This window comes from Bradyrhizobium sp. CSS354, from assembly GCF_029051725.1.
GTDB lineage: Bacteria > Pseudomonadota > Alphaproteobacteria > Rhizobiales > Xanthobacteraceae > Bradyrhizobium.
In genome coordinates this window covers 115,344-171,108 of sequence record NZ_JAACFU010000014.1, presented here as the reverse complement: position 1 = coordinate 171,108, position 55,765 = coordinate 115,344, and the positions used below count along the sequence as shown (strand labels likewise).

Genomic DNA, 55,765 nt, shown 5'->3' with positions numbered 1-55,765 from the left:
ATGATGTTGGAAAGAGACCGTATCATCAGAGATTGTCGTCTCGTTTGGTCTAGTGATACTCGCATCGGCGTCGTGTTCAAAGCCGATTGAGTCGGCTCTGGTAGGTTGTCGGTGCCAGCCAAGTGCACCGCGGGACAAGGTCGGGGAGTGTTACCAGGCTGTCTAGCGCGAGGCGTCGAGCGTTGTTGCTGCGGGTCAACGACGACACACGCGGCGGGAGCTGCGAGGAGGGCGCCCGATGATTCGCTTCGCAGGACCCTGTCGTTTCTGACAGGTGCGGACCTCCCGACATGTGGGCATGATTGCGGCTTAAGAACGAGGGCCGCGAATATGCGACGTTACTCCTTCCCGATTTTCCACAACGGCGAGACACAGGCGGACGATGTGGGCGAGATGTTTAGCTCTGCTGAGCTAGCCGTCCAGTACGGCGCCCGTGTCGCTCGGGATATCGCAAGCGATCCCGATTGCGACCATGATGCGGGCACGATCGTGCTCGTAGTTGACGCCTCTGGTGCTGAGATCGCGCGGCATATGGTCTAGGGGGCGGGCGGACGAGGAACTCTTCGGTAGATGATGTAGGGTCTGCTCCTATCGCTGATAGGATGAGCGGGACGTCTTCTGGTCTATCAGAATCGTAGCGTGGTGTCGGAGGCGATGACCGGCACTTCCATTCCGTGTTTCTCTAACAATAGCTCAGCAGCTAGTTTCTGGTTCTGTTGGTCGCGATGAGGCCCGACGATTATCTTCTTAATCGGAAGCGGGTGACCTGACTCTCAAACAATCTGATGAAGGGCACCATTGATCCGCCGGTGCCTTCTCGGAAGTTGCGAGGCTTCCACTGGCGCTTATCCACTTCAATGGTGAGCTTGGGCGACCTCGTTGGGAGAGCCACTATCCTGTACTCGTTCTCCTCCTCAAATCTAGGGCTCTTAAGGAAGGGGACAGCTTGCACGAAAGCTCCAATATAGCTCGTCAGCTCACGCTCTCCGAGGATCTCTGCGACATCCGGGCGCCTTGCCAGATTCGGGGCCGCGGCCTCGAAGACCGCCTTCAAAGAAGCATTGGCCATGCCGATGAAATTCTCCAGCCCTGCCACCTTCTTGTGATCGTCATATGAAACTCGTCGCGTGATCATTGATTGATACGAAAATCGCTCGTTCTCAGCGTTGGTTAGATCGTCAATCCTTGCTTCATCGAATTCAATTGCGAATCCGCCCCTTCCGTAGCCGCTCCATTGACTCAGCAAGCCGTGTTCACTTGCTGGCGATCCATTCTTATGAAGGCAAAACGACGTAATGTGAATCGGCGATCCCGAATCTATGGCTCTGGAAATTGAATTAACGACCCGCTCGGCCTCGGTGGCCATCCCATTGTCGCCAAGCTGCGAAAGCAATTCTGGTTTGAAGGCACCTCGCGATGTTAGTTCCGGCACAATCTTTTCGAACTCACCTCTTATTTGTGAAGCGAGCAGAGTACTCAGTAGCTGGCACTCGGCGGTGTCGTTCAGAAAACTCGCATGTGTCGCCCATAAGGTGTTAGATTCGACGATGCCAATAAGACCAGTGGCAGTGGTGTAGTGAAACAGAGAGTGGTCCGGGTCTACGGTTCGTTTGGCAGGCGCACTATGATCGACGCGACCGACCAATTCCGGAGTGTCGCCGGAGACACTCTTATTTTTTATAAGTTTGCCCAGCCCGCTCTCTGTGCTTCCGCGGCGTTTTCCCCGCTTGCTCATGCTGCGTGAACTTTCTCCATCACAGACTTCAACCGCAACCGCAGCGAGAGCGCAAGGCGCAGCGCACCATATGGCGCCAATCTTTAGTTGGGGATACCAAGCGCCGATCTCTTTACCGCCGCGACTCAGTGCTCGCGATCGCGCCTCGCTCGCAGCCGTTTTCTTGATGCGGAATCGTGGCAGTGATATCCGCGTCTCTACCCGAGGATTGTCGCCATGCCGCAACCCCGAAGCACAAGGTCAGCGTCAAGGCGGTAGCCAACAGCAGCACGGACAAAACCGGCTCACGCGCACCCCCACAGCGGGAACATGGTGAGGCAGCGAGCACGCAGGGTCGAAAAATGCAGGCCGGCTGACCTAGAGACAGTTTTCCCCAGGTTGTAAAACGGTGGACTAGCACCTTCGACCTCGGACCGGCCCCGACTCAGGCGCGGCCTTCCACAGCGCGATGATGCGCGTTGCGGAGGAGGGCATGTCCCAAGCATATCGATCGCATGAGGAGCGTAGCGCGAGGGGTGAGGCTAGAGGTTGGCTGTATCTTTTCAGAATAAGCCCCATTGCGCGCGCCATTCGCCTCACGGATCCGGCGTGCCGACCGAGTTGAGCCGCTATCTCCGACACGACACGGCGACGCGCAGACTCAGCATCCACGCTGCCAAAGCCGGCGCCACGAAGGTCGGCCTCATGAGCAGTGCGAACGACACTGGTTCGCGATCGCGCCTCGACCTTCGTCCTGGGGCTGGCCGGCATTGCCCCCGACGCTGCAGCGGGCCATCAGCACCGCGGCGGTGCTCGCGCGGGATACCTGATCGACCTGCGGGATGAGCAGACGGTGCCGGGACTGGTGATCGTGGTCCACGAGAAGGCGCCGGCTGCCGATCAGGCGGGTCTCGTGATCGACGTCACGCCAAACGCTGGTTCGTGAGCGCGCCCCTTGGGATCACCGCTGAGTCCTTGCTGCGGCCGGGCCATTTGGCATTGACTTGAGCCCGAAGATGATCGAGCCCACGAGCTAGGCGCCAGGACATTGCTTTCTCCACAAAAAAGCCGCCAGAAGGCGGCTGTTGATCTGTTAAACCCTGTGCTAAATACTGTCCGTTTTGCGGGCAGGTTCAGCATGTCTGACGAGGCTAACCGGACGGATCAGGACTGGCGCGAGCAGCTCCGCGTTTTCGTCATAGTCTGGGGGGTCGTGTTCTCCTTCGCTGCGTTTCTAAAGCTCGGGGCCTTCGCGTATTTCACAAACAACGATCTCAAGAAGGCAGAGGCTGGCGCTGCTTATTGGCAGAAACTGGCGAACGACTGTCAGCAGAGGACTCATCAATGAAGCTTCTTCCATTTAGAAAACCGGACCAGAAAAAGCCGGAACGCAAGCCGATCAAAGAACCGCGTGAGCCGAATTTCACGCCAGAGCCGCTAGACCCAACCAACCACCCGGACTGAACCTATGGTCGTCTTCTTGAATGTGATTGGCGGCTTGTTTTTATTGGCCGGCGGGATTGCGCTAAAGATTAGCAAGGAGTGCTGGAACGCTGTCGATCGCCGGAAAGCGCGTGCCGATGTCAAAATTCAAAACCGTTCCCACCGACGTTAGACGCCGACGCGACTTGCGCTGCCTAGCTTCAAGACACCGCAATGTCGTATGGCGGTCTACCCATGCTCATCCTTGACCGCAGCAAAAACGACACTTCGGTGGTCCTAGACCTCCTGCGCGCCTCGGCTGCACAGATTGTCTGCGTTGGCCACGCGCTCAATCATTCGCCGCTCGGGCCATCAAGTCTCCCGAACGTTGGTGTCTTGCTGTTCTTCTTGATCTCAGGTTTTTTGATCGCCAACGTGCTGACGACAAAATCGGAGCGCCCTAGCTACACCATCGCGGAGTACGGGATTGAGCGCTTCGCTCGGATCTATACGCCGTACCTCCCCGCGATTTTACTCATTGCTTTGATAGAACTCGCCATGCGCTCAAGCGGTTATCTGATCGAGGGCGCGCACGACATGTGGACGTTGTTCGGTTCTCTCATCATGCGCCAAAGCCTGCCGGGATGGCCCAGCGTTCCAGCCTACGGCACAGCCGGACAAATGACCTCCGTGGCGGTCGAGTTTCACATCTACTATTTCGTGGGCGGACTGTTCTTCCTTCTCAAAGGTCGGAACGTCATTTTGTCCGCTCTTACGGCTGTGATCTTTGCCTCAGTACCGCTTGCGTATCTTAACTACGTGCCAGGCGGCGACCGATCTCTCTTTGCGATGTGGCTGATAGGTTTTGCCGTCTATTTCACCGTCTCTTCGGTTGCGATCGACCGGCGTCTCGCAGCGCTGTCTTTGGTGGGATTCGCTTGGTGCTCCTACGAATGGGCTACAAACAGAGGGCCTAACGACTACGATCCGTCAAACTTTCCGATGCTCGGGTTTTCGTTCCTCTGCCTGATGATCCTCACGCAGTACACCAAAATCATTCCGGATCTGGCCGCAAACGCCATCACCTTCTTTGCCGATTATTCCTACTCCCTGTTCCTGATCCATCTGACGCTGATCCGCGTGATCCTCGAACTGCTACCCCCGAGCGGATTACTTGACGTGCTTCTGGTCGTGGCAGTCGCAAACCTTGCGGCCTACGTTTTTTACCTGATTTTCGAACGTCACTACCATCGTGTCGCCAGACTGCTAAAAAGGTTAGCGCGGGCGGGATATCAGTAGCGGCAACAGGCGCCTACAATGGCTCGCCACCGAGTGGCAGCTGGAAACGCCCCGAAGGTTCTCCGATCGCCATCGGAAGCTCTGGTCGGCTACTGCACTCGCCACGGCTGCAGCTTCGACTGGATGCTCGAGGGCTGCCTCAAGGGCCTCAAACGGATGATGGATGCTCGGCGCGGGCGAGCAGCGGCTGTACCGAGCACCGCGGCCATAGTCGCGAAGTACGCGCAGCTCTCCCCGGAGGAGCAGGCGATCGTGACTGCCGAGATCAAGCGCATCTTGGAGCGAGACCAATGAAGCGGCGGCGCAGGATCCACCGAAAGCGCGACCGGCAGCGGCTGATGACGCACCGCTGGCGGCTCAGGCGGTAACCTGACGTCAATGGGTAGCACGGTACGATTGACCATCGCGGATTGGTGACGAGTACCGCGGTACGCATGGGCATTGAGAACCCGTCGGCTACCGGAGCCGGCGGGTTTTTATATGTTGGAGCTTGGGAGAGATGGCCGCCGGTTCACGCTGGCGGGCCGGCCCCTTAGTAGCGCTCATAATACCTTGGCGCGTATCTATGTCGGTGAGGTCGGTAATCGCCGTCACCGTAGCCGTATGGGACGTAACGAGGTCTCGCGTAGGCGCCGGGGGCGTGATAGCCGTTCGGATAGCAGCGACCGTTCGAATAATTGAAGTCGTAGCCATGCGGACACGAGCCGGCGCCTCTTCCTGGGAATTGGACCTGTTGAATTTGAGATTCTTCCTGGACAGGCGCGGCCGATATTGGCCCGAGGGCAGCCAGCGCCAGTATCGCAGCTTGAATAAGCACCGTTTCTCTCCCTCTTGGTCGATCTGTAACGAAAGGCGGGGAAGCGAGTTCCCGCAACAGAGCTTTTAGTGCATTGAGGCACAATGGCTACTGAACGCAGCATTCACTTGCGGTTCACCGTTCACGCTGGCGGGCTACTCGTCAGATGCCCAAAGCGCGGGCTAGCCGTCTTGGCAGGGAATACCGAAGTTGTCACAGGCGAGAGCGAATGACTCTTTTGCCTTTGCATTCTCGAAGCAGAAGCGAGTGCCGACCTGCGCCTGATCGACCCACCAATCGACGTTACTGCCCTTCGCGATGCGGGAGGCTTCGCCCCGTAACAGGTCCAGTTGTCTTCCCGCAGCACGAACAATCAGGCAATTTTTTTCTTTGGACACAATACCTTCTCCAATGGGACAGGACGCCGAACTCACTGGCACAAGTACGGCGGCCAGATTGATGGCTTTAGCCACCTCCGGCAGCCCCAGCTCTGGGGCAATGACGGGATTGCGAGCTGGGGCCGGACACGCCCTCCGGGGGGCGCTGGGCAAACGTGGCAACAGCAGCAAGGTGCCAAAGCGCGAAGGGCCGCTGTGGTGAGACAGCGGCCCTCTTTCCGGGTTTCAAAATGTTCGAATGAAATCGCTGCGCCTCCCCGGTGCTGCCTAGTTTTCCCGGTCGCCTATGTTCCAGCCATCACAATTGTTATTTTGGAGTCAGAAGTTTTCTACGTCCTTTTCGCCCTTGTGTATCTGTTGATACCTCCCGCCCGGTTGTGGTTTGCTACCGTTTCCCAACGATGGGGGCGACATGGACCAGCTAAAGAAAGCACCGGGGCAACTCGACCCCCCTTGCTGTCCGAATTGCCGCGTCAATATGAGATGGGTCCGCTCTGAGCTGGTGCGAAATACCCCGAAAGGGATCATGGCGCACCTTTTCGTCTGCCCAAACTGCAACCGCGCTCAACGGACGGACACGAAATTCACTCCGGCTTCGCGTCCCGCCTGACAAACTGGCGGCCCCTCGTTTTCGTAACGGGAGGAAGGTAAGGCCCCGCCTCAGGGCTTAGAGACGGTCCCGGCTGGCTGGGGGGCCTGGGGCTGGTGCCGGGACCGCTCCGCCAGCTCGGAGAGCGTGAGCTAGCGAAACAGCAAGCCGGGCAACGATGCTAGGTTCCTACCTGAGCGCCAGCATATCCCAGAAGTCAGCAGCCGCACATAGGTGCCGCTCTCATGTAGCTCCAGCCAGCCCTTTTCGACAGCGCACCTGATGCCGGCGCCGAACTCCGCGCCGCTTGCCTTAAGCGTGTAGAGGAACGGGTAATTGATCTTCTCGATGTGGACACGGCCGTCCTGGACAGGCTCTATGCCGGCGGCGAGCTCGATCAGCTTGCGGGCTGCGGCTTGTGGATCGGCAAAAGGGCGTTCGGTGACGTGCTTCATCGCTGGAATCAAAACCTCAGTCCCATGCTTGGCCTGACTTGACCGCGACTGTCATGCCAGTTCGGGACGATATGCACAGATCCTGCGGCGCCGCATGCCGAGCAGACCATGCGCAACCCGACGCTCGACCACGGTTGATCCTGCGGGAGTGTCTCGAGCCGCACGTCAACCCTGCGATCGCAACGGCCGTTCAGGCACTGGATGCTGCAGGTCACATGCCCGTCAGCCACCCATTCCGCAGGGCTGCGGGGCGGATAGTGACCGGCCCATTTGGTGTATCGACGGGGACTGCGCATGCCAACATCAAAGCGGCATCGTCGGTCTTCGCAAATTATCGATTCCTAGTAGGTCCGGGCGGGCGCGAACTACCGGTTGTCCTAGGTGGGGAAAAGTCGCTCGAAACGTCCGCCGGTCAGAGCGGCAGGTGCTCGCCTGAGCGACAAGCCAAAATGACGCCGCCGGGCTCAAAACACATGTCCCGGCGGCGATGGGTTTAGTCCAGCCCCGAGAGGGATTAACAAAATCCCGGATACTGATACTACGAACAGAAGCGCGCGAAGTTTCAGTGCACCTCTCGTTAATTGCAATTCGAGGGCCCGCCGTTTGACGCTGGCGGCCTTTCAGCTTGATCCAGCTGCTGACGATCCTTTGACATGGATCAAGGAGGGCGCCGGCCAGCCATCCATCATCTCCATTGCTGGGCCTGTCCTTCTCCAAAAATGAGCCCAGTGTTCAACAAGGCCCGGCTGGGTCCCGATCCCCAGCCGGGCTTTATTCTTGTCATGAACTCCCAGATGCCGAATCGACCTGAGCACACTGAGACGGGAAATTACGGGCCGGCTGCCCTTTGATCTATCTCAACGCCCGCGTTCGGTTCTCCGCGACCCTCGGGCATGAAACCGCCTGACGAGCCTCACCGGGCTAAAGAGGTACCTGAGCCCAAGCCCACGCGATCGGAGGAGGCTGGCGTCGTCGAGGAGTAACGATCTGCGGGAGATCGTCAGGAAGCTCCGTCGGCGCCTCAATGGAGGGGCTGCCGCCTGAGACGCTGACGAGAAGGCCCGCCGGTTCGCTGGCGGGCCTCTCTCCCAGGGCGAATTGGTGCTATAATTGAGGATCGATTCTTCGGGCAATCGTTGGATGGGCATGCGCATCCAAGTCTTGATATGGGCAGGTTCGCTGACCCTCGGCGGTCTCGTCGTCTCAGCTTGCGCGCATTCACCTGATTCCAACTCGTCATCAGCAATTGGCTCTGGGGCGCCATGGGCGCGAGACCTCAACGAGCCGCCCCCAAGTAGAGAACCCGCTGGTGCGGCAATGCCGCAGTTAAAGGCGGATCTAGATGCTGCGCGCGTGAAAGCTTCTCGCTAGCTAAAATGCCGGCCGGTTCACGCTGGCGGCCCCGCTGTTCTCCGGGCGAGAACAGATTGTGATAATTAAAATGTTCGTTTGTTCGCACCGCGTGTATTTATAAGCGGAACACCGAGAACTAAGGCCGCCTCAGTTGGGGGCATGGTCGTATGCGCCGGGTTCACGCTGGCGGGCGTTATACGTTGGTCCCCATCTTGGGAGGGGCAAAGTCAGGCCGAACATCGGCGCCCCGGCTACCGCAGCCTTGGCAGACGAAGCGCTGCTCGAGCTCGGAGAGCCTTACACTGTAAGGCCAGCGGTCCGCGTCCAGGGCAATGTGACGGCCGCAATGGCAATAGACCAGCACGCCGCGCAGGCCCATCTCGCGCATCTCGCCGAAGATGATCGATCGCCGGTTGGCGCCGTTAATCGAAGTCGCTAGTGCAATGCGGCCAGCGGAGCATGCGCAATGGCGTTGCCATCCTCGTCGTAAACGACGATGCACATTCCCTTACAACTTAGCTCGGGCATTTCCGCGAGGATCTCTTGCGCCAGCACGGACGCAAACTCTTGCGCCTCATCCCGATCCAAGATGATAGGGGCGAGATCGGATTCGAACTCGGTCAGATTGCTTATGCTGTAAGTGCAAAGAAGCATGGCTGCTGTCCTCGCCTTGCCGCAGGGGTATCTCAGTAGCGGCTTAGAGGCGGCCCCGGCTTCATTGGGTCTGGAGATTCAAAGGCCGGGGCCGCTCCGCCAGCTTGGGCGAGCTAGCAAAACCTTCAAGCTTTCCTCTGCGCGTTCGTTCCTCGCTAGTGCGTAGACAAGGAACCGCTGAACCCGCGAACGGTTGGACCACAAGTCTCTGGCTTCGTTTCGCGTATACGCCTGAGGCAAATAGGGAAGGTAATCCTCGGCCTCAGGTCCACCCCGTCCTGGGGTCGCTTTTTTGGCCAGCCATTCCGTCAACCGATTCACATAGTGAAATGCCAACCTTGGGAGCGATGCGGCATCGTCTTGGCACGTCGCGGCTTCGACGGTGGCATCTTCGGAAGCCCCCCTTCCCCAAGAGGCTGTCACCGCTTGAAGTCGCGGCGCCCAATAGGACGGCGTCCGCTCTCCGGGGCTGTTTCTATTTCCCGCTCAGCGCCGCGGCGATCTTGCCTGCAATCAGATCCGCAGCCCGCTTTGCAGGATCGACGGCAATATGCGCGTAGCGCGCCGTGGTGCTGGCCTGACTATGCCCCAACAGGCGCCCGATAATAGGAAGGCCAAGATCGGAGCCCGCCCCGACGCTGGCGAAGCTATGGCGTAGGTCATGGATCCTCACATCATCAATCCCAGCGCGCTTGCGGACTGCACGCCATGGTCGGTTTAGATCGAAGCGTGGGGTTTCGTCTTTCGTGCCGGCCGACTCACCTGCGATCACATAGACCCCGATCCGGGGTAGGGCGTCCAAAATTGCGATAGCGGGCGCGGACAGGACAACCGTCTTCTGGCCGGTCTTGGAATCCGGCAGGAATAGGAGACCGCGGCCTGCGTCGTATTCCTTCCAACGAAGATCGAGAATCTCGCGCAATCTGCAGCCGGTGAACAACAGCAAACGCAATGCTGCTGCGGCATGCTGATCGATCTTGGTTAGGCGATTCTCAGGCTTGGGGGCGTGCTTGGTCTTCTTCGTCGGATCAGGCTTCCACGGAATGCCAGCGCTTTCAGCCTCACGGAGAGCGTCACCCAGGCGCTGTAGTTCTTCCCCGGTCAGGTAACGCTGCCGCTGCTTCTCGTCGAAATGCTCGATGCCAACGGCGGGATTCTCAGCGCCCTTCGGTAAAATCTTCTCCCTGAGCCCGAACGCCCAGATGGCGCCGATTAATGCCACAACGCGGTTCGCGGCGACTTTGTGCGTCTCGCCTATCCTGTTGTGAAGGCGGCTCACGTCGGAGTGCGTGACAGCCGTGGCTTTCTTCCTGCCGAGGGCAGGGCGAATGTGGTTTTTGATATATCCGCCGTTCAACCGAATGGTCCCAGCCTTCCGCTTCGGCTCAAGATGTTTGGTGGTGAAGGCGTCTAGCAATTCATCAACCGTTTCGGCCTTCCTGGCGGCGCCGCGCTCAGCGGCTGGGTCAGCACCCAGCTTCACCTTGGCAAGTAGCTTTTCAGCGGCTTCCCGGGCCTTCTCAGGCGACAGCGTTGCGGGGGTACCAATCACCATGCGCCGCTTGCTGACGCGCCTACCGCCTTCGCCTGGCCGATATTCGACTATCCAGGAGAGGGCGCCATTGGCTGTGGCTTTGACGCCAAAACCCGTCAGGTCGGAGTCATAGAAAATCGTTGTTTTCGTAACGGAAGGCAGGCCGGTAACGGCACGTCGTCCAAGCTTAAGGATTGGCATTGTTTCCCCCAGAGTCGCCACCGAGTAGCCACCGGGTTATGTATTGGGCGGAAACGACGGGAAAGCAACGGAAATGAGGTGGCGTTAAATATCCATGAAATTCAGTAACTTACGCAAAGAGCGGAAATCAGAGACACCAAGCGGCACCCACCGGAAAACAGTCTGCTAAGTTTTGGGTACTGCAGGTCGTTGGTTCGAATCCAGCTGCCCCGACCAGTCCGGAGTTCGGTCGGAACCGCACCAGAGAACAACGGCCATTCGGCGAGGCGCCAGAAGATCCAGGCGAGAGCGCAAGCAGCCGAGCATGGCGCGCGTTCAGTGCCGATGCCGGGAGCTGCCAAAAGCCTTCCTAAACCCTCGGCCCTCATTCTCTGCGCAACGCGACTTCGGCGCGATTTTTCAAGGCATTGGGCGGGTCGGGCGGAGCGGAAATCGTAAAACTTTGTCGAACCTTTAGGCGTCGCCCTAGACATATAGGTGTTGGGGGATTTCAGCGCCCAATGCCTAACGGACGCCGCCAAGCGATGATATTCCGCTTGCGCGGCGTTGCGCTTTTCCAACCATCAGTTCGTCGCGTACCAGCCGAACGGAAACGGCAGGAATGGCCAGGCCAGCTGATTGTCGTTGGCGGCCTTCCGCGGCTCTTGCTCCGGCGTCTTCGCGAGCGGCGCAGGCGGCGTCGATCGCAGCGCCAAGCGCAGACATGCACATTGCAAATTCATCGTGGTGGCCCCCGCCCATCAATAGTTTTCAAAAATTCGCGTCAGCCCGGAAATAACCGCGCGCCCTCAAAAAAATGACGCGCTCATTCTCAAATCGCACACAGTCTAGGAAAATCGGCGACCGCTTTCAACCGGTCTTGCCGCGCGCTCACAGGAAGTAAGGTTGATCGGTTAGGTTAAGGGCGAGCGGTTGTTGCGGCCGCCTTAGTGGCTGTTATCAGATCGGTCCGGCTCGCGATGGCTGCCTGAAACTCGTGCTCACACGACATCACAGTTCGTCGCAGCGCTCGTATCCTGTGAGTTCTGCATCATGTCTTTCGATCGCGACGTCCGAACCATCGGTCCGCAGGCGAGCTGGACCGAGATCTGGCATCTCTGGACCGTGTTCGTGCCGCGCCGCTCGATCAACGGCCAGCTGGTTTACGGCAAGGTCTGGCGCCGCCACGACGGCCGCGACTGGATCTACAAGAAGTTCACCGAGTACGACGGCGAAGTGGCGGCCTAGCAGGCCACGCCGCTTAACTCGAATGCCTCTCGCTCGCGGCCGATCCCGGCGTCTGCACACGCGGCAGCGGCAACTTGAAGTGACGCTTTGCATAAGCGACGATTTCGTTGTCGGAGGGATGATCGGCCGCCTCCACCGCGGCAATCCGCTCGGCAATATTGGGCGCGTGTGCGCGAATGTGGCTGGCAAGCTCCGTCTTCCCACTCGCCGGACCGATGATCAGGATTTCGCCAGCATCGGCGAGGACTTTGGTCACTTCGACAAGGAAAGCCTTGTCGGGTGCGGCATGGCCGCTGCCGATCGCGTTGGCCTTGTGATGAAGATGACGCGTCGCCAGCTGCGGATGCAGCGTGATTTCGTCCGAGCCGCTCAGACCGAGATGGAAGATCCGGGCCTGCGAATGGTCGATCCATACCACGGCGTGAAAATGAGAGGGCATGTGCTTGGGCCTTGTCCGAGGAGGGAGGGCGCCGACATCGCTGCGGCGGGGTGCGTCGCGGCGACATTAGGCCGACCGGCGCTGCCTTTGGTTGAGGCAGGTCAATCCGATCCCGGGCAAGCGAAACAGTCCCAGGGGACTAACCGGAGCCTGGAGAACCAGGCGTCCCCGGCTCAGCCTGCTTTTGCGGCCGCAGGCTTGGGCGACGGCGGCTTCAGCGGCTTGTCCTGCCTCTTCGACCAGGAGATGTAATAGGCCACCGTCGTCATGATCGCGATGCCGGCGACGCTGACGAAGATCTGCGCGAGCAGCGAGCCCGAGCTCATCGACAGCTCGAAATGACCGACGAAGGACAGGAACACGCCGACGCAGAACACGGCGAGCGACTGCTGGCCGCACACGATGATGGGGTCGAACCCTTTCCATTCTAGGCCCGGCCAGTCCTTCGGCACGAAGCGGATCACCAGGATCACGATCACGACGAAGTGGATGAAGCGGTAGGGCGCGAGGTTGGTCTTGTCGTTCGGGTTGAACGCCGAGAACAGCCATTCCGGGAACATGCCGCCGAGGGTCGGGAAGCGGCCAGCCATGGTCATGACCAGCGCGAACAGCATGTAACCGAGACAGAGCCACAGCGTGACCGGCGCGTTGATCAACGTCATCGAGCGCCGCGCGCCGCCCAGGGCGCACCAGGCGCCGAACACGAACAGCACCTGCCAGGCATACGGGTTGAAGTACCACTGTCCGGCCGGATAGGCGTTCAGGTTCAAACCGAAATGGCGCGCCGTCAGCCACAGCACGATGGACAGTGCCATCGTCAGGTCCGGCTTGCGCAGCATGAACCAGAGCACCGGCGGAAACAGCCCCATCAGCACGATGTAGAGTGGCAGCACGTCGAGATTGAGCGGCTTGAAGCGCAGGAACAGGCCCTGGCGCAGCGTCTCGGTGGCGTTGTCGACCAGGCCGGCGACGTTGAACTCGTTGATCATCTCGGAATCGCCGAAGCGCAGCGCCAGATAGCTGATCGAGGCGATGTAGATCACGAACAGAATGATGTGGGCGACGTAGAGCTGCCAGACCCGCTTGGTCAGCCTCGTGGCGCCGACCAGGAAGCCGCGCTCAAGCATCATCCGTGCATAGACGAAGGAGGCGGTGTAGCCGGAGATGAAGACGAACAGATCGGCGGCGTCGGAAAAGCCGTAATTGCGGGTGGTGATCCAGTTCACCACGTTGTCGGGGATATGGTCGAGGAAGATCGCCCAGTTCGCAATGCCGCGAAACAGGTCGAGCCTGAGGTCACGGCCCTTCTCGGGGAGCGTGGCATTGATGTTCAGGAAGGACATGCGACGGGAGCTTTCGGAGGGGACGGACAGGGAGAGGTCAACGAAGCAGGGTTACCGGGCGAGATCCCGGCGCGGAAGGCGGGTACGCAATTGTCACGATGCAGCATAATGATTATACCCATCGGCGAGGCATCCCGGGGGCCGGAATCACCGATCAGTTCCCAAAAGGTGTCTCTATACTATGCCCGCGGTTTCCACCAACTGCTACCGTGACGCATCGAAATCGAACGAAAAGACGAACAAGAGGCCCGGACCATCCATGACCGCACGCATTTTCAAGCCCGCCAAGAACGCGATGCAATCCGGCCGGTCGAAGACCAAGGAATGGCAGCTCGACTACGAGCCCGAGCAGCCGCGCGCGGTCGAGCCGCTGATGGGCTGGACCTCGTCCGGCGACATGAAGCAGCAGATCACGCTGCGCTTCCACAGCAAGGAAGAGGCCGTCGCCTATTGCGAGCGCAAGGGCATCGCCTACCAGGTGATCGAGCCGAAGGAATCGGTGCGCCGTCCGGTCGCCTATGCGGACAATTTCTCGTTCCGCCGCGGCGAGCCCTGGACGCATTGAAAGCGGGCCACGCGTCAAGACTCTCGTCATGCCTGGGCTTGCCGTCTTCGCTGAAGCTTCGCCGGCCCAACACCGAATGCCCGGCGAAGCCTTGGCGGAGCCGGGTCCCGGGCATCTACGTTTTTAGCCTCCGCGTGAAAGCCCGCGGCTGGCCGGGACAAGCTCAGGCAACCACGCGGGTTCTTCCCAGCGTCCTGCCCTTGGCAGCCATTCCGCTCCGTGCTTCGCTGCCGCGCATAAGACGAGCATGACGAGGTGGGCTATGGCGGGGCGTGACCAGCTCGACGGCGTCGATCTGAAGATACTCTCCGAGTTGCAGCAGGACGGGCGGGTTCGCAACAACGAGCTGGCGCTGCGCGTCGGGGTGTCCGGGCCCAACTGCGTGAGGCGGCTGAAATCGCTGTTCAGCCGCGGCGTGATCCGGGCGGTGCGCGCCGTCATAGACGAGCGGCTGCTCGGCTACGAGGTGGTGTCGTTCGTCTCGATCCAGCTCGGCAGCCAGGCCCAGCCGGTGCTGGCCGCGTTCGAGAGCTCCATCGCCGCGATCCCGCGCATCCAGCAGTGCTGGCGGATCTCGGGCGACACCGACTATCTTCTCAAATGCGTGGCGCCGAGCGTCGAGAGCATGCGCCAGCAGCTCCTGCATTTCGCCGCGATGCCGAACGTGAAGAACGTCCGCAGCTTCCCGGTGCTGGGCGTGGCGAAGGACGTACCGCTGCCGTTGCAGGAGATCGCGGCGGCAGGATAGTTCGGCGGCGACGGATCCTAAACGTGGCTCGCACAACGACATCCAAAATCCGAAGGCGCGGGAGCGATTCCCTTACCGGGATACAGGTTCGGATAAGGCGGATAAAAAGGTAAGTAACTCACCTAACTGTGACATGTGATTTGCGAAGTCCTGCAATGCGCCGAGCCGTGATTGCCGGTTCCTGGTGCCGGCCTACATGCCAGGTGTGAACCTCAGCCTGCGTCGCATGCCGAGGCCTCTTTGTGGGACCCTGAAGCAGGAAAGACAACATGACCTCGATCTCGAAGACGTTCGTCGCATCCGCTGCGACGCTGTTCGCATCTGCGTTTCTCATGATGACCGCGCCGGCTGCCCAGGCGGAAGACTACTGCATCACCAATGGCGCCCAGGTCGCGCACGGCTGCGGCTATCCGACGATGGAGGCCTGCCGGGCCGCGGCCGGCGGCATCGGCGGCTCGTGCTCGCAGAGCGGCGGCGCGAAGACGTCGACGGACGCGCTGGCCTTCCAGCCGAAGCAGACGCAGTCGCGCACCAAGCTGCGCCCGGGCGGGCAGACCAACTCGAACTGATCGAGACCGGTTTGGAAATGTTGCGGCCTCCGAGTTGGATCTCGGAAGCCGCAACAGCATGACAGCCCGCGCGTCAGCGATACCTGCCGCGAAACTCGCGCGGTGAGGCACCGGCCCAGGTGCGGAAGGCGCGGGAAAAGCTTTTCTCGTTGCGGAAGCCGGCGATCTCCGCGATCCGCTTGATCGGGCTGCGACCGCGCATCAGCTCCTGCTTGGCGAGCTCGAATTTTGCTTCTTCCTTGAGATCGCGCAGCGAGGTCGCTTCCTCGCGCAGGCGCCGATGCATCGTGCGGGTGGAGAGTGCCAGCTCGCTCGCGACATCCTCGGCTCCGAGACTGCGTCCGCGCGCATTGCGGAGCACGCGGCGAACGCGCTCGACCAGCAGCCGGTCGCGCCGATAGGGGAGCACGGTCAGCCGCAGCGCGCCCTTGAGCATGTTGTCGAGGTCCGCCGCGCTACGGGTGAGCGGCAACGACAGATAATGCTTGTCGAAGGTGATGGAAGCGCGGTCCGCATCGAAGCGGATGTTTCGGCAAAAGATGGTCGGATAGACCGAGACATGGCCGGGCTCGGGGTGCGGAAATTCCGCGGTGCGGAGCGCGATCCTGGAATCCACAGCCCAGCAGGAAAAGCCGAGGACATAGCGGAGCAGGGTGACCAGGCAGAATTCGCGCAAATGCCCGAGGTCACGCAGCTCGCGGATGGACACGACCGCGGTCTCCTCGCTGACGGCGAGATCGAGCAGCACGTCCTCGGTGAGCAGACGATGGTGCCGGCACCAGCGCTTGAGTGCGACCTCCAGCGTTGGGGCGGTGATCGAGGCGCGGCACAGCATGCCGTAGGTGCCGAAGGGCAGCCGCCGCGAGAACCAGCCGAGCGCCTCGTCATCGAGTTCGCGCATGGCATGGCCCGCCAGCGCCTCGAACTGGCCGGCCGTGACCCGCCCATCCGGAGAATTGACAAGGTCTGGCGTTACCTGACCCCGGCTCAGCGCCTCGGTCGGATCGCGGCCGTAGCGTTCGTAAGCGGCAACGACCCCGCGGACGAAGGCGGCTGGGGTCACGGCGCGGCGCGGGATTGCGGTTGCGACCTGAAAAGGCATCGGAAATCCTCTGGGAAAATCCTCGCCAAGTTTGGCGGAAAATGCAACCTTTTCGACGGCAGAAGGGCCCCGATGCCGCTAGGTTCGGTCCCCAAAAGACGGAGGAATCGCCTTGAATATCCCGAGCATCGATTTCGATCTGGGCGAAGACATCAGCATGCTGCGCGACACGCTGCGCGCCTTCGTGGAGGCGGAGATCGCCCCGCGTGCCGCCGATATCGAGAAAGCCAATCTATTCCCGGCGGACCTGTGGAAGCGCCTCGGCGACCTCGGCCTGCTCGGCATGACCGCGCCGGAGCAATATGGCGGCTCCAACATGGGCTACCTCGCCCATATCGTCGCGATGGAGGAGATTTCGCGCGGCTCGGCGGCGGTCGGGCTCTCCTACGGCGCCCATTCCAACCTCTGCGTCAACCAGATCCGCCGTAACGGCAATGATGCGCAGCGCGAGCGCTATCTGCCAAAACTGATCTCCGGCGAATATGTCGGCGCGCTCGCGATGTCCGAGCCCGGCGCCGGCTCCGACGTCGTCTCGATGAAGCTGCGCGCCGACAAGCGCGGCGACCGCTACGTGCTCAACGGTTCGAAGATGTGGATCACCAATGGCGGCGATGCCGACGTGCTGGTGGTCTACGCCAAGACCGATCCGGAAGCGGGTCCGCGCGGCATGACCGCCTTCCTGGTCGAGAAGGGGGCCAAGGGCTTCAGCCATGGCCAGCATCTCGACAAGCTCGGCATGCGCGGCTCCAACACCTATCCGCTGTTCTTCGACGAATGCGAGGTGCCGGAGGAGAACGTGCTTGGCAAGGTCGGCGAGGGCGTCAAGGTGCTGATGTCCGGGCTCGACTATGAGCGCACGGTCCTCTCCGGCGGCCCACTCGGGATCATGGCGGCCTGCATGGACGCGGTGGTGCCCTACATGCACGAGCGCAAGCAGTTCGGGCAGCCGATCGGCGACTTCCAGCTCATGCAAGGCAAGCTCGCCGACATGTACGCGACCTGGCAGGCCACGCGCGCCTATGTCTATGCAGTGGGGCGCGCCTGCGACTGCGCCGATCACGCGCGCAGCTTGCGCAAGGATGCCGCCGCTGCGATCCTCTATTCCGCCGAGAAGGCGACGTGGATGGCGGGCGAGGCGATCCAGGCGCTGGGCGGGGTCGGCTACACATCCGAATTTCCGGTCGGACGTCTCTGGCGCGATGCCAAGCTCTACGAGATCGGCGCCGGCACCTCGGAGGTCCGGCGCATGCTGATCGGGCGCGAATTGATGGCCGAGACGGCTTAAAACCTTCACGCAATTGGAATCAACATGCCGCTCCATTCCAGCATCGATACGTCTTCATCGGACTTTGCACGCAATTCCGAGGCCATGCGCACCCTCGTCGCGGATCTGCGCGAAAAGCTGAGCCAGGTCGCCGGCGGCGGCGGCGAGGTCTCGCGCAACCGACACACGTCGCGCGGCAAGATGCTGGCGCGCGAGCGCGTCGACCTCTTGGTCGATCCCGGCACCGCGTTCATGGAGCTGTCGCCGCTCGCGGCCTATGGCCTCTATGGCGGCGACGTGCATTCGGCGAGCGTCGTCACCGGGCTCGGGCGCATCGCGGGCCGCGAATGCGTGATCGTCGCCAACGACGCCACCATCAAGGGCGGCACCTATTATCCCATGACCGTGAAGAAGCATCTGCGCGCGCAGGACGTGGCGCGGCAGAACAATCTTCCCTGTGTCTACATGGTCGATTCCGGCGGCGCTTTCCTGCCGCTCCAGGACGAGATCTTTCCGGACGAGCGGCATTTCGGCCGCATCTTCTACAACCAGGCCCAGATGTCCTCGCAAGGAATCCCGCAGATTGCCATCGTGATGGGGTCCTGCACGGCCGGCGGCGCCTATGTCCCCGCGATGTCGGACGAGAGCATCATCGTGCGCAATCAAGGCACGATCTTCCTCGGTGGGCCGCCGCTGGTGAAGGCGGCGACGGGCGAAGTGGTGACCGCGGAAGAGCTCGGCGGCGCCGACGTGCATTCGCGGCAATCGGGTGTGACCGATCATTACGCCCAGAACGACGCGCACGCGATCGGCATCGCCCGCCGCATCGTCGGCACGCTGAAGCCATCCGTGCGACCGAACCTCAACATGCATCCGCCGCGCGATCCCTTGTTTGCGGCGGAGGAGATCTACGGCGTGGTGCCCGTCGACGGGCGCAAGCCGTTCGACGTGCGCGACATCATTGCGCGCGTCGTTGATGGTTCCGAGTTCGACGAATTCAAGAAGCTCTACGGCACGACGCTGGTCTGCGGCTTCGCCCACATCTGGGGTTTTCCAGTCGGCATCATCGCCAACAACGGCATCCTGTTCAGCGAGAGCTCGCTGAAGGGGGCGCATTTCATCGAGCTATGCTGCCAGCGCGGCATTCCGCTGGTGTTCCTGCAGAACATCACGGGCTTCATGGTCGGTAAGAAATACGAAGCCGGCGGCATCGCGCGGGATGGTGCCAAGCTCGTGACGGCGGTGGCGACCGCCTCGGTGCCGAAATTCACCGTCGTGATCGGCGGCTCCTACGGCGCCGGCAATTACGGCATGTGCGGCCGCGCCTACTCGCCGCGCTTCCTGTGGATGTGGCCGAACGCGCGCATCTCGGTGATGGGCGGCGAGCAGGCCTCGATGGTGCTGAGCCAGGTCCGCCGCGACAATATCGAAGCCAAGGGCGATAGCTGGTCGAAAGAAGACGAGGAGACATTCCGCAGCCCGATCCGCGCGCAATATGAGAGCCAGGGGCATCCATACTATGCGACCGCGCGGCTGTGGGACGACGGCGTGATCGACCCGGCCGATACAAGGCTGGTGCTCGGCCTCGGCCTCTCGGCGGCGTCGAATGCGCCGATCGAACCGACGAAATTCGGCCTGTTCAGGATGTGATGCGATGGACCGCTCAAAGTTCTACCGTCGTTTTCGCACTCTCCTGATCGCCAACCGCGGCGAGATCGCCTGCCGCGTGATCCGCACCGCGCGCGCCATGGGCCTGCGCACGGTCGCGGTCTATTCCGAGGCGGACCGCGGTGCGATGCATGTCGCGCTCGCCGACGAGGCCGTGCTGCTCGGGCCCGCACGCGCCCGCGACAGCTACCTCAATGCCGAACGGCTGATCGAGGCCGCGCGCAAGACCGGAGCGGAGGCGATCCATCCCGGCTACGGCTTCCTGTCGGAGAATGCCGAGTTTGCGCAGGCATGTTTCGACGCGGGTCTGGTCTTCGTCGGCCCGACTGCCGCGATGATGACGGCGATGGGCTCGAAGTCCGGCTCCAAGGCGCTAATGGAGAAGGCCGGCGTACCACTGGTGCCCGGCTATCACGGCGAGGCCCAGGACGATGCGACGTTGGCGAAGGCGGCCGAGAAGGTCGGCTTTCCCATCCTGGTGAAGGCGTCCGCAGGCGGCGGCGGACGTGGCATGCGCATCGTTCGCTCCGCGGACGAGCTCGCGCCTGCGATCGTTAGCGCCAAGCGGGAAGCAAAAGCGGCGTTCGGCGACGACCGCATGCTGATCGAAAAATACGTCGACAATCCCCGGCATATCGAGGTGCAGATCATCGGCGATAGCCATGGCAATCTGCTGTCGCTGTTCGAGCGCGAATGCACGCTGCAGCGCCGCCATCAGAAGGTGATCGAGGAGGCGCCGTCGCCGACGCTCAATCCTGCCCAGCGCGAGACAGTCTGCGCAGCCGCGCGAAAAGCGGCCGGTGCGGTGAGCTATGTCGGCGCCGGCACCATCGAGTTCGTCTCCGACGGCAAGGACGTGTTCTTCATCGAGATGAACACCCGCCTTCAGGTCGAGCATCCCGTGACCGAGCTGATCACAGGGATCGACCTGGTCGAGTGGCAGCTCCGCGTTGCCTTTGGCGAGGCGCTGCCGCTCAAACAAGATGAGATCAAGCTCAACGGCCATGCTGTCGAGGCTCGGGTCTACGCGGAGAACCCGACCAAGAACTTCATGCCATCGGTTGGAAAAATTTCGACTTGGCGCCTGCCGGCGGGAACCGGGGGATTGCGCATCGACTCCGGCTATCGCGAGGGCGATACGGTCTCGCCGTACTACGATGCGATGCTGGCAAAGATGATCGCCTGGGCGCCGACGCGGGATGTCGCGATCGAGCGGCTGAACCGCGGGCTGGAAGAGTCCGACGTTCGCGGCATCGTCACCAACATCCCGTTCCTGTCGGCGCTGATGACGCATCCGAAGGTGAGGGCGAACGCGATCCATACCGGCTTCATCGAACGAGAGCTGGCGGTCCTGACGCAGGCGCCGCCGACGCCAGGCGAGCTCGAGCTGTGTGCCGCGGTGGCTGCGATCGTCAATGATGAGCGGCAGGCCGCGCAAGGCGAGGCGAGCTCGCCCTGGCAGACCTTTGGCTGGATGCCGGTCGGCCGCCGCCAGCGCAACTTTGCCTTTCGCGTTGGCCACGGGCCGGAGCAGAAGGTTGTGCTGAACTACGGCAGCGGCCCGTCCACACTGGTGATCGGCGAACGCGAGTTGGCGTGCACGATCGCGGCGAAGGGCGGCGGCTTCGACCTGACCCTCGACGGCGTCAAATCGTCGGTCGCGGCCGTGATCGATCGCCATGAGCTGTATTTGCGCACGCGCAACGGCCGCTTCGATCTGCACTGGGTCGATCCGTTCGGCGGCGAGATGGAGGAGCAGGCCGGCGCAGACAAGATCGCGGCGCCGTTGCCGGGCACCGTCGTCGCCGTGCTGGCGGAGGAGGGTGCCAACCTCGAGAAGGGCGCGCCGATCCTCACCCTGGAAGTGATGAAGATGGAGCAGACGCTGCGGGCGCCCTATGCCGGCGTGCTGAAGTCCATCAAGTGCAAGGTCGGCGACATCGTCCAGGAGGGCGTCGAGCTCGCCGTGGTCGAGCCTTCCGGAGAATGAGATGAGCGATCAGGTCCGCATCATCGAAATGGGGCCGCGCGACGGCTTGCAGAACGAGAAGACGGCGGTCAGCGTCGAGGCCCGCATCGCCTTCATCGAGGCGCTGGTTGCCGCCGGCCTCAATACAGTCGAGGTCGGCGCCTTCGTCTCGCCCAAGGCGATCCCGCAGATGGCGAGCTCGGAGGCTGTGCTGCGCGGCGTCAGCCACCTGACTGGCGCCGAATTCCACGTGCTGGTGCCGAACGAGAAGGGCTATGACGCCGCGCGCGCCGCGGGCGCGAAGGTGGTCTCCGTGTTCGCCGCGGCCTCCGAGGGCTTTTCGCGGGCCAACATCAATTGCACGGTCGCCGAATCCATCGAGCGGTTTAGGCCCGTGCTGGCGCGCGCCAACGCCGATGGTGTCAAGGTCCGCGGCTATATCTCTTGCGTGCTGGGCTGTCCGTTCGACGGCGAGATCAAGCCGAAGGCGGTGGCCGATCTCGCCACCACGCTGTGGGAGCTCGGCTGCTACGAGATCTCGCTCGGCGACACCATCGGCGTCGGCACGCCGGCCAAAGCCAAGGAGATGCTGCGCGCGGTCAGCGCCAATATCCCGCCTGCGAAGCTCGCGATGCATTTTCACGACACCTACGGCCAGGCGCTCGCCAACCTCTATGCGGGGATGGAGGAGGGCGTCCGCGTCATCGACGCCGCCGCCGGCGGCCTCGGCGGTTGTCCGTACGCGCCGGGCGCGACCGGCAATGTCGCGACCGAAGATGTCGTCTACATGCTCGAGGGCATGGGCGTCAGGACGGGCGTCGATATGGACCGGTTGCTGGGGGCGACGAACGAGATGAGCGCAGTGCTGGGCAAGCCGCCGGTGAGCCGCGTGGCGTCCGCGCTGAACGCGAAGAAAAGGCGCGCCCGTTCCTAGTTCTCCGTCATTGCGAGCGCAGCGAAGCAATCCAGAGTCCCTCCGCGGGAAAAGTCTGGATTGCTTCGTCGCAAGGGCTCCTCGCAATGACAGCAGAGAGAGCTCTTGCAGGATCAGGCTGCCTTCAGCCCGACATCGGGCAGGCGCGGCCGGCTCTTGAGCGCCTTCACCATCATGGCCTCGACCTCGGCCTTCTCCTGCGGCAGCAGCGCGAGGCGGGGCGGGCGCGTCAGCGCGGTGCCGCGGCCCATGATGTGCTCGCACAGCTTGATGCACTGGACGAGGTCCGGGCGCGCATCGAGATGCAAGAGCGGCATGAACCATTCGTAGAGCGGCATCGCCTCGGCAAAGCGCCCCGCCTTGGCCAGGCGAAACAGCGTCTCGCCCTCGCGCGGGAAGGCGTTGGACATGCCGGAGACCCACCCCACGGCGCCCATGGCGATGCTCTCGACGATGACGTCGTCGAGGCCGGCGAACAGCACGAAACGATCGCCGACCATGTTCCTGGTGTCGATGAAGCGCCGAGTATCTCCGGAGGAATCCTTGAAGCAGACGACGGTCTCGACGTCCGCGAGCGTGGCCAGGATGTCGGGCGTGACGTCGTTCTTGTAGATCGGCGGGTTGTTGTAGAGCATCACCGGCAGGTCCGTCGCGGTGGCGACGGCGCGGAAATGCGCGGCGGTCTCGTGCGGCTTGGACGAATAGACCAGGGCCGGCATCACCATCACGCCGTCGATGCCGACGCGCGCGGCCTCCTTCGCGGTTTCGACCGCGAAGGCCGTGGTGAATTCGGCGATGCCGCACAATACGGGGACGCGGCCGGCCGCGACGGACTTCGCGGTCTCCATGATCGCGACCTTCTCCTTGCGCTCCAGCGAGGTGTTCTCGCCGACCGAGCCGCAGACGATCAGGCCCGAGACGCCGTCACGGATCAGCCCGTCCATCACCTTCGCGGTCGCGGCGATGTCGAGCGAGAGATCGTCGTGGAATTGCGTGGTGACGGCCGGGAAGACGCCTTCCCAGGAAACGCGGCGGCTCATGGTTTGACTCCGAGTGGATTTTGCCGGCGGGAGGCTGGATCCGCCGGGTGTTTTGAAGGGGATGGCGGGTGGGATCAGAGCGTGGCGCCGACCTTGCGCAGCTCGGCGAGGACAGGTGCCTTGGGCAGCCAGATCTTGTCGAACTCGGCAATGACAGCTTCGGTATCGCCGGCTGGCACCTGGCGGATCGGGATCGGGGCGTTGCGGAAATTCTCGATCAGGGTGGGCTCGTTGGAGGCCAACTCGTCGATCTGCGCATCCAGCGTCGACTTGACGGTCTTGGCGATCAGCTCGCGGTCGGCGGCGGGGAGCGACTGCCAGACCCGGCCCGACACCACTGCGGCCATCGGCATGAAGACGGCGTTCATCTGCAGGATCACCTTCGATACCTTGTCGAAGCGCTGGTTCCAGGAGAATTCGAGGTCGGCTTCGAGGCCGTCGACCTGGCCGTTGGCCATCGCGTCGAACACCTGCGGCGTCGGAATCGGCGTCGGGGCTGCACCCAGCGATGAGTAGAAATCGCGATAGACCGGCGTCGGATTGATCCGCAGCTTCATGCCCTTGATGTCGGCGAGCGAAGTCAGATCCTTGGAGGAGAATACCGCCCGCATCCCGGTGATGCCCCAGCCCAGCCCGATCGTCCCGGTCTCCTGCGGCAGCACCTCGAACAGCTTGACCGCCGCCGGATGCCGCACGAATTTCGCGACCGCAGGGGTCGAGCGGACGATGTAGGGCGCGTTGATCGCAGCGATGTGCGGCACGCGCGAGCCGAGCTCGGCGGCCTGGATGAAGCCCATGTCGAGCGCGCCGGACTGCAATTGCTGCATCATCGCGGGCTCGTTGCCGAGTTGGCCGGAGTGGAACACGGTGAGGGTCAGGCGGCCGTTGGTAGCGGCTTTGAGGTCTTCGCCAAATTTGAGTGCGGCCTTGTTCCAGGAATGGCCGTTCGGCGTGATGAGGCCGAGGCGGAATTCCTTGGACTGGGCGAGCGCCAGCGACGGCGCGAACACCGATGCGGCGGCGCTGGCTGCGAGAAAGCGGCGGCGTGAAAGCGGCATGGTCGGGCTTCCTTTTTGACGGGCCTATTTGATGAGGATCAGCGAGAGCGACGGATAGAGCGAGAGCAGCACCAGCAGGACGCAGGAGATGACGAAGAAGGGCAGGGTCACCATGAACATCTTGCCGGGCTTGGCGCCGGTGACGGCGGCCGCGACGAAGAAGCAGAGCCCGACCGGCGGGGACAACAGGCCGAGAACCAGGTTGATCACCACCACGACGCCGAAATGCCTGGGATCGATGTGATAGACGTCGGTTGCGACCGGCAGCAGGATCGGCACCGTCATGATCAGGCCGGGAATGCCGTCGATCACTGTGCCGATCACCAGCAGGATGACGTTGCAGATCAGCATGAAGCTGATCGGGTCCTTGGCGGCCGTCTGGATCCAGGCGGCGGTTTCCTGCGGCACCTTGCCGAAGATCAGCACCCAGGAGAACACCGCCGCGGCGGCCACCAGGAACAGCACGATCGCCGCATAGATCGCGCTACGCAGCATCATCTGCGGCAGCTGCGAGAATTCGAACTCCCTGGTCCAGAACTTTCCGACCAGGGCTGCGGCAACGGCGCCGACGGCGGCGGATTCCGTCGCGTTGGCGAGACCGCCGAGGATGGTGCCGACGATGACGATCGGGATCAGCAGGGTGGGCGAAGTCCGCAGGATCGTCGCCACGCGCTGCCGCGGCGTCTGATAGTCGGCGCGTGGATAGCTGTAGATGTATCCCATCAGGGCGATGACGACGCAGAACATCACGGTGAGGATCACACCCGGCACGATGCCGGCGATCAACATGTCGCTGACTGAGACCTGCGCGAGCACGCTGTAGACCACGAACATCACCGATGGCGGAATGATCGGGCCGAGCATGCCGCCATAGGCGGTCAGCCCCGCCGCAAACGTCTTGTCGTAGCCCTTCTTCTCCATCTCCGGCACCATGATCTGGGCCATGATCGCGACCTGTGCGGTCGCCGATCCCAGGATTGAGGAGATGAACATGTTGGCGAGGATGTTGACGTAGGCGAGCCCGCCTTTAAGCGAGCCGACGAAGGCCATCGCCATATCGACGATGCGCCGCGTGATGCCGCCGCCGTTCATGATCTCGCCGATCAGGATGAAGAGCGGAATGGCGATCAGGCCATAGCTGTCGACGCCGCCGAACAGCTGGAGCGGATAGGACTGGAACAGCACGGGATTGCCTGACGCCGCGATGTAGACCAGGCCGGCGAGACACAGACAGAGGCCGATCGGCACGCCGACCAGCATGATCGCGAGGAAGGCTGCCGACGTGATCATCAGTTGACCCCGTCGAGTTCGGAGAGCGCAAAGCCCTTCGGTTGCGTGCGCGGAACCAGCTCGAGGTCTTCCAGCAAATTGGCGAGGCCATGCACGGTCATCGACACCGCGAAGATCGGCAGCGTCAGATAGAGCACCCAGGTCGGCCAGTTCAGCGTCTGGGTGTGCTCCGTGTAGAGGAAATTGAAGGTCTGGGCCGCCAGCTTGCGCCCGTCGAAACCGGCGCGGGCAAGGCCGATAGGGTCCATCCAGAGCACACAGGTAACGATCAGGGCGAGGCCGAACACGACGACGAGGCCCGTCGAGATCGCCTTCGCGATCTTCCGGATGCGGGGCGAAAGACGTTCCGTCAGCATCGTCACCGCGAAATCGAGCCGCAGCCGCGTCATCGCGGAGGCGCCAATGAAGGTCAGCCAGACCACGCAATAGACCGCGGATTCGTCGATCCAGTAGATCGGAAAATGCGAGTAGCGGGTGACGACGTTGACCAGGATCAGGCCGGTGAGCAGGTACATCAGGCCCATCAATGCGATGCGCTCGACAGCGAGCAGGGCGCTGGAAGCGCGGACGATCATGCGTCGAACGCTGAACGCGCGCGTGGCCGGCATCGTCTGCTCGATCATGAAGAGGCCCCATTGCCCGCAAGATTTGTCGTGCGATGGCCGAATGTATAATTTATACATTTTGGCTGTCAAATGGAATTGCGGGCTGCCTCGAAGGCGTGCACGACCTTTTCGCGGGGGACGGGATGACATCAACATGCAAGACAGGGACCGTTCCGGCCGGCCGAGTCGGGAACGGACGGAAGATCGGATGAAAGCGCCTCTGAAGCATCGCACCCTGTCGGCTGCGATCGTCGACCAGCTCCGACAGGCAATCCTCGACGGGACCTATCCGGCCGGATCGCAACTGCGCCAGGATGCGCTTGGCGAGGCCTATGGCGTCAGCCGTATCCCCGTGCGCGAGGCGCTGTTTCAGCTCGAAGCGGAGGGCCTGGTGCGGATCGTTCCGCAGAAGGGCGCCATCGTCTCCGAGCTGTCACTGGACGAGATCAACGACGTCTTCGACCTGCGCCGGATCCTGGAGCCGCGGCTGCTGGCGCACTCGGCCCCCCAATTCACCGTGGAGGATTTCGCGGGGCTCGACGACATCCACAAGAGCTTCGAGAAGGCGATCAAGGCCCGCAACGTCAGCGAATGGGGGCAGCTCAACGCCGACTTCCACATGGCGTTGTATGTCCATGCCCCCCAGCCCCGCACCCGGGCGATCGTGCTGTCACTGCTCCAGACCAGCGACCGCTATACGCGTCTCCAGCTCTCCAACACCAAGGCGATGGGGACCGCCGAGAAGGAGCACGCCTATCTGATCGCGCTCTGCCGCACGCAAAAGATCGAGGAGGCCTGCCGGTTTTTGGAGCGGCACATCGAAGCCGTGCGCAAGGATCTGTTGCAGGTGGTGGCGATCGCACCGCGGTCGCGGCGGAAAGAGAAATCGTAGGGTGGGTTAGCGAAGCGTAACCCACCTCTTTCTGACCGCATTGACGAGAAGAGGTGGATTACGCCTTCGGCTAATCCACCCTACGGGAGTTTTACCTGCTCCCGTCCGGGCCCATCACCAGATCCGGCAGCGCGGTCGAGATCCCCGGCACGAAGCACAGCAGCAGCACCGCGACCATCATCAGCAGCACGAACGGCAGCGTGCCCCAGATCACTTCGCGCAAGGGAATGTCGGGCGCGACGTTGCGGATGACGAAGATGTTGAGGCCGACGGGTGGATGGATCAGCCCCATCTCCATCACGATAGTCATGACGACGCCGAACCAGATGATGTCGAAGTTCGCCGCGCGAAGCGGCGGCAGGATGATCGGCGCGGTCATGAGAATAATCGAGACCGGCGGCAGGAAGAAGCCGAGCACGACGACCATGACGAGGATCGCGAACAAGAGGCCCCAGCGCGGCAGATGCATCGCGACGACGGATTCGGCCGCCGATTGCGAGATGTGCAGATAGCTCATCACGTAGGAGTAGAGCAGCGACATGCCGATGATCATCATCAGCATCGTCGATTCCCGGATCGTCGATTTCAGGATCGGGGCGAGGTCGCTCGGCCGCCACACGCTGTAGATCGCCGCAATCAATGCCAGCGCCAAGAGGCCGCCGAGGCCGGCGGTCTCCGACGGCGTGGCGTAGCCGCCATAGAGCGCGATCATGACGCCGGTGAGCAGCAGCACGAAGGGGATCACGCGCGGCAGCACGCTGAAGCGTTCCGCGAGCGTGTACTCGTCGCGGGCGAGGATCGCCGCTTCCGGGCCGCCGTTCTTGTAGATCGCTTCGGCCGCGGCATATTCCTGGCGGAAGCGGATCACGGCGTAGATGCCGAACAACGAGACCAGCAGCAGGCCGGGTCCAATGCCGGCGAGGAACAGCCGTCCCAGCGATTTTTCGGCGGCGACAGCAAACAGGATCATGGTGATCGACGGCGGCAGCAGGATGCCGAGCGTGCCGCCGGCGGCGATGATGCCGGCGGCAAAACCGCCGGAATAGCCGCGCTTGCGCATCTCGGGGATTCCGGCCGAGCCGATTGCCGAGCAGGTTGCGGGCGAGGAGCCCGCCATCGCCGCAAACAGCGCGCAGGCGAACACGTTGGCGACGCCGAGGCCGCCGGGGACGCGGTGCAGCCAGGCGTGCAGAGCCGAGTAGAGATCCTGGCCCGCGCGCGACTTGCCGATCGCGGCGCCCTTCAGGATGAAGAGCGGGATCGAAAGCAGCGTGATCGAGGCCATTTCCTCGTAGACGTTCTGCGTCACCGTATCGAGAGAGGCGGCGGGCATGTAGATGCCCATGAACACGACCGCGACCGCGCCGAGCGCGAACGCAATCGGCATGCCCGAAAACATCACGACCAGCGTCGCGATCCCGTACGCGAGGCCGATACCGAAAACGCTCATGAACGCCTGGCTCCAGCGAAAGGCAGCGCAAGCTGCACGAGGATCTGGACGCAGAGCAGGCTCATGCCGAACGCCATCAGCGAATAGGGGATCGCCAGCGGCGGCGACCACATCGAGTTCGAGACCTGGCCGTCGACATAGGCTTCATGCGCCAGCGTCCAGGACTTCCAGGCGAAGAAAGCGCAGAACAGAAGCGTCACGGCATCGACCAGCCAGAGCCTGATCCGGTTCGCCAGCGGCGAGAGCAGGCCGACGAAGGCCTCGATGCCGATGTGACCGCGGTTCTGCTGCACGTAGGCGGCGGTCATGAAGGTGGCGCCGACCAGCAGGAACACCGCCGCCTCGTCCTGCCAATAATTGGCGGCCTTGAACAAAGCGCGGCTGAGCACGCTGTAGCTCAGGATGGCGCAGGCTGCGATCAGCGCGATCGCGGCGAACACGACGATGATGCTGTTGAGGATGGCGAGACCGCGATCGATCGCCGCCGCAAGGCCGGTCCTTGCGGCAGCGTTGGCCTGGTCGTCACGATCCGGAAGCGGACCGTGGCTCATGCGGCGACGTCGGTCGCGAGCTTGAGCAGATTGGCCGAGGTCGCGGTCTTGGCGCCGTAGTCCTTCCATGCGGTGTCGCGGGCGATGTCACGCCACTTGCCGACGGTTGCGGCATCGAGCGCCGAGACCTTGGCGCCGGCCTTCTCGTAGACCTTGGCGACCTCGACGTCGTCGTCCTGCGCGCCCTTGCGGCCGAAGGCTTCGAGCTCGGTGCCAACTGCGAGCAGGACGTCCTGCTGGTTCTTCGGCAGCTTGTCGAAGATCGCCTTCGACATCATAAGCGGCTCGAGCATGAACCAGTAGGACGCGCCTGCGCCCGAGGTCAGCGATTTCGCGACCTCTTCGAGGCGGAAGGAGATCAGGCTGGTCGAGGAGGTGATGCCGGCATCGCAGGCACCCGTCTGCATCGCTGCGTAGATTTCGTTCGAGGGCACCGACAGCACGGATGCGCCGGCAGTCTGCAGCACCATGTCCATCTCGCGCGAGCCGCCGCGCACTTTGAGACCCTTGGCATCTTCGGGGGCCACGATCGGCTTGGAGCGGCTGGCGACGCCGCCGGCCTGCCACACCCAGCTGAGCAGGATGATGCCCTTGTCGGCGAGGAAGTCGGTCAACGCCTTGCCGACCGGCTCCTTCTTCCAGCGCATGCCCTGGTCGTAGGTGGTGACGAGGCCCGGCATCAGGCCGATATTGGTTTCCGGCAATTCGCCGCCGGCATAGGGCATCGGATAGAGGCTGATGTCGAGTGCGCCCTTGCGCATCGCGGAGAACTGCGCGTTGGTCTTGATCAGCGAGGAGTTCGGATAGATCTCGGCGGCGATGTCGCCGTTGCTGCGCTTACCGACTTCGGCGGCGAACATGCGGCAGAGCCGGTCGCGGAAATCGCCCTTGTCGACGGTGCCGCCCGGGAACTGATGCGAGATCTTCAGCGTGGTCGCGGCATGCGCGGTGCCGGTGCCGAAACGGAGAATGGCGGGTGCGGCGACGGCAGTCGCGATCAGGTGGCGGCGCGTGAGCATGGTGTGATTCCCTTGGGCGGTTTTTTGAACGGTTCTTTGGAGGGTTCTTGTTTGCCGTGATTTTGGGTTGGTCTTTGAGACCGTGCTGAGGCCTATCCTAGCCGGTCTTTCAGACAATGTTCTCTAGTCTGATAGTTCGAGACCGAATGCCGCGGCAAGAGGCGGCTATGTTGCGTTGCACACGCCCGATCTCCTGCATCCGCCGAACGAAGGAAGGCGGCGGGCGCGCAGAAATTTATCAGCGGCCGCGTAACAACGCCCCGTGGCAATCCGTCGAGATCAGATAGCGGCGTCCGTCGCTGACAAACATCCATCTCGAAGGGAAGACCAGTCATGACCATTCGTACCCGCATCGCGCTCGGCGTTTCGGCGGCCGTTCTCTCGCTCGGCCTCGCGCTGTCGCCGGCCGCTTTTGCCCAGGACAAGATGGGCAAGGATGACGGCATGATGAAAAAGGACACGATGTCCAAGGACGGCATGAAGAAGGACACCATGTCCAAGGACGACGGCATGAAGAAGGACACGATGTCGAAGGACGGGATGAAGAAAGACGACGGGATGATGAAGAAGCACTGATCTTCCATCGTCGAGGAGGCGCTTGCGACAGACAGACGCGCGCCAAAAATCCGGGGGCGGTCACGTATGACCGCCCCCCAGAGTGTCGTTTCAGTCCAAATTCAATTGAACGTGACTTGCGAGCGTTAGACTTGCGAACGTTACTTGCGCTTCGCCTTGCGGGCGGCGTAGCGAGCGTCTCGCTTGGCCTTTTGCTCGGCCTCGGCTTCGGCCGCCTTCGCGACGGCTTCTTCGGCTTCGCGGGCGATCCGCGCGGACTCGAGCGCGGCAGCCTCCTCTTGAAGGCGCTTCTGCTCGGCCTTTTCAGTCTCTCGCGCAGCCTTTGCCTCGGCGCGCTTGGCCGCAAGGGCCTCGCGCTCCGCACGCTTCGCCACAACCGCCGGATCATCCGGCCCTGGCTGCGACTTGAATTTGTTCAAAAGGTTCTTGCGTGCTTCCTGTGCCGCCTTTTGTCGGTCGGAGAAGCCTGGTTCCCTAAATCCACTCATCGGCGAACCTTGTCATCCTCGCTTTCGATCCTACATCACTGCCTGTTGGTACGTCGGCTGGGCATAGCGGGCGCCGCGCGACGCAGATGCGTGTACATCGGCGCGCGCCGTGATGCCACCTATAATCGAAGCCGATCAGGTAGACGAAAATCGCCGCCCCCGACGATCTCTCGTAGCCCCGAAAAACTGCCGAATTGTGATGTCCCTCATACGGGGGCACCAGGGCGGTGCCTAGCGTCCCGCCCGGTATGAGACGCGGAGCACGGGTATGACGATCTCAAGACTAAGCGTGAAGGCGCTCGCAATCGCCGTCACGGTGGCAGCCCTGGCCGGTGCCACGCTGCTCCTCGCCCGGCCGCAGCCGATCGAAAGTGCCGTCCTGGGCGCAGATTGGGAATGCACCCAGACCGCGTTCGTGCTCACGACCTGCGCACCGCGGGTCCAGCAGGCGATCCCGGCGGTCGAAACCTCGCGCAAGGAAGCGATCCGGCCCACCCGAGGCTAACCGGGAGAAGCTTGGGCGAGATGTGACGCCACGCCGCAGAGGTGATAAAGCCCGCTCGCCCCCGTGATCGGCCAGCCATGTCAAAGTCCGAAGCAAAGTCCGAACGTAAGCCCGAACCGGGCGCGAAGCCCAAATCCCCTCCAAAACCTCAATCCGGTGACAACCGCCGCGGCGCCATTGCGGGCTTGATCATCGCGATCGTGATCCTCGGCGTCGGCTGGTGGCTCGCCCGCGATCTCACCTCGGCCAGCAAGATGCAGGACTGCCTGATGTCCGGGCGAAGCAACTGCAACGTGATCGAGCCGGCCCGCTAGAAGCACTCCAGCGCGGCCCGCGCGGACGAAAAAATCTCGTGATCTTAATCATTTGTAACGGGACTTGGGCGACCAAAGCAGGTCAGTCATGTCAGCCGGCATCAGCTCAGCGCGAGCCGAATCGTCTATCGCGCCAGGCATCACGGCCATTGACCGCAATCGAGAGAGTAGGGGGCAAGCACGCATGAGTGCGTCCAGTCGCATCAAGATCATCATTCCCTTGGTTTCGGCGATGTCGATGCTCGCCGTCCCGGCGCAGGCTCAGGAGGCCAGGCCGCCGAGAGACGCCGCCCAGCCATCGGCCGGACCGGGCGCCAGTGCTCCGCAGAACATGCGCAAGGGTCCGCCGCCGCAGCAGGCCGCCCGGCCCGCGCCACAGCCCGGCGGCCAGCCTCACGCCGGCGGTCCTGGACATGCAGGTCCGGGTCCAGGTCCTGCGCCGCGCAATGCCGGCGGTCCACCGCCCGGACGCAATTACGCCAGGGGGCCCGCACCGGCGCGCGATTGGGGCGGACACAGCTATCGCGGCCATCTCGCCTGGGATGGCGGACGCTGGCGCCACGAAGTCCACAACGGCCGCTCCGGCTGGTGGTGGGATGTCGGCGGCGCGCGGTATTATTATCCGCAGCGGATGGCCGGCCCGCCGGCCTACATCTCGGAGGACTATTACGACGACGTGCCGGTGGCCTACGCCCCGCCGCCGGTCGCCTATGAACCGCCGCCGCCACCGCCACCGGCTGATCCCGGCGCGAGCGCGCTTGGCGGCGCCATCGTCGGCGGCCTGCTGGGCGGCCTGATCTCGGGCAACGCCTCAGGTGCGGCCGCAGGCGCCGTGATCGGCGGTGCCACCGGCGCGATCGCCGGCGCGACGGCTGCTTCGCGTCCTGGCTACTATCTGGCCCAGGGCAACTGCTACTACCGCTATCCGAGCGGCCAATATGTGCAGGCCGACCCTCGCGCGTGTTACTGAGCACTCCAGGCAAGACCTGATGCGAAGAGGCGGATGAAAAGTCCGCCTCTTTTCGTTTGTGGCGTGGCCGCGCGCGTCAGGACACCAGCCAGCTGAAGAACGCGATCGCGGCCCAGACCAGGCCTGCGATCCAGGCCAGCATCACGATACCGATGGTCGCAAGATATGCGATGCCGAGCGGATCGGATCTTTCGCGTCGCGTCGGGACGGCAATTTCGGCTGCGGCTTCTTGTGTCATGACGGGACCACCTCCCATGCCTTCTCGCTCTCCTGAGAGCGCTGAGGACTGTTTAGCGGAGGCGCCGGGCGCCGGCTGTGACGCACTTCACAGATCGGTGCGCATCAAGGCCAGACAGACGTGTGAACTGGATCGAGTCGCAAACGCCGAGAACGGCATTAACCCCGCAATCATACGGACGAAATTGCCACGCGCTTGTCCAGATCGTCCGGCTAGAATTGGCTTCATGTGTACCAAGTACGATCCACAGCACGAAGCCGAGGCGGCGATGAAGCGCGCCGTCGCGGCCGAAGGCCCCGACCGGCAACGTCTCATCGAGCTGGCTCTGGCCTGGCATCAACTCGCCCGCGACCGGCGCGAAGAGCGGACGGACTGAGCCCACGTTCTTGCGACAATACCCGTATTCACAGAAAAACCCCGTGCTCGGGGGGACAAGCACGGGGTTCTCGAGAGCCGATCGGGGCTGGCAAATCGGCACCACTCGGTAGCGAACGCGCCGACCGGAGGTTCGTTCCGCGCCTCCTCAATCCTTTTCGCGCGAGATCATGAAGGCCGGCCGGGGAGGCGCATCTTGCCGATGGAACGTCGGTTCCTCGCCGACGTTGAGCCGCTATGAACGATCCCGAGTTGCGCGCAGAGTCCTTCGAGATTGCCTGGAAATATCTCGACCAATCCGGCCTGCTTACTGGCGAGCGCAGGGACGCGGCCCGGTTCATCCTGAACAGGATCGACCGCATGATGCGGGGTGGCGAACGCCGACGGTTGCTGCTGTCCAACGCCGCGATCGACGCCTACCGCTTGCGGCCCGTACTCGTGACGCTCGACGCCTGACGAGAGTCGCAGAAACGCGACGTTAAGACTTGTTCGGACGACGATTTTCCGATCGCGATTCGTTTCGCGGAACGAAGCGGAGCAGGACCGTGAACAAACAAAAAGCCTCCGGGGAAATTTGCTGACTCAGGCTGCTTCCGACTTCGGCACCGCGTCGGCATTGACCGAAAGCTTGACGATATCGCCTTCGACGGCACCCACATATTTCGTGTCGATGTAATGATGATGGTCCTTGTGACCTTCCGGGCTGTCCTTCCGCGTCAGCTTGATGCGGTTTCCCTCGACGCGGTCGACGGTGCCGACAGGCGCGCCGTCCTTGCCGATGATCTTCATATGCTCTCTGATCTCGCTCATGATGTTCTCCTTGTGAAGTGTCAACGGCGAGGACCGGTCTTCGTTGCAAGGACGAGCGGGGTCGACTGTCTGGAGCCAATGCGTTCGCCGAGCGTTGAAAGGCAACCGCAATTGCCAGGACCGTTATCAATATCCGCATGGAGACCTCCGAGGCCTATCTCGAACGAAAGCACAGGGAAATCGGGCTGCTGAACGATTGCCTGAGGAGCCCGCTGCATTTGGCTCGGCCGCAATCGGTAGACGAGGTCGTGGACTGCAAATTTCGGCTCGCCGCCGCGCTGCGCGCGGAGCATGCGCTGCAGGACTGGAAGGCGACGGAGACCGCCTGGTCGCACGCGGCGTCTCCCACCAGCGGTCCGTTCGTGTTCAGCTACGATTATCAGCGCGCGGACCTCAAGGTCCGCGGTCCCTCGTTCTATGAACTCGAGCGCGGCTGCCGGAGCGAGGCGATCTATACCGCATCCGGCATGGCCGCGATCTCCGCGCTGCTGCTCGCGTCCGCACGAATCACCGGCAAGGCGGACATCGTGGTGCTGCCGGGCACATACGGCGAGACATTGGAGCTGATCGAGAGCCTCGTCCCTCATTTGCGACTTGTCACCGCCAGACTGCCGCTGGCCGAAGCGTTCGCTGCGGCAGCCTCGTTACGCCTTCTCCTGCTGGATTCATGCGCCCCTGCCGGGGCGTTCGAAGCGGCTCTGCGTTGCGACGGCTCGGGGCTCGATCTGTTGATTTTCGACACGACATGTTTCGCCGGCAGATCGGGGCGCATCCGGCGCGTCCTGAGATGGGCCGCGCGATGGGACATTCCCGTCGTGTTGGTGCGAAGCCACAACAAGCTGGATTCGCTCGGGGTGGAATACGGCCGGCTCGGCTCTGCCGTGTTCGTGCATTGGAGCCGGAAGGACCTCAAGGCAGGCCAGCTGCTGTCCGAAAGCCTGGCGGCGGAAACTCGCAATGCCGTCCGGCTTCTCGGCGGCGCGGCGTTACCGGCGCACTTCCCGCCATTCGTGGGCTCAGCGGCCTATTGGGCCTTGACGAAAAGGCGCGTCGCGGCGATCCTGCGCAACGGTCGCCACACGGCGCGATATTTCGCCTCCGAGCTCGCTTCGCTCTCGGCCGAGCTGCATTTCACCCACGGCCTCTATGTCACGCTTCGCGGCAGGCGCGCCCTCGATGAGGCAACCGCGCGCCAGGCGGCCGAGGACATGAGCCGCGACCTCAGCGGCAAAGGCTTCCCCATTCGCCACGCCGGCAGTTTTGGTTTCGATTTCGCGGCGACCGAGTGGTTTCACGACGCGACCAATGATCGGTACAGCGTCCGGGTCGCGGTGCCGGATTTGCCCACCGCGTTGTGGAAGGATCTCGCGGCGGCGATTGCCGGGTGGTGGGCGCGACATCAGGGCGAGACTGAAGGGTGAGTACGGTGCAAGGCCATGACAGAGCGACCGAACGCGTTTCCTTACAGGGAATGTACGTGGCATGTTTCAGACGAACAGTCTCAGCAATGGCTTGCGGTGCTTGAAAAGACGGGTGCAGCCAACGTCCGCGCGCGCCTAGCCCAGACCGACGCGGCATCCGCAGGAGCGATTGCGATCGGAACCGCGCCCATCATGACGATCGGGTTCGCCCAGGAATGGCTGAACTGGAAAGATAATCAAAAATCCGAGGCGGATATCGAACGGCACGAGCGGCAGATCTGGTGGACTCGGACCGCGGCAATCGCCGCATCGATCGCCGCCTTGAGCGCACTGTTAGGCTGGATTTGGACGATCTTCATCCGGGGGAATAATGGCCTTTAACAAACATGATTGTTACGTTGCACATACATCCGCGAGACGAGAGCAGCGACAAACTGCGCTGTTTCAATCGATCGCCAGGCATTCTTCCACGGCAGGCTTCTGGTGGCCGCGACGCGTCCATGCCTGAACGGCGAAGGCGAGTTGATGCTGACTGGCCGCCGCGTCCGCGATGGAAGCCCGCGCCGTCGCGATGGGCTTCGTGATGACGCCGGAGTTCACGACTCCCGCGTCAACTGCAAGGAACGATATTGCCACAATCGCCACCGCAGATGCGATAGCCATTCTCGTCAAGTCGGATAGTGGCATCGAAGTCCTTATCGGGCGCACGTCGCTCGGCGGATAGATAGGGCTCGTTTGCCAAGATCAAAGCCCGGAGCGAGGCGACCCACGCGTTCGTGAAGGACGGTGGATTCTGCAGGCGCGCATCGTAGACCGGGCTCACGATGAACGCTCGAGACTGAAATGGCGATCCCGGCAGGAATCGAACCTGCAACCCTCAGAGTAGAAATCTGATGCTCTATCCAGTTGAGCTACGGGACCGTCTTGAGCCGCCCTGGTTGGGGCCGGCTGTTCATCTACCATGCCATTATGAAAAATATCGTCTTTCGCCAAGCCTGAACCGAACCGTTTTCCTCGAAGCCGCGACAAAGCGGAACGGTGGGGTGTCAGGGTGCCGGGTTGAGCGGCAGCGGACTGGACGATGGATCACATCGCCGGGAACGCTGGCCAGCTTCCGGGACACGGCCGCCGGACGACTGGTCGGGTATTGCTGCGCCATCAGGACGGCGTGCGCGGCGGTAGCTTGATCGGTCTCCTCTGGGCGTGCCTTGTCATGGCGAATGCGACGGTTTGCAGCTTTGGTTCCATCGCCTTGAGTCCGTCACCTTTCCACGCATTTCATGCGACAAGCGGCGTTCGTCCGCGATTTCCGGGAGTCCATCCATGATCGGTCTTGTTCGCGCCGTCACACTCTGCGCCACGCTGGCGTTCGGCCTTAGCGTAGCGCAGGCCGCCGACAAAGCCTTCAAACGGGACGACCTCGCCGATTCCGCGATCAAGCTGGAGGCGCAGATCAAGGGCGAAGCGGGGCCGGTCGCCAAGTCCGCCGCGAGCTTGCGCACGGACGCCGATGCTGCCTTCCGGCGCAACGACTATCGCACCGGCCTGTCGGTGCTCGGCCAGATCGCGGCGACCACGCCGGAGGACGCAGGCAACTGGCTGCGCCTGGCGAAAGTCATCTTCCAGATCTCGCCGAAGAGCTCGAGCGAGCAGACGTTCCTGCTGGAGCGCGCCTCGACTGCTGCCTACATCGCTTACCAGCGCGCCGGTAATGCGGGCGAGGAGGCCGATGCGCTCGCGGTGCTCGGCAAGTCGCTGTCCGAACGCAAGCTGTGGCGGCCGGCGCTGGATGCGCTGCGGCTGTCGCTCGACATGCGGGAGGTCGCCGACGTCCGCGGCCAATATGAGAAGATGCGCGACGAGCACGGTTTTCGGCTGCTCGACTACACCGTGGACTCGGACTCCGCCAGTCCGCGCGCCTGCTTCCAGTTCTCGGAGGAGCTGGCAAAACGCACCGATTTCGCGCCGTACCTCGCGCTGGCGGGCCAGGACAAGCCGGCGCTATCGGCCGAGGGCAAGCAGCTCTGCGTCGACGGGCTGAAGCATGGCGAGCGCTACAACATCAATTTGCGCGCCGGCCTGCCGTCCACCGTGAAGGAAGGCCTGCCGAAATCGGCCGAGTTCAACGTCTATGTGCGCGACCGCAAGCCCTTCGTGCGCTTCACCAGTCGTGCCTATGTGCTGCCGAGGACGGGCCAGCGCGGCATTCCCGTCGTCAGCGTCAACACGCCAGCCGTCAACATCAACGTATTCCGGATCGGCGACCGCAATTTGATCAACACGGTGGTCGATAGCGATTTCCAGAAGACGCTGTCGAAATACCAGCTCAGCGATCTCGGCGGCGAGCGCGGCGTGAAAGTCTGGACCGGCGAGCTCGCGACCGCGATGACGCTGAACCAGGACGTCACCACCGCGTTCCCGGTCGACCAGGCGCTGGGCGAGCTCCAGCCCGGCGTCTATGTGATGACGGCCGCGGCCAAGGGGCCGGGCTCGGACGACGACTACCAGCTCGCCACCCAATGGTTCATCGTCTCCGATCTCGGCGTCACGGCCTATTCCGGCAATGACGGCATCCATGTCTTCGTGAATTCGCTGGCCTCGACCGATCCGGTCGGCAAAGCCGAAGTGCGGCTGGTCGCGCGCAACAACGAGATCTTGGCCACCCGCAAGACCGATGAGAGCGGCCATTTGCTGTTCGAGACGGGGCTTGCGCGCGGCGAGGGCGGCCTGTCGCCGGCGATGCTCACCGTGACCGGCGAGAAGGCCGACTATGCCTTTCTCAGTCTCAAATCTTCCGCCTTCGACCTGTCCGACCGCGGCGTTTCGGGCAGGGCCGTGCCTGCGGGCGCCGACGCCTTCGTCTATGCCGAGCGCGGCGTCTACCGCTCCAGCGAGACCGTCTATCTCACCGCGCTGTTGCGCGACGGGCAGGGCAATGCCGTCAGCGGCGGGCCGATGACCCTGGTGATCGAGCGCCCCGACGGCGTCGAATACCGTCGCGCCGTGCTGGCCGACCAGGGCGCCGGCGGGCGCACCTTGTCCCTGCCGCTCAACTCGGCTGTCCCAACCGGAACCTGGCGGGTGCGCGCCTTCACCGATCCGAAGGGGTCTTCGGTCGGCGAGACCACTTTCATGGTCGAGGACTACGTCCCTGACCGGATCGAATTCGACTTGTCTGCCAAGGACAAGCTGATCAAAGCTAACGCTCCAGTGGAGCTTAAGGCGGACGGTCATTTCCTTTATGGCGCGCCGGCCTCCGGGCTGGCGCTCGAAGGCGACATGCTGGTCGCGCCCGCGTCCGAGCGGCCGGGCTTTGCCGGCTACCAGTTCGGCGTCGCCGACGAGGAGACCACCTCGAACGAGCGCACGCCGCTGGAGAACCTGCCGGAAGCTGACGCCAACGGCGTTGCGACCTTCCCGGTCACCCTCGACAAGCAGCCGGCCTCGACGCGGCCGCAGGAGGCGCAGATCTTCGTCCGCATGGTCGAGACCGGCGGCCGCGCCGTCGAACGCAGGATCGTGCTGCCGGTCGCGCCTGCTGCCGCCATGATCGGCATCAAGCCGCTCTTCGGCGACAAGAACGTCGCCGAGGGCGACAAGGCCGAGTTCGATGTCGTGTTCGTCTCGCCTGAGGGTGAGAGGCTTCGCCGCGACGGCCTGCGCTACGAGCTCCTGAAGATGGAGTCGCGCTACCAGTGGTATCGGCAGAGCAATTACTGGGAGTACGAGCCAGTCAAATCGACCTCGCGCGTTTCTGATGGCGACGTGACCGTCGCCGCGGACAAGCCGTCGCGAATTTCGCTGACCCCAAAGCCCGGCCGCTACCGGTTGGACGTGAAGTCGAACGACGCCGACGGCCCCGTGACCTCGGTGCAGTTCGACGTCGGCTGGTATTCCGACGGCAGCGCCGACACGCCGGACCTCCTGGAGACCTCGATCGACAAGCCGCAATACGCCTCGGGCGACACGATGACCGTGTCGGTCAACGTCCGCAGCACCGGCAAGCTGACGGTCAACGTGCTCGGCGATCGCCTGCTGACGACGCAGACCATCGACGTCAAGGAAGGCACCGCGCAGGTGAAGCTCCCGGTCGGCAAGGACTGGGGCACCGGCGCCTATGTGGTGGCAACGCTGCGCCGTCCGCTCGATGCGGCCGCGCAACGCATGCCCGGCCGGGCGATCGGGCTGAAATGGTTCGGCATCGACAAGCAGACCCGCACATTGCAGGTGAAGCTGGCGCCGCCGGCACTGATCCGGCCGAATGCGATGTTGAAGATCCCGGTCAAGCTTGATGGGCTCAATCCGGGCGAAGACGCCAAGATCGTGATCGCTGCGGTCGATGTCGGCATCCTCAACCTCACCAATTACAAGCCGCCGGCGCCGGATGACTATTATCTCGGCCAGCGTCGCCTGAGCGCGGAGATCCGCGATCTCTATGGGCAACTCATCGACGGCATGTCGGGCACGCGCGGGCAGATCAAGTCCGGCGGCGACGCCGGTGCCGCCGACCTCCAGGGCTCGCCGCCCGCGCAAAAGCCGCTCGCGCTCTATTCGGGCATCGTCACCGTCGCTGCCGACGGCACGGCGGAAGTGAGCTTCGATATTCCGGAGTTCGCCGGCACCGCGCGCGTGATGGCGGTGGCGTGGACCGCGACCAAGCTCGGTCGCGCCAACACGGACGTAGTGATCCGCGATCCCGTGGTGCTGACCACGACCCTGCCGCGCTTCCTGCTCAACGGCGACCACGGCACGGTCAATCTCGAGATCGACAATGTCGAAGGGCTGGCCGGCGATTACGTCGTCAACGTGAAGACCGGCGGCCCGGTGAAAATGACCGGCAATGCCGCAACCACGGTCAAGCTCGCCGCCAAGCAGCGCAACTCCTTCTCGCTCGCCATCGACGCGACGGCGGCGGGGCAGGCGACGCTCGACGTCGATATCAAGGGGCCGAATGGCCTGGCGCTGGCGCGCCACTATGCGCTCGACGTCAAGGCGGCGACGCAAGTCTTGGCGCGGCGCTCGATCCGGACGCTGGCGAAGGGCGAGAGCCTGACGCTGACCTCGGATATGTTCGCCGACCTCGTGCCGGGCACCGGCAGCGTCTCGGTCTCGGCCAGCCTGTCGACAGCGCTCGATGCGGCGACGATCCTCAAAGCGCTCGACCGCTATCCCTATGGCTGCTCGGAGCAGATCACCAGCCGCGCCATGCCGTTGCTCTATGTCAACGATCTCGCGGCCGGCGCGCATCTGGCCATGGACACTGAAGTCGACCAGCGGATCCGCGACGCCATCGAGCGGCTCCTGGCGCGCCAGGGCTCGAACGGCTCGTTCGGCCTGTGGTCGGCAGGCGGTGACGACGCCTGGCTCGACGCGTACGTGACGGACTTCCTGACCCGCGCCCGCGAAAAGGGCTTTGTGGTCCCGGATGTGCTGTTCAAGACCGCGCTGGATCGTATCCGCAACTCGGTCGTCAACGGCAACGAGCCGGAGAAGGACGGCGGCCGCGATCTCGCCTACGGCCTCTATGTGCTGGCGCGCAATGGCGCGGCGCCGATCGGTGACCTTCGCTATCTCGCCGACACCAAGCTGAGCAACCTCGCAACTCCCATTGCGAAATCGCAGCTCGCCGCGGCGCTCGCGCTGGTCGGCGACCGCAACCGGGCGGAGCGGGTCTACGGTGCCGCGCTCGACAGTCTCGCGCCAAAACCTGTTCTGGAGTTCGGACGCACCGATTACGGCTCGCAGCTCCGCGATGCCGCAGCGCTGGTTTCGCTTGCCAGCGAAGGCAATGCGCCGAAGGCGACGCTGACGCAGGCGGTTTCGCGGGTCGAGACTGCGCGCGGGCTGACGCCCTACACCTCCACGCAGGAGAATGCGTGGCTGGTGCTGGCGGCGCGCGCGCTCGCCAAGGAGAACCTGTCGATGGAGGTGGACGGCCAGCCGGTCAAGACCGCGCTGTTCCACAGCTACAAGGCCGCGACCTTGGAGGGCAAGCCGCTGAAGATCACCAACACCGGAGACGCCCCAGTGCAGGCGGTGGTCTCGGTGTCGGGGTCGCCGGTGACGCCGGAGCCCGCGGCATCGAACGGCTTCAAGATCGAGCGCAGTTTCTTCACGCTCGACGGCAAGCCGGCCGATATCAGCAAGGTCAAGCAGAACGACCGCTTCGCCGTGGTGCTGAAGATCACCGAGGCCAAGCCCGAGTACGGCCACATCATGGTGTCCGACTATCTGCCGGCCGGCCTTGAGATCGACAATCCAAAACTGGTGTCGTCGGGCGACAGCGGCACGCTGGGCTGGATCGAAGATGGCGAAGAGCCTGAAGATACCGAGTTCCGCGACGACCGCTTCACGGCGGCCGTCGACCGGGCCTCCGATTCCAAGGCGGTCTTCACGGTGGCCTATGTCGTGCGTGTGGTCTCGCCCGGCAAATACGTGCTGCCGCAGGCCTATGTCGAGGACATGTATAATCCCTCGCGCTACGGCCGCACCGGGACCGGCACGGTCGAGGTGCGGGCGGCGAAGTGAGTGAGATGAAAGCCGAGCCACATACTCAGTCGTCATGCCCGGGCAAAAGCGCGAAGCGCGTCTTCGCGCAGATGTCCCGGGCATCCACGGACTGTGGTGCCGCGAGCAAGAACGTGGATGGCCGGGACAAGCCCGGCCATGACGGAGTGCGGAGGTGGGGCCGTCGCGTTCGGTCGATAGCCGCCTTCGTCCTCATCCTCACCACCGTCGGCTTCGTCGCCTGGGTTTACTCCCTCGGTCCGCTGCCTTTCGACGAAGCCCGCCAGGTTTCCACCACCATCGTCGATCGCAACGGCAAGCTGCTGCGCGCCTATGCGATGGCGGACGGGCGCTGGCGGCTGCCGGTCGAGACCAAAACGAACGTCGATCCGACCTATCTGAAGCTGCTGCTCGCCTATGAGGACCAGCGCTTTTACGCACATGACGGCATCGACCCGCTGGCGCTGGGGCGCGCTGCGTTTCAGCTTGGGACGCGGGGCCACATCGTCTCGGGCGGCTCGACCATCTCGATGCAGCTCGCGCGGCTGATGGAGCCGCGGCGGCAGCGCTCGCTCTATGCAAAGCTGCGGCAAATGGTGCGAGCGATCGAGATCGAGCGCAGCTTGAGCAAGAGCGAGATCCTCGATCTCTATCTGGCGCTCGCGCCTTACGGCGGCAACCTCGAAGGCATTCGGGCCGCTTCGATCGCCTATCTCGGCAAGGAGCCGAAGCGATTGTCGCTGGCTGAAGCGGCGTTGCTGGTCGCGCTGCCGCAATCGCCGGAGACCCGCAGGCTCGATCGCCATCCCGATGCGGCGCGCAAGGCGCGTGACCGCGTACTCGACCGCATGGTCGAGGAGCAACAGATCAGCCTCGATGATGCGAAGCAGGCCAAGGCCGTTCCCGTGCCGAAACTGCGCAAGCCGATGCCGATCCTGGCGCCGCATGCCTCCGATGCGGCGCTTGCGACGGTCAAGGACGCGCCCGTCATCAAGCTGACGCTCGATGCCAACCTGCAAAAGGTGCTGGAGCCGCTGGCGCGCGACCGTGCCTTTGCGTTGGGGCCGAACATCTCGGTCGGCATCATCGTCGTCGACAATGAGAGCGGCGACGTGCTCGCCCGCGTCGGCTCGGCGGATTATTTCGACGAGCGCCGGGCAGGGCAGGTCGACATGACCCGCGCAGTCCGCTCGCCGGGCTCGACGCTGAAACCGTTCATCTACGGGCTCGCCTTCGAGGACGGTTTTGTTCATCCCGACAGTCTGATCGACGATCGGCCCGCGCGCTTCGGCTCCTACGCGCCGGAAAATTTCGACATGACGTTCCAGGGCACGGTGCCGGTGAAGAAGGCGCTGCAGCTGTCGCTGAACGTGCCCGCGATCGTGCTGCTGGACCGCGTCGGCGCAAGCCGGCTGGCCTCGCGGCTGCGCCAGGCCGGTGGCAATCTGGTGCTGCCCAAGGACGAAGCGCCGGGACTTGCCATGGGCCTTGGCGGCGTCGGCGTGACGCTGCAGGACCTCGCCCAGCTCTATGCTGGCTTCGCCCGGCTCGGCACCACCAGGCCACTGCGCGAGATCATGAACGACAGGGACGACCGCGAGCCGCTGCGGCTGCTCGATCAGGTCGCGGCCTGGCAAGTGGGTAATGTGCTGCTCGGCACCCCGCCGCCGGAGAACGCGGCTCACAACCGCATCGCTTTCAAGACCGGCACCTCCTATGGCTACCGCGACGCATGGTCGATGGGCTTCGACGGGCGCATGACCATCGGCGTCTGGGTCGGTCGGCCCGACGGTGCGCCGGTTCCGGGCCTGATTGGGCGCGTCGCCGCCGCGCCCATTCTGTTCGACGCCTTCGCCCGGACCGGAAAGACGCTCCTCCCGTTGCCGAAGCCGCCGAAAGGAACTCTCGTTGCCAGTAACGCCAAGCTGCCGTTGCCGTTGAGGCGGTTCCGCCCGGTCGGAGACCTAGTGCGAACCGGGGGCGAACAGGCCCTGCACATCCAGTTTCCGCTGAACGGCTCGCGGATCGATGTCGATCGCTCAGGTGGCGAAGGTGGCGCAGCCATGCCGGTCAAGGTCGCCGGCGGCGTTCTGCCCATGACCGTCATGGTTAACGGAACGGCGCAGGGCGAGATCGACGGACGGCGCCAGCGGCTGATCGATCCGCCAGGTCCGGGCTTTGCGCGGCTGACGGTCATCGATGCCACGGGCGCCGCGGACACAGTTGTCATTCGAATTCAGTGATCCTGCCGCAAGCGGTTGTGGCGATGGCGGTTTCAGCGTAAGCGGAACCGATGGCCGAGACCTACCCAGCACCCCGTTTTGGAGCTCCTCGCGAGCCGAAATCCCCGGTGAATCCGGGCAGCCGGTTCGTGTCCATGTTCGACATCGCCACGGCCAGCCACGTCCGCGCGGTCGCCTTCCTGCTGCTGTGCGCGCTGCTGTTATTCCTGCCGGGCTTCTTCACGATTCCGCCGGTTGACCGCGACGAGGCACGCTTTGCGCAGGCCACCAAGCAGATGGTCGAGAGTGGCGATTATGTCGATATCCGCTTCCAGGAGGACGTCCGCTACAAGAAGCCGGTCGGCATCTATTGGCTGCAATCGGCCGCGGTCGAGACGGCATCGGCGCTCGGTCTGCCGCGGGCCGAATTGCGGATCTGGGTTTACCGGCTGCCGTCGCTGATCGGCGCCATCGGTGCCGTGCTCATGACCTATTGGGCGGCGCTCGGCTTCGTCACGCGGCGCGCCGCGGTGCTTGCGGCACTTCTGATGTGTGCTTCCGTGCTGCTCGGGGTCGAGGCGCGGCTTGCGAAGACCGACGCGATGCTGCTGTTCTGCGTGACCGCTGCGATGGGCGCGATGGCGCGGGCGTATCTGTCGTGGCAGCGCGCCGAGGACGAGACGCGTCCGCCCTGGAGTTGGCCTGCGATCTTCTGGACGGCGCTCGCTGTCGGCATCCTGATCAAGGGCCCGCTGATCCTGATGTTCGCAGGTCTGACCATCGTCGCGCTCGCGATCCAGGACCGCGATGCCTCCTGGCTGTGGAAGCTGCGCCCGCTCTGGGGCCTGATGTGGATGCTGGTGCTGGTGCTGCCCTGGTTCGTCGCGATCTTCTGGCGCGCGGGCGATGCCTTCTTCGCCGATTCCGTCGGCGGCGACATGCTGAGCAAGTTGGGCGCGCAGGAATCCCACGGCGCGCCGCCCGGATTGTACCTGGCCCTGTTCTGGATCACGTTCTGGCCCGGCGCGCCGCTCGCGGCGATGGCGGCGCCCGCGGTCTGGCGCGCGCGGCGCGAGCCCGGCGCGCAGTTCCTGCTGGCCTGGCTGGTCCCGTCCTGGATCGTATTCGAGGTGGTGCTGACCAAGCTGCCGCACTACGTGCTGCCGCTGTACCCCGCGATCGCGATCCTCACCGCGGGCGCGCTCGAGCGGCGCGTGCTGTCGTGGTCCTGGTTGATGCGCGGCTCGGCCTGGTGGTTCGCGATCCCCGTTGGCGGCTCGATCATCGCGGTCGTCGGCGCGGTGATGCTGACGCGGCAGCCTGCTTTCGTCGCCTGGCCGTTCATCGCGGCCTCGCTGATCTTCGGCCTGTTCGCCTGGTGGCTTCACGACAACAACCACGCCGAGCGCTCGCTGCTCAACGCTCTGGTCGCAGCCCTGATGCTCGCGGTGACAGTCTATGGCATCGTGCTGCCGTCGCTGACGCCGCTGTTTCCGAGCATCGAGATCGCACGCGCACTTCGCAACGTCACCTGCGTCGGGCCGAAGGCTGCCGCGGCCGGCTATCACGAGCCGAGCCTCGTCTTCCTGACCGGCACGCAGACGCTGCTCACCGACGGTTCGGGCGCGGCGGATTTCCTGCGGCAGGGAAGCTGCCGTTTCGCGCTGATCGAGCAGCGTTCGGAGCGCGGCTTCGTGCAGCGCGCCGAGGCGATCGGGCTGCGCTACAAGGTTGGCACGCGCATCGACGGCTACAATTTCTCGCAAGGGCGTGCGATCTCGATCTCGATCTTCCGCTCGGAAGGCACCGAGTAGGATGTCGGCACCAACCGACATCGCGCCGCGCGCGAGCTATCCCGCGCAATTGCTCACGCTGTCGGGGCGCGCCCTGGCGCAGCTCGTGCGCTCGCCCTCGCATTCGCGCCGCGCCGAGGCCGCGCGAAAGCTGGCGCGGCATTCGCTGTGGCTCAGTGCGGCGGGTGCAGCCCTGGTCATCGCGCTGATGGTCGCGTTCGACCTGACCGAGATTCAGCTGATGCCGGCGCGTGGCACACCGGGCCTGTGGCCGATCCGCATCCTCACCGATTTCGGCAAGGACGAGTATGTGCTCTCGGTGCTCGGGGGCGTGCTGGTGGTGCTGGTGCTCGTTGCGGCGGGATTGCACGGCACAAGCCGCGCGTTGCTGCTCGGCCTCGGCACGCGGCTGCAGTTCATGTTTCTGTCTGTTGCCGTGCCCATATTCGTCGCTGAGATCCTGAAATATCTCATCGGTCGAGGACGTCCGTTCGTCGGCGGCAAGGCCAATCCGTTCAACTTTATCCCGTTCGAGGGGACGGGGGCTTATGCCAGCCTGCCGTCGGGTCATGCGGTGACGGCGTTCGCGCTCGCGTTTGCGGTCTCTGCGTTGTGGCCGCGCCTGCGCGTGTTCATGTTCACTTACGCGATCGTGATCCTGCTGACGCGACTGGTGCTGCTCGCGCATCACCCGAGTGACGTAGTGGCCGGCGCCCTGGTCGGCATGGTGGGCGCCATGGCGGTGCGCTACTGGTTCGCGGCCCGCAGGCTCGGCTTTGCCATCCGTGCCGACGGCACCATTGTGCCTCTTGCGGGGGCGGTCTCGGGCCGTCTCAAAAGGGTTGCCCACGGGGCATCCGCCCCATAAAAGCGGCTGCCTGCCGGGACCCTCGGTTCCCGAGCCAAGCCAATTCCAACCACGAGCTTTCGATTTGTCGTCGCCCCAGCCTTCGGTTTTCCAGCCCTCGGTTTCCATCGTCGTTCCCGTGCGCAACGAAGCCGACAACATCGTGCCGCTGATCGAGGAGATCGGCGCGGCGCTCGACGGCCGCTGGGCCTATGAGATCATCTACGTCAATGACGGTTCGACGGACGCGACCGGCGAACGGCTCGGCGCGGTCATGAAGCAGCGGGACAATCTGCGCCAGTTGCGCCATGCCAAATCAGGCGGCCAATCCGCGGCCGTGCGCAGCGGCGTGCGTGCCGCACGCGGCGCGATCGTGGCGACGCTCGACGGCGACGGCCAGAACAATCCGGCTTTCCTGCCGGACCTGATCGCCGCGGTCGAAAACGGAAGCAAGGTCGGACTTGCCGCAGGACAACGCGTCGGCCGCAAGGATACCGGCTTCAAGAAGTTCCAGTCGCGCGTCGCCAACGGCGTCCGCAACGCGATCCTGAAGGACGGTACGCGCGACACCGGCTGCGGCCTAAAGGCGTTCCGGCGCGAGGTGTTCCTGATGATGCCCTATTTCGACGGGCTGCATCGTTTCCTGCCGGCGCTGGTGCGCCGCGAGGGTTTTGAGATCGCCTATGTCGACGTGATCGACCGGCCGCGACATTCCGGCGTGTCCAATTACGGTTTCTTCGACCGGCTGTGGATCGGCATCATGGATCTCGTGGGCGTGTGGTGGCTGATCCGCCGCAAGAAGCCGACGCCCGATGTGACTGAGGTGAAGGCATGATCATCCAATACGGTCAGGCGCTGAGCAACTATTTCTACGACGTCTTCGTGGCCAAGTTCGACTTCTGGCTCGCGTTCGGCCTCGTCGCGCAGCTGTTCTTTACCGCGCGCTTCCTGGTGCAGTGGATCGCGAGCGAGCGTGCCGGCAACAGCGTGGTGCCGATGGCGTTCTGGTTCTGCTCCATGGGCGGCGGGCTGATGACGCTGGTCTACGGCGTCGTCAAGCGTGAGCCTGTCATCATCCTCGGCCAGTCGCTCGCGACCATCATCTATATCCGCAATATCATGCTGATCGTGAAGAACCGCGGCCGCGCCTCGAAGACGCTGGAGCGCTGATCCACGTTAGCGCGGCAGCGCCGACGCTGCGCCCGACGCGGGCAGGGCGGCGGTCTCCGTCTCGCGCCTGCGATGGGGCTCGCCGGCCGCGTCGAGCACGGGATAGGCGACCGAGCAGATATGCGAATGGATGCGGCGCAGGTCCCGCAGCACGTCGAGATGCAGCGACGTGGTTTCGATGGTCTCGGGCCGGCCCTCGCGCAGGCGATCGAGGTGGCGCTCGACGGCGGCAAGCTCGGTGTTGCGCAGCGCCGTCTTCTCCACCAGCAGCTTGCGCGCCTCGTTGGCGTCGCCCGACATGAAGACGCCGAAGGCGATGCGCAGCGAATCCATCGTGCGCTTGTGGAAGGCAGCGAGCTCCTCGGCGCCCTCGGGCGAGAACTGAAAGCGGCGCTTGATCTTCTTGGTCGCAAGCTCGCTCAGGCTCTTGTCGATGATGTCGCCGATATGTTCCAGATTGATGGCGAAGGAGATGATCTCCATGGCGCGCCGGCCCTCGCTCTCGTCGAGGCTGCCCCGCATGAGTTTCGTCACGTAGAGCTTGATGGCTTCGTCAAGGCCGTCGACGATGTTGTCCATCTTCGAGACCTGGTCGACCAGCGCGCGGTCGCCGCTCATCATCGCCGCCATCACCTTGCGCAGCATGATCTCGACGAGATCGCCCATGCGCAGGGTTTCGCGGCCGGCATCGGCCAGCGCCAGCGACGGCGATTCCAGCGCGGTCTCGTCGAGATAGCGCGGCCGTGCCGGATCGGCCTCCTGAACACGATCGGGCAGGAGCCGGGTCAACAGGCGCGACATGGTGTCGAGCAGGCCGATGAAGACCACGGCCGTGCCGACGTTGAAGGCGATATGAAACGCCGCCGTCATCCTGGCGAGATCCGGCTGCCAGGCGTGCATGTGCTCGGCGATCGGGCCCAGGAAGGGCAGGACCAGGGCGATCCCGATCACGCGGTTGACGAGATTGCCTACCGGCAGGCGATAGCTGGCGGGATCGTCACGCTTGGCGCCTTCGAATACGGGATTGATGGCGCTGCCGAGATTGGCGCCAAGCACCAGTGCGAGCGCGGCGTAAGGCGAGATGAACTGCGAATAGGCGAGTGACATGATCAGCAGCACGCTGGCGACGCTCGAATGCACCGCCCAGGTGACGAGCGCCGCAATCACGATGCACAGAACGGGATCGCCCGTGATGGAGGACATCACGAGGCGAACGCCCGGTGCGTTCTCGGCTGGCGCCAGCGTGTCGAGCAGGATGTGCAGCGACAGCAGCATCAGTCCGAGACCGATCAAGACACGGCCGACGTCCTTGATCCGCGAGCGCGGACCCGCGCGGAAGGCGACCAGTCCAAGCACGAAGAGGACCGGCGCAACGGCGGCGATGTTGAACGACAGCACCTGCACGATCAACGTCGTGCCGACATTGGCGCCGAGCATGATGGCAAGCGCGGTGACCAGGCTGAGCAGGCCCTCGGCTGCGAACGAACTCGTGAGTAGCGCGGTCGCCGTGCTGCTCTGGAGCAGCGCGGTCAGCCCGAGGCCGGCGGCAAACGCGTTGAAGCGGTTACCAAGCGCCTTGCCGAGCAGCCGTCGCAGGTCCGGGCCAAAGGCGCGCAGAATCCCGCTGTGGACCATGTGCAGGCCCCACAGCAACAGCGCCACGCCGCCCATCAGATCGAGCAGTACCAACGTTCCCATGCTCCGTGTCCGGATGAGAGTCGATTGGTGAGGCTAGCGCCAATTGCTTGAGGTTCAAACCATTTGTTGGCGCATCGGCGTTAACGTTTGCGGCAGCTGCACGTTCCCGCGGCGCGCGTTGGCGCGTCCGCCGGCGCGCGATTGCCGCGTCCCGAGGCGCGATGCCTTGTGAGCAGGCTCACATTGCTGCCTTGAGGGCAGCGAAGCCGCGATCAAGATCCGCCTTGAGATCGTCGGTGCTCTCGAGACCGATGTGCAGACGCAAGGTAGGCCCGCCCGGTGCCCACTTGGTCGCGGTGCGATAGGCGTCGCAATCGAAGGGAATCACCAGGCTCTCGAAGCCGCCCCAGGAGAAGCCCATGCCGAACAGCTTTAGCGTATCGAGCATGGTGTCGACCGCCTTCTGCGGCGCCGGCTTCAAGACGATGCTGAACAGGCCCGACGCGCCCGTGAAGTCGCGCCTCCAGATCGCATGGCCTGGATCGGTCTCGAGCGCCGGATGCAGCACACGCGCGACCTCGGGACGGCTCGCAAGCCAGCGCGCCATGTCGAGGCCGGAGCGATGATGGTGCGCCAGCCGCACCGACAGCGTACGCACGCCACGCAGCGCCAGGAAGACGTCATCGGGACCGGCGCAGACGCCGAGCAGGCGGATGCCTTCGGCGATCTGAGGCCAGGCCTTGGCATTGGCCGAGATGGTGCCGAACATGATGTCGGAATGGCCGCCGATATATTTGGTGGCGGCCTGCATGCTGATGTCGACGCCCTGTTCGAGCGAACGGTGATAGAGCGGCGTCGCCCAGGTGTTGTCGTCGATGACGAGCGCGCCGCGCGCATGCGCGACCTCGGCGATGGCGCGGATGTCGGGCATCTCGAACGACTGCGAGCCGGGCGCTTCGACCAGCACCGCGCCTGTGTTGGGCTTGAAAAGCTTGTCGATGCCGGCGCCGATCATCGGATCGAAGTAGGTGGTCTCGACGCCGTAGCGGGTGAGCATGCCGTTGCAGAAATTGCGCGAGGGCCGATAGACGTTATCGCAGACCAGGATGTGGTCGCCGGCCTTCAGCACCGAGAGCAGGGTGGTCGAGATCGCCGACAGACCCGACGGCACGATGCCGACGCCGGCGCATTGCGGCCCCTCCAGCGCGATCAGGGTGTCCTGGAACGCACGGGTCGTCGGCGTGCCGTGTCGGCCGTACTGGAACTCGCTGCGATGGGCGTGCAGGTCCTCGGCGGTCGGATAGAGCACGGTCGAGCCGTGGAAGACGGGCGGGTTGACGAACCCCTTCTGCGCCTTGGTGTCGCGGCCGGAGGTGACCAGCCGGGTTTCGGCGTGCTGCTCGGAGGGGTGTGAGGAATCCATGCGTCTGCTTTCAAAAGCGCGTTTCCAGTAGGCGCTGTGCGCCCGCGGGCTGGCCGAAAGGCCGCTGTCGTTAATAACAGAACACAGAAGAGTCCCGTCAACCCCTTGACCCGGCACGCCAGTCGTTCTGTTATCGCAGTGCTATTCAGTCGCCGCATGTTGAGGGGCCTGCCGCGACCTTCGATCCATCGCTTGACCGGACCATGCGCCACAGCCGTAACGGCGGGCGCTTTCGGCGGGGATTAAGGTAGGGCCTCCCGGGATCGGCGGGTGATCGGCAAGGTTTTCCAGCATGACTCTTGCAAGGCTGGTCTTGATACGGCTAGCCCCGGCAGAGACGATCGCAAAGACAACGTTCCTGACCTTGAGACGACTTTGAAAGGCCCAAAGCCCATGAAACGCGTAACTCTGGCTCTCACTCTCGCACTCGCCGCCGGCCTGACTGCCCAAGCCGCCGATGCGCAAACGCTCAAGACCGTCAAGGACCGGGGCATGCTGTCCTGCGGCGTCAGTCAGGGCCTGCCCGGCTTCTCCTCGCCGGACGACAAGGGCAACTGGACCGGGCTTGACGTCGACGTCTGCCGCGCGATCGCCGGGGCCATCTTCAACGATCCGACCAAGGTCAAATACGTGCCGCTCTCCGCCAAGGACCGCTTCACGGCGCTGCAATCCGGCGAAGTCGACGTGCTGTCGCGCAACACCACCTGGACCATCTCGCGCGATACGTCGCTTGGCGCCAACTTCACCGGCGTGACCTATTATGACGGGCAGGGCTTCATGGTGAAGAAGTCGCTCAAGGTGAACTCGGCGCTCGAGCTCAACAGCGCCTCGGTCTGTGTCCAGACCGGCACCACGACCGAGCAGAATCTCGCCGACTACTTCAAGGCCAACAACATGAAGTACGAGGTGATCGCGTTCGGCACCAACGACGAAACGGTCAAGGCCTACGAGGCCGGGCGCTGCGACGTCTTCACCACCGACCAGTCGGGGCTGTACGCCAACCGCCTGAAACTCGCCAATCCCGGCGATCACATGGTGCTCCCGGAAATCATCTCGAAGGAGCCGCTCGGACCAATGGTGCGCCACGGCGACGACCAGTGGTTCGACATCGTGAAATGGACGCTGTTTGCCCTGATCACCACCGAAGAACTGGGGGTGACCGCGAAGAACGTCGACGAGAAGACGAAACAGGAAAATCCGGAGCTGAAGCGCGTCCTCGGCACCGACGGCAATTTTGGTGAACAGCTCGGCCTGAGCAAGGACTGGGTGGTGCGCATCGTGAAGGCCGTCGGCAATTACGGCGAAGTGTTCGACCGCAACGTCGGCGCGGGCTCGCCGCTTGGTATCAGTCGGGGTCTCAACAATCTCTGGAACAAGGGCGGTCTCCAGTACGCGCCGCCGATCCGCTGACCCTGCCTGACCCGCGCTCGCGGCGATGAGCATCGAGGCTCGCAAACCCCCGCCCCAGATCGCGCTGAAGATCAGGCGCGTGCTGGGGGGCAAGACAGGCTGGAACGGCATCGCCGTCCAGTTTGCCTTCGCTGCGGTCCTGGGCTGGATTGCCTATGAAATCGTCTCCAACGCCCGCGCCAACCTCGAGAACCAGCACATTGCCGCCGGCTTCGGTTTCCTCGCGAACAACGCCGGTTTCGACGTCAATCAGACGCTGATCTCGTACACCGGCTCGGACACGTTCCTGCGCGTGTTCCTTGTCGGGCTCCTCAATACGCTCGTGGTCTCGGTGGTGGGCATCGTGTTTGCCACCGTGATCGGCTTTATCGTCGCACTGTGCCGGCTGTCTCCCAACTGGCTGCTCGCGCGCGTCGGCGAGATCTATGTCGAGATCATCCGCAACCTGCCGCTGCTGTTCCAGATCCTGTTCTGGTACCTGGCGGTGCTCGCGGCCTTGCCCAATCCACGACAGAGCATTTCGCTGCTCGGCATCGCCTTCGTCAGCAATCGCGGTCTCGTCATTCCCCGCCCGATCGGCGAGAGCGGCTTCGAGGCGTTTCTTGCCGTGCTGGCGCTCGGCATCGTGGCTTCGCTGGCGCTGCGCATCCATGCGCGCCAGGCGCTGTTCCAGCGGGGGCAGATGATCCGGATCTGGCCCTATGTGCTGGGCCTGTTGTTCGGACTGCCGCTCATCACCATGCTGGTAGCGGGTCTGCCCTTCAGCTTCGAGCTGCCGCAGCTCAAGGGCTTCAATTTCGCCGGCGGCTCGCGGATCATCCCGGAGTTTGTGGCGCTCACGTTAGCCTTGTCGACCTATACGGCTGCCTTTATCGCCGAGATCGTGCGCGCGGGCATCCTCTCCGTCCACAGCGGACAGATGGAGGCGGGATCGTCGCTGGGACTGAGCCGCGGCACTACGCTCCGCCTGGTCGTCGTGCCACAGGCGATGCGCGTGATCGTTCCGCCGCTGACCAACCAGTACCTCAATCTCACCAAGAATTCGTCGCTGGCCGTCGCGATCGGCTATCCTGACCTCGTCTCCGTGTTCGCCGGCACGTCGCTGAGCCAGACCGGGCAGGCCATCGAGATCATCGCCATGACGATGGGCGTCTATCTCCTGATCTCGCTGATCACCAGCGCCGTCATGAGCGTCTACGGTTGGCGCGTCAGCCGGAGTCTCGGCGCATGAGCGATATCACCTCGTCCAGCTTCGTTCGCCAGGATCTTCTCGGTGAGCGTCCCGCGCCGGTGAAGACCACGGGCTTCATCGGCCTGATGCGGACGCGCCTGTTCAACTCGCCGACCAACATCCTGCTCACGATCGTCGGCGCCTTGCTGCTATGGTTCACCATCATCCCTTCCCTCAGATTCCTGATGATCGATGCAGTCTGGACCGGCAAGGATCGCACGGCCTGCCTCGCCGAGAACGCCGGCTTTGCGGTCGGCGCCTGCTGGCCCTACATCCAGGCCAAGCTGCCGCAACTGATCTACGGCTTCTACCCCGAAGCCGAACGCTGGCGGGTCAACCTCACGCTCGTCCTGTCAGTGGTCCTGTTGGTGCCGTTGCTCATTCCGCGACTGCCGTCGAAAGGATTGAATGCAGGCCTGTTCTTCTTTGCGTTTCCGGTGGTCGCATTCTTTCTGCTCCACGGCGGCGGCATCAAGGGATTTGGCCTGAGCTGGACCGCTGACCTGCTGCAATTGTTCGACGACAGCATCATCGGCGCCGGGCAGGCTCTTCTCAGTCTCGGCAAGACGTCCTCAGCCGCACCGTTGTTGTGGGTCGTCGGCAATGTCATCGTGCTCGTGGGGACCGCGATCTACTGGCTGATCTTTCCGTTGACCTGGCTGCGAGATCAGCTGCAGGGGACAGGCCAGTCGGTCTGGGCCGATTTCGCCATCACCACCGCGATCGTCTCGCTGATCGCCTTCGTTCTCGGCGGTGGCCTCCGCACCGGGGGGCGGGCCCTGACATCCAGCATCGCCACCTTTGTCGCCATCGCAACCGTGATCAAGCTGATGGGGCTCGATCACGGCGGACTGCCGATCGTGCAGACGAACCTGTGGGGCGGACTTCTGGTGACACTGGTGGTCTCCGTCACCGGCATCGTCACCTCGCTGCCGATCGGCATTGCGCTGGCGCTTGGCCGCCGCTCGACCATTCCGCTGATCCGGATCTTCTCGATCGCCTTCATCGAGTTCTGGCGCGGCGTGCCGCTGATCACCGTGCTGTTCTTCGCCACCTACATGCTGCCGCTGTTTCTGCCGGGCAATTTCACAGTCGACGGGTTGGTGCGTGCGCTGATTGGAATTTCGCTGTTTACGGGCGCCTATCAGGCCGAGAACGTCCGCGGCGGGCTGGCTGCGATCCCGCGCGGGCAGGGCGAGGCGGCCGCGGCATTGGGGCTGTCCTGGTGGAAGACGACCTCGCTGATCGTGCTGCCGCAGGCGCTGCGCCACGTCATTCCGAATCTCGTCAACAGCTTCATCTCGCTGTTCAAGGACACTTCGCTGGTCTCGATCGTGGCGCTGTTCGATCTCCTGGGCTCACTGCGGGCGTCGTTCTCGGATCCGAAATGGTCGTCGCCGTCGACCGCGTTCACCGGGTTCGCCTTCGCCGGGATCATCTACTTCATCTTCTGCTTTGGAATGTCGCGCTACTCGCTCTTCGTCGAGCATCGCCTCAACGCTCACCGGCGCAACTGATCGAGGTCACCATGTCCGACCCCATCGTCAAGATTTCCGGCCTGAACAAATGGTACGGCGAGTTTCACGTGCTGCGCGACATCGACCTTGCGGTCGAGAAGGGCGAGCGCATCGTGATCTGCGGCCCATCCGGCTCGGGCAAGTCGACGCTGATCCGCTGTA

The 55,765-nt window shown here is 63.5% G+C and carries 54 protein-coding genes and 1 tRNA gene (2 of these 55 only partly in view); 32 read left to right on the top strand and 23 right to left on the bottom strand.

The window, feature by feature from the left end:
* Both GWG67_RS28525 and GWG67_RS28520 read left to right on the top strand, forming a co-directional pair.
* Positions 1-90, top strand: the 3' end of a protein-coding gene (locus GWG67_RS28525) for a PilZ domain-containing protein (protein ID WP_275172655.1). Its footprint begins 156 nt before the window's first position; the window shows 90 of its 246 coding nt (coding positions 157-246); its start codon lies beyond the left edge, outside the window; it ends in the stop codon at positions 88-90.
* Between the two features lie 240 nt (positions 91-330).
* Positions 331-540, top strand: coding sequence for a hypothetical protein (locus GWG67_RS28520; protein WP_275172654.1), 210 nt, complete (start codon positions 331-333; stop codon positions 538-540).
* Between the two features lie 199 nt (positions 541-739).
* Here the strand turns inward: GWG67_RS28520 and GWG67_RS28515 are convergent, their stop codons facing one another.
* A complete protein-coding gene (locus GWG67_RS28515; RefSeq protein ID WP_275172653.1) occupies positions 740-1,735 on the bottom strand; it encodes a DUF2971 domain-containing protein in 996 nt (331 codons plus the stop codon).
* Between the two features lie 691 nt (positions 1,736-2,426).
* Between GWG67_RS28515 and GWG67_RS28510 the strand changes: the two genes are divergently transcribed.
* The 3 genes from GWG67_RS28510 to GWG67_RS28500 all read left to right on the top strand — a co-directional run bounded on the left by GWG67_RS28510 (position 2,427) and on the right by GWG67_RS28500 (position 4,435).
* On the top strand, positions 2,427-2,660 hold the full coding sequence (locus tag GWG67_RS28510) for a hypothetical protein (protein WP_275172652.1): 234 nt from the start codon (positions 2,427-2,429) through the stop codon (positions 2,658-2,660).
* Between the two features lie 192 nt (positions 2,661-2,852).
* Positions 2,853-3,062: a hypothetical protein gene (locus tag GWG67_RS28505; protein ID WP_275172651.1), complete on the top strand. Its 210-nt coding sequence runs from the start codon at positions 2,853-2,855 to the stop codon at positions 3,060-3,062.
* 329 nt (positions 3,063-3,391) lie between these two features.
* The gene (locus GWG67_RS28500; RefSeq protein ID WP_275172650.1) at positions 3,392-4,435 is read left to right on the top strand and encodes an acyltransferase; all 1,044 of its coding nucleotides are present in this window, start codon (positions 3,392-3,394) and stop codon (positions 4,433-4,435) included.
* A gap of 978 nt (positions 4,436-5,413) precedes the next feature.
* On the opposite strand, the gene GWG67_RS28495 is transcribed toward GWG67_RS28500, so the two are convergent.
* The 5 genes from GWG67_RS28495 to GWG67_RS28475 form a co-directional block, all read right to left on the bottom strand.
* Entirely contained in the window at positions 5,414-5,704 is a 291-nt protein-coding gene (locus GWG67_RS28495) for a hypothetical protein (protein WP_275172649.1), read from the bottom strand.
* A gap of 666 nt (positions 5,705-6,370) precedes the next feature.
* Positions 6,371-6,673: a hypothetical protein gene (locus tag GWG67_RS28490; protein ID WP_275172648.1), complete on the bottom strand. Its 303-nt coding sequence runs from the start codon at positions 6,671-6,673 to the stop codon at positions 6,371-6,373.
* Between the two features lie 1,546 nt (positions 6,674-8,219).
* Positions 8,220-8,471 carry a hypothetical protein gene (locus GWG67_RS28485; RefSeq protein WP_275172661.1) on the bottom strand — a complete coding sequence of 84 codons (252 nt, stop codon included), beginning with the start codon at positions 8,469-8,471 and terminating at the stop codon, positions 8,220-8,222.
* Positions 8,462-8,680 (bottom strand): hypothetical protein, encoded by a 219-nt coding sequence (locus tag GWG67_RS28480; RefSeq protein ID WP_275172663.1) that lies wholly within the window; start codon positions 8,678-8,680, stop codon positions 8,462-8,464. The genes GWG67_RS28485 and GWG67_RS28480 overlap by 10 nt, the downstream gene beginning before the upstream one ends.
* 475 nt (positions 8,681-9,155) lie before the next feature.
* The gene (locus GWG67_RS28475; protein WP_275172647.1) at positions 9,156-10,415 is read right to left on the bottom strand and encodes a site-specific integrase; all 1,260 of its coding nucleotides are present in this window, start codon (positions 10,413-10,415) and stop codon (positions 9,156-9,158) included.
* 1,032 nt (positions 10,416-11,447) lie between these two features.
* Between GWG67_RS28475 and GWG67_RS28470 the strand changes: the two genes are divergently transcribed.
* The gene (locus tag GWG67_RS28470; protein WP_275172646.1) at positions 11,448-11,642 is read left to right on the top strand and encodes a hypothetical protein; all 195 of its coding nucleotides are present in this window, start codon (positions 11,448-11,450) and stop codon (positions 11,640-11,642) included.
* A gap of 13 nt (positions 11,643-11,655) precedes the next feature.
* Here GWG67_RS28470 and GWG67_RS28465 read toward each other — a convergent pair whose 3' ends face one another.
* Together GWG67_RS28465 and GWG67_RS28460 are read right to left on the bottom strand one after the other, a co-directional pair.
* Entirely contained in the window at positions 11,656-12,081 is a 426-nt protein-coding gene (locus GWG67_RS28465) for a translational machinery protein (protein WP_275172645.1), read from the bottom strand.
* Positions 12,082-12,254: 173 nt separating this feature from the next.
* Positions 12,255-13,424: an OpgC domain-containing protein gene (locus tag GWG67_RS28460; RefSeq protein ID WP_275172644.1), complete on the bottom strand. Its 1,170-nt coding sequence runs from the start codon at positions 13,422-13,424 to the stop codon at positions 12,255-12,257.
* Between the two features lie 259 nt (positions 13,425-13,683).
* On the opposite strand from GWG67_RS28460, the gene GWG67_RS28455 reads away from it, so the two are divergent.
* The 3 genes from GWG67_RS28455 (at position 13,684) to GWG67_RS28445 (ending at position 15,306) form a co-directional block, all read left to right on the top strand.
* Positions 13,684-13,989, top strand: a complete 306-nt coding sequence (locus GWG67_RS28455; protein WP_028136563.1) for an ETC complex I subunit — start codon at positions 13,684-13,686, stop codon at positions 13,987-13,989.
* A 262-nt stretch (positions 13,990-14,251) separates the two neighbouring features.
* Entirely contained in the window at positions 14,252-14,737 is a 486-nt protein-coding gene (locus GWG67_RS28450) for an Lrp/AsnC family transcriptional regulator (protein ID WP_007591345.1), read from the top strand.
* Positions 14,738-15,006: 269 nt separating this feature from the next.
* Positions 15,007-15,306 carry a DUF3551 domain-containing protein gene (locus GWG67_RS28445; protein WP_275172643.1) on the top strand — a complete coding sequence of 100 codons (300 nt, stop codon included), beginning with the start codon at positions 15,007-15,009 and terminating at the stop codon, positions 15,304-15,306.
* A gap of 73 nt (positions 15,307-15,379) precedes the next feature.
* Here GWG67_RS28445 and GWG67_RS28440 read toward each other — a convergent pair whose 3' ends face one another.
* Positions 15,380-16,408 (bottom strand): AraC family transcriptional regulator, encoded by a 1,029-nt coding sequence (locus GWG67_RS28440; RefSeq protein ID WP_275172642.1) that lies wholly within the window; start codon positions 16,406-16,408, stop codon positions 15,380-15,382.
* A gap of 112 nt (positions 16,409-16,520) precedes the next feature.
* Between GWG67_RS28440 and GWG67_RS28435 the strand changes: the two genes are divergently transcribed.
* Genes GWG67_RS28435 through GWG67_RS28420 form a run of 4 tightly spaced genes read left to right on the top strand, consistent with a single transcriptional unit; the run spans position 16,521 to position 22,243 of the window.
* Positions 16,521-17,693, top strand: a complete 1,173-nt coding sequence (locus tag GWG67_RS28435; protein WP_342761060.1) for an isovaleryl-CoA dehydrogenase — start codon at positions 16,521-16,523, stop codon at positions 17,691-17,693.
* Positions 17,694-17,717: 24 nt separating this feature from the next.
* Positions 17,718-19,322: a carboxyl transferase domain-containing protein gene (locus GWG67_RS28430; protein ID WP_275172641.1), complete on the top strand. Its 1,605-nt coding sequence runs from the start codon at positions 17,718-17,720 to the stop codon at positions 19,320-19,322.
* Between the two features lie 4 nt (positions 19,323-19,326).
* A complete protein-coding gene (locus GWG67_RS28425; protein ID WP_275172640.1) occupies positions 19,327-21,330 on the top strand; it encodes an acetyl/propionyl/methylcrotonyl-CoA carboxylase subunit alpha in 2,004 nt (667 codons plus the stop codon).
* A 1-nt stretch (position 21,331) separates the two neighbouring features.
* Entirely contained in the window at positions 21,332-22,243 is a 912-nt protein-coding gene (locus tag GWG67_RS28420) for a hydroxymethylglutaryl-CoA lyase (RefSeq protein WP_275172639.1), read from the top strand.
* Between the two features lie 113 nt (positions 22,244-22,356).
* Here the strand turns inward: GWG67_RS28420 and GWG67_RS28415 are convergent, their stop codons facing one another.
* The 4 genes from GWG67_RS28415 to GWG67_RS28400 all read right to left on the bottom strand — a co-directional run bounded on the left by GWG67_RS28415 (position 22,357) and on the right by GWG67_RS28400 (position 26,239).
* A complete protein-coding gene (locus tag GWG67_RS28415; RefSeq protein ID WP_275172638.1) occupies positions 22,357-23,283 on the bottom strand; it encodes a dihydrodipicolinate synthase family protein in 927 nt (308 codons plus the stop codon).
* Positions 23,284-23,357: 74 nt separating this feature from the next.
* The gene (locus tag GWG67_RS28410) at positions 23,358-24,341 is read right to left on the bottom strand and encodes a TRAP transporter substrate-binding protein (RefSeq protein ID WP_275172637.1); all 984 of its coding nucleotides are present in this window, start codon (positions 24,339-24,341) and stop codon (positions 23,358-23,360) included.
* A 24-nt stretch (positions 24,342-24,365) separates the two neighbouring features.
* On the bottom strand, positions 24,366-25,631 hold the full coding sequence (locus GWG67_RS28405; protein ID WP_275172636.1) for a TRAP transporter large permease: 1,266 nt from the start codon (positions 25,629-25,631) through the stop codon (positions 24,366-24,368).
* Complete coding sequence (locus GWG67_RS28400; protein WP_275172659.1) at positions 25,631-26,239, bottom strand: TRAP transporter small permease; 609 nt, start codon at positions 26,237-26,239, stop codon at positions 25,631-25,633. Before GWG67_RS28400 ends, GWG67_RS28405 begins: the two co-directional genes overlap by 1 nt.
* A gap of 205 nt (positions 26,240-26,444) precedes the next feature.
* Here GWG67_RS28400 and GWG67_RS28395 point away from each other — a divergent pair, with 205 nt between their 5' ends.
* Positions 26,445-27,128 (top strand): GntR family transcriptional regulator, encoded by a 684-nt coding sequence (locus tag GWG67_RS28395; RefSeq protein WP_275172635.1) that lies wholly within the window; start codon positions 26,445-26,447, stop codon positions 27,126-27,128.
* 91 nt (positions 27,129-27,219) lie between these two features.
* Here the strand turns inward: GWG67_RS28395 and GWG67_RS28390 are convergent, their stop codons facing one another.
* Genes GWG67_RS28390 through dctP form a run of 3 tightly spaced genes read right to left on the bottom strand, consistent with a single transcriptional unit; the run spans position 27,220 to position 30,148 of the window.
* Positions 27,220-28,578, bottom strand: coding sequence for a TRAP transporter large permease (locus GWG67_RS28390; RefSeq protein ID WP_063994346.1), 1,359 nt, complete (start codon positions 28,576-28,578; stop codon positions 27,220-27,222).
* Complete coding sequence (locus tag GWG67_RS28385) at positions 28,575-29,129, bottom strand: TRAP transporter small permease (protein ID WP_106943529.1); 555 nt, start codon at positions 29,127-29,129, stop codon at positions 28,575-28,577. Before GWG67_RS28385 ends, GWG67_RS28390 begins: the two co-directional genes overlap by 4 nt.
* Entirely contained in the window at positions 29,126-30,148 is a 1,023-nt protein-coding gene (gene dctP, locus GWG67_RS28380; RefSeq protein ID WP_275172634.1) for a TRAP transporter substrate-binding protein DctP, read from the bottom strand. The genes GWG67_RS28385 and dctP overlap by 4 nt, the downstream gene beginning before the upstream one ends.
* 333 nt (positions 30,149-30,481) lie before the next feature.
* Between dctP and GWG67_RS28375 the strand changes: the two genes are divergently transcribed.
* On the top strand, positions 30,482-30,724 hold the full coding sequence (locus GWG67_RS28375; protein WP_007591301.1) for a pentapeptide MXKDX repeat protein: 243 nt from the start codon (positions 30,482-30,484) through the stop codon (positions 30,722-30,724).
* 140 nt (positions 30,725-30,864) lie between these two features.
* On the opposite strand, the gene GWG67_RS28370 is transcribed toward GWG67_RS28375, so the two are convergent.
* Entirely contained in the window at positions 30,865-31,212 is a 348-nt protein-coding gene (locus tag GWG67_RS28370; protein ID WP_275172633.1) for a DUF6481 family protein, read from the bottom strand.
* 268 nt (positions 31,213-31,480) lie between these two features.
* Here GWG67_RS28370 and GWG67_RS28365 point away from each other — a divergent pair, with 268 nt between their 5' ends.
* From GWG67_RS28365 to GWG67_RS28355, 3 genes are all read left to right on the top strand, one after another.
* The gene (locus GWG67_RS28365; protein WP_275172632.1) at positions 31,481-31,717 is read left to right on the top strand and encodes a hypothetical protein; all 237 of its coding nucleotides are present in this window, start codon (positions 31,481-31,483) and stop codon (positions 31,715-31,717) included.
* A 77-nt stretch (positions 31,718-31,794) separates the two neighbouring features.
* Positions 31,795-32,031 carry a hypothetical protein gene (locus tag GWG67_RS28360; RefSeq protein ID WP_275172631.1) on the top strand — a complete coding sequence of 79 codons (237 nt, stop codon included), beginning with the start codon at positions 31,795-31,797 and terminating at the stop codon, positions 32,029-32,031.
* 184 nt (positions 32,032-32,215) lie between these two features.
* Complete coding sequence (locus GWG67_RS28355; RefSeq protein ID WP_275172630.1) at positions 32,216-33,001, top strand: hypothetical protein; 786 nt, start codon at positions 32,216-32,218, stop codon at positions 32,999-33,001.
* 76 nt (positions 33,002-33,077) lie between these two features.
* On the opposite strand, the gene GWG67_RS28350 is transcribed toward GWG67_RS28355, so the two are convergent.
* Positions 33,078-33,239, bottom strand: a complete 162-nt coding sequence (locus GWG67_RS28350; RefSeq protein ID WP_007610185.1) for a hypothetical protein — start codon at positions 33,237-33,239, stop codon at positions 33,078-33,080.
* 226 nt (positions 33,240-33,465) lie between these two features.
* Here GWG67_RS28350 and GWG67_RS28345 point away from each other — a divergent pair, with 226 nt between their 5' ends.
* The gene (locus GWG67_RS28345; RefSeq protein ID WP_197031201.1) at positions 33,466-33,615 is read left to right on the top strand and encodes a hypothetical protein; all 150 of its coding nucleotides are present in this window, start codon (positions 33,466-33,468) and stop codon (positions 33,613-33,615) included.
* Between the two features lie 236 nt (positions 33,616-33,851).
* Positions 33,852-34,070 (top strand): hypothetical protein, encoded by a 219-nt coding sequence (locus GWG67_RS28340; protein ID WP_275172629.1) that lies wholly within the window; start codon positions 33,852-33,854, stop codon positions 34,068-34,070.
* 126 nt (positions 34,071-34,196) lie between these two features.
* Here GWG67_RS28340 and GWG67_RS28335 read toward each other — a convergent pair whose 3' ends face one another.
* The gene (locus GWG67_RS28335; protein ID WP_275172628.1) at positions 34,197-34,424 is read right to left on the bottom strand and encodes a DUF2171 domain-containing protein; all 228 of its coding nucleotides are present in this window, start codon (positions 34,422-34,424) and stop codon (positions 34,197-34,199) included.
* Positions 34,425-34,561: 137 nt separating this feature from the next.
* Between GWG67_RS28335 and GWG67_RS28330 the strand changes: the two genes are divergently transcribed.
* Both GWG67_RS28330 and GWG67_RS28325 read left to right on the top strand, forming a co-directional pair.
* Positions 34,562-35,845, top strand: coding sequence for a hypothetical protein (locus tag GWG67_RS28330; protein WP_275172627.1), 1,284 nt, complete (start codon positions 34,562-34,564; stop codon positions 35,843-35,845).
* Between the two features lie 15 nt (positions 35,846-35,860).
* Positions 35,861-36,226, top strand: a complete 366-nt coding sequence (locus GWG67_RS28325; protein ID WP_275172626.1) for a hypothetical protein — start codon at positions 35,861-35,863, stop codon at positions 36,224-36,226.
* 63 nt (positions 36,227-36,289) lie between these two features.
* Here the strand turns inward: GWG67_RS28325 and GWG67_RS28320 are convergent, their stop codons facing one another.
* Both GWG67_RS28320 and GWG67_RS28315 read right to left on the bottom strand, forming a co-directional pair.
* Entirely contained in the window at positions 36,290-36,445 is a 156-nt protein-coding gene (locus GWG67_RS28320; RefSeq protein ID WP_275172625.1) for a hypothetical protein, read from the bottom strand.
* 244 nt (positions 36,446-36,689) lie between these two features.
* Positions 36,690-36,766, bottom strand: a tRNA-Arg gene (locus tag GWG67_RS28315).
* Positions 36,767-37,168: 402 nt separating this feature from the next.
* Between GWG67_RS28315 and GWG67_RS28310 the strand changes: the two genes are divergently transcribed.
* The 6 genes from GWG67_RS28310 (at position 37,169) to GWG67_RS28285 (ending at position 48,384) form a co-directional block, all read left to right on the top strand.
* Positions 37,169-42,373: an alpha-2-macroglobulin gene (locus GWG67_RS28310; RefSeq protein ID WP_275172624.1), complete on the top strand. Its 5,205-nt coding sequence runs from the start codon at positions 37,169-37,171 to the stop codon at positions 42,371-42,373.
* Between the two features lie 71 nt (positions 42,374-42,444).
* Positions 42,445-44,595 carry a penicillin-binding protein 1C gene (pbpC, locus tag GWG67_RS28305; RefSeq protein WP_275172623.1) on the top strand — a complete coding sequence of 717 codons (2,151 nt, stop codon included), beginning with the start codon at positions 42,445-42,447 and terminating at the stop codon, positions 44,593-44,595.
* 50 nt (positions 44,596-44,645) lie between these two features.
* Entirely contained in the window at positions 44,646-46,388 is a 1,743-nt protein-coding gene (locus tag GWG67_RS28300) for a glycosyltransferase family 39 protein (protein ID WP_275172622.1), read from the top strand.
* Between the two features lies 1 nt (position 46,389).
* On the top strand, positions 46,390-47,235 hold the full coding sequence (locus GWG67_RS28295; protein WP_275172621.1) for a phosphatase PAP2 family protein: 846 nt from the start codon (positions 46,390-46,392) through the stop codon (positions 47,233-47,235).
* A gap of 64 nt (positions 47,236-47,299) precedes the next feature.
* Positions 47,300-48,049 (top strand): glycosyltransferase family 2 protein, encoded by a 750-nt coding sequence (locus tag GWG67_RS28290; RefSeq protein WP_275172620.1) that lies wholly within the window; start codon positions 47,300-47,302, stop codon positions 48,047-48,049.
* Positions 48,046-48,384, top strand: coding sequence for a lipid-A-disaccharide synthase N-terminal domain-containing protein (locus GWG67_RS28285; RefSeq protein ID WP_275172619.1), 339 nt, complete (start codon positions 48,046-48,048; stop codon positions 48,382-48,384). The genes GWG67_RS28290 and GWG67_RS28285 overlap by 4 nt, the downstream gene beginning before the upstream one ends.
* Before the next feature lie 6 nt (positions 48,385-48,390).
* Here GWG67_RS28285 and GWG67_RS28280 read toward each other — a convergent pair whose 3' ends face one another.
* On the bottom strand, positions 48,391-50,082 hold the full coding sequence (locus GWG67_RS28280; protein WP_275172618.1) for a Na/Pi cotransporter family protein: 1,692 nt from the start codon (positions 50,080-50,082) through the stop codon (positions 48,391-48,393).
* Between the two features lie 178 nt (positions 50,083-50,260).
* Positions 50,261-51,445 (bottom strand): cystathionine beta-lyase, encoded by a 1,185-nt coding sequence (gene metC, locus GWG67_RS28275; RefSeq protein ID WP_275172617.1) that lies wholly within the window; start codon positions 51,443-51,445, stop codon positions 50,261-50,263.
* Positions 51,446-51,838: 393 nt separating this feature from the next.
* Here metC and GWG67_RS28270 point away from each other — a divergent pair, with 393 nt between their 5' ends.
* The 4 genes in view from GWG67_RS28270 to GWG67_RS28255 are tightly spaced (at most 25 nt apart) and all read left to right on the top strand, a layout consistent with a single transcriptional unit that may run on beyond the window.
* Positions 51,839-52,855 (top strand): amino acid ABC transporter substrate-binding protein, encoded by a 1,017-nt coding sequence (locus GWG67_RS28270; RefSeq protein WP_275172616.1) that lies wholly within the window; start codon positions 51,839-51,841, stop codon positions 52,853-52,855.
* A gap of 25 nt (positions 52,856-52,880) precedes the next feature.
* Complete coding sequence (locus GWG67_RS28265) at positions 52,881-54,086, top strand: amino acid ABC transporter permease (protein WP_275172615.1); 1,206 nt, start codon at positions 52,881-52,883, stop codon at positions 54,084-54,086.
* Entirely contained in the window at positions 54,083-55,603 is a 1,521-nt protein-coding gene (locus GWG67_RS28260; protein WP_275172614.1) for an amino acid ABC transporter permease, read from the top strand. Before GWG67_RS28265 ends, GWG67_RS28260 begins: the two co-directional genes overlap by 4 nt.
* An 11-nt stretch (positions 55,604-55,614) precedes the next feature.
* Positions 55,615-55,765 carry the beginning of an amino acid ABC transporter ATP-binding protein gene (locus GWG67_RS28255; RefSeq protein WP_247286117.1) on the top strand. The gene runs 587 nt beyond the window's last position, so 151 of the gene's 738 nt are visible here — the first part of the coding sequence; the start codon lies at positions 55,615-55,617; the stop codon falls past the right edge of the window.

Coding starts and splice junctions, on each gene's coding strand:
- GWG67_RS28365 (WP_275172632.1), top strand. CDS start 31,481: ATGACGATCTCAAGACTAAGCGTGAAGGCGCTCGCAATCGCCGTCACG.
- GWG67_RS28490 (WP_275172648.1), bottom strand. CDS start 6,673: ATGAAGCACGTCACCGAACGCCCTTTTGCCGATCCACAAGCCGCAGCC.
- GWG67_RS28260 (WP_275172614.1), top strand. CDS start 54,083: ATGAGCGATATCACCTCGTCCAGCTTCGTTCGCCAGGATCTTCTCGGT.
- GWG67_RS28385 (WP_106943529.1), bottom strand. CDS start 29,129: ATGAGCCACGGTCCGCTTCCGGATCGTGACGACCAGGCCAACGCTGCC.
- GWG67_RS28405 (WP_275172636.1), bottom strand. CDS start 25,631: ATGATCACGTCGGCAGCCTTCCTCGCGATCATGCTGGTCGGCGTGCCG.
- GWG67_RS28395 (WP_275172635.1), top strand. CDS start 26,445: ATGAAAGCGCCTCTGAAGCATCGCACCCTGTCGGCTGCGATCGTCGAC.
- GWG67_RS28340 (WP_275172629.1), top strand. CDS start 33,852: ATGAACGATCCCGAGTTGCGCGCAGAGTCCTTCGAGATTGCCTGGAAA.
- GWG67_RS28330 (WP_275172627.1), top strand. CDS start 34,562: ATGGAGACCTCCGAGGCCTATCTCGAACGAAAGCACAGGGAAATCGGG.
- GWG67_RS28270 (WP_275172616.1), top strand. CDS start 51,839: ATGAAACGCGTAACTCTGGCTCTCACTCTCGCACTCGCCGCCGGCCTG.
- GWG67_RS28455 (WP_028136563.1), top strand. CDS start 13,684: ATGACCGCACGCATTTTCAAGCCCGCCAAGAACGCGATGCAATCCGGC.
- GWG67_RS28375 (WP_007591301.1), top strand. CDS start 30,482: ATGACCATTCGTACCCGCATCGCGCTCGGCGTTTCGGCGGCCGTTCTC.
- GWG67_RS28300 (WP_275172622.1), top strand. CDS start 44,646: ATGGCCGAGACCTACCCAGCACCCCGTTTTGGAGCTCCTCGCGAGCCG.
- GWG67_RS28450 (WP_007591345.1), top strand. CDS start 14,252: ATGGCGGGGCGTGACCAGCTCGACGGCGTCGATCTGAAGATACTCTCC.
- GWG67_RS28480 (WP_275172663.1), bottom strand. CDS start 8,680: ATGCTTCTTTGCACTTACAGCATAAGCAATCTGACCGAGTTCGAATCC.
- GWG67_RS28400 (WP_275172659.1), bottom strand. CDS start 26,239: ATGCCGGCCACGCGCGCGTTCAGCGTTCGACGCATGATCGTCCGCGCT.
- GWG67_RS28350 (WP_007610185.1), bottom strand. CDS start 33,239: ATGACACAAGAAGCCGCAGCCGAAATTGCCGTCCCGACGCGACGCGAA.
- GWG67_RS28355 (WP_275172630.1), top strand. CDS start 32,216: ATGAGTGCGTCCAGTCGCATCAAGATCATCATTCCCTTGGTTTCGGCG.
- GWG67_RS28285 (WP_275172619.1), top strand. CDS start 48,046: ATGATCATCCAATACGGTCAGGCGCTGAGCAACTATTTCTACGACGTC.
- GWG67_RS28360 (WP_275172631.1), top strand. CDS start 31,795: ATGTCAAAGTCCGAAGCAAAGTCCGAACGTAAGCCCGAACCGGGCGCG.
- GWG67_RS28470 (WP_275172646.1), top strand. CDS start 11,448: ATGTCTTTCGATCGCGACGTCCGAACCATCGGTCCGCAGGCGAGCTGG.
- GWG67_RS28515 (WP_275172653.1), bottom strand. CDS start 1,735: ATGAGCAAGCGGGGAAAACGCCGCGGAAGCACAGAGAGCGGGCTGGGC.
- GWG67_RS28295 (WP_275172621.1), top strand. CDS start 46,390: ATGTCGGCACCAACCGACATCGCGCCGCGCGCGAGCTATCCCGCGCAA.
- GWG67_RS28335 (WP_275172628.1), bottom strand. CDS start 34,424: ATGAGCGAGATCAGAGAGCATATGAAGATCATCGGCAAGGACGGCGCG.
- GWG67_RS28415 (WP_275172638.1), bottom strand. CDS start 23,283: ATGAGCCGCCGCGTTTCCTGGGAAGGCGTCTTCCCGGCCGTCACCACG.
- GWG67_RS28440 (WP_275172642.1), bottom strand. CDS start 16,408: ATGCCTTTTCAGGTCGCAACCGCAATCCCGCGCCGCGCCGTGACCCCA.
- GWG67_RS28430 (WP_275172641.1), top strand. CDS start 17,718: ATGCCGCTCCATTCCAGCATCGATACGTCTTCATCGGACTTTGCACGC.
- pbpC (WP_275172623.1), top strand. CDS start 42,445: ATGTCCCGGGCATCCACGGACTGTGGTGCCGCGAGCAAGAACGTGGAT.
- GWG67_RS28505 (WP_275172651.1), top strand. CDS start 2,853: ATGTCTGACGAGGCTAACCGGACGGATCAGGACTGGCGCGAGCAGCTC.
- metC (WP_275172617.1), bottom strand. CDS start 51,445: ATGGATTCCTCACACCCCTCCGAGCAGCACGCCGAAACCCGGCTGGTC.
- GWG67_RS28460 (WP_275172644.1), bottom strand. CDS start 13,424: ATGTCCTTCCTGAACATCAATGCCACGCTCCCCGAGAAGGGCCGTGAC.
- GWG67_RS28345 (WP_197031201.1), top strand. CDS start 33,466: ATGTGTACCAAGTACGATCCACAGCACGAAGCCGAGGCGGCGATGAAG.
- GWG67_RS28500 (WP_275172650.1), top strand. CDS start 3,392: ATGCTCATCCTTGACCGCAGCAAAAACGACACTTCGGTGGTCCTAGAC.
- GWG67_RS28410 (WP_275172637.1), bottom strand. CDS start 24,341: ATGCCGCTTTCACGCCGCCGCTTTCTCGCAGCCAGCGCCGCCGCATCG.
- GWG67_RS28475 (WP_275172647.1), bottom strand. CDS start 10,415: ATGCCAATCCTTAAGCTTGGACGACGTGCCGTTACCGGCCTGCCTTCC.
- GWG67_RS28425 (WP_275172640.1), top strand. CDS start 19,327: ATGGACCGCTCAAAGTTCTACCGTCGTTTTCGCACTCTCCTGATCGCC.
- GWG67_RS28265 (WP_275172615.1), top strand. CDS start 52,881: ATGAGCATCGAGGCTCGCAAACCCCCGCCCCAGATCGCGCTGAAGATC.
- GWG67_RS28310 (WP_275172624.1), top strand. CDS start 37,169: ATGATCGGTCTTGTTCGCGCCGTCACACTCTGCGCCACGCTGGCGTTC.
- dctP (WP_275172634.1), bottom strand. CDS start 30,148: ATGCTCACGCGCCGCCACCTGATCGCGACTGCCGTCGCCGCACCCGCC.
- GWG67_RS28280 (WP_275172618.1), bottom strand. CDS start 50,082: ATGGGAACGTTGGTACTGCTCGATCTGATGGGCGGCGTGGCGCTGTTG.
- GWG67_RS28390 (WP_063994346.1), bottom strand. CDS start 28,578: ATGAGCGTTTTCGGTATCGGCCTCGCGTACGGGATCGCGACGCTGGTC.
- GWG67_RS28520 (WP_275172654.1), top strand. CDS start 331: ATGCGACGTTACTCCTTCCCGATTTTCCACAACGGCGAGACACAGGCG.
- GWG67_RS28370 (WP_275172633.1), bottom strand. CDS start 31,212: ATGAGTGGATTTAGGGAACCAGGCTTCTCCGACCGACAAAAGGCGGCA.
- GWG67_RS28420 (WP_275172639.1), top strand. CDS start 21,332: ATGAGCGATCAGGTCCGCATCATCGAAATGGGGCCGCGCGACGGCTTG.
- GWG67_RS28445 (WP_275172643.1), top strand. CDS start 15,007: ATGACCTCGATCTCGAAGACGTTCGTCGCATCCGCTGCGACGCTGTTC.
- GWG67_RS28325 (WP_275172626.1), top strand. CDS start 35,861: ATGACAGAGCGACCGAACGCGTTTCCTTACAGGGAATGTACGTGGCAT.
- GWG67_RS28465 (WP_275172645.1), bottom strand. CDS start 12,081: ATGCCCTCTCATTTTCACGCCGTGGTATGGATCGACCATTCGCAGGCC.